Origin of the sequence: Micromonospora radicis (assembly GCF_003583405.1) — a bacterium.
Taxonomy (GTDB): Bacteria; Actinomycetota; Actinomycetes; order Mycobacteriales; family Micromonosporaceae; genus Micromonospora; species Micromonospora radicis.
In genome coordinates this window covers 1-56,230 of sequence record NZ_QXEC01000027.1, presented here as the reverse complement: position 1 = coordinate 56,230, position 56,230 = coordinate 1, and the positions used below count along the sequence as shown (strand labels likewise).

General features: G+C 71.3%; 52 protein-coding genes, 1 tRNA gene and 8 pseudogenes (1 of these 61 cut by a window edge). 30 read left to right on the top strand and 31 right to left on the bottom strand.

Annotated features, from left to right (window positions below):
* Positions 1-382, top strand: partial view of an aspartate kinase gene (locus D2L64_RS22635; RefSeq protein ID WP_119579219.1) — the 3' end only. 884 nt of this gene lie to the left of the window's left edge; 382 of the gene's 1,266 nt are visible here — the last part of the coding sequence; the start codon falls outside the window, past its left edge; it ends in the stop codon at positions 380-382.
* Positions 383-387: 5 nt separating this feature from the next.
* Complete coding sequence (locus D2L64_RS22630; protein WP_119579218.1) at positions 388-1,446, top strand: aspartate-semialdehyde dehydrogenase; 1,059 nt, start codon at positions 388-390, stop codon at positions 1,444-1,446.
* 191 nt (positions 1,447-1,637) lie between these two features.
* Here the strand turns inward: D2L64_RS22630 and D2L64_RS22625 are convergent, their stop codons facing one another.
* Complete coding sequence (locus tag D2L64_RS22625; RefSeq protein WP_119579217.1) at positions 1,638-3,056, bottom strand: sensor domain-containing diguanylate cyclase; 1,419 nt, start codon at positions 3,054-3,056, stop codon at positions 1,638-1,640.
* 186 nt (positions 3,057-3,242) lie between these two features.
* Here D2L64_RS22625 and D2L64_RS22620 point away from each other — a divergent pair, with 186 nt between their 5' ends.
* Positions 3,243-4,022: a phosphodiesterase gene (locus D2L64_RS22620; RefSeq protein ID WP_119579216.1), complete on the top strand. Its 780-nt coding sequence runs from the start codon at positions 3,243-3,245 to the stop codon at positions 4,020-4,022.
* Positions 4,023-4,151: 129 nt separating this feature from the next.
* Here the strand turns inward: D2L64_RS22620 and D2L64_RS22615 are convergent, their stop codons facing one another.
* From D2L64_RS22615 to D2L64_RS22585, 7 genes and pseudogenes are all read right to left on the bottom strand, one after another.
* Positions 4,152-4,484, bottom strand: coding sequence for a hypothetical protein (locus D2L64_RS22615; RefSeq protein ID WP_119579215.1), 333 nt, complete (start codon positions 4,482-4,484; stop codon positions 4,152-4,154).
* 148 nt (positions 4,485-4,632) lie between these two features.
* Positions 4,633-5,253, bottom strand: a complete 621-nt coding sequence (locus D2L64_RS22610) for a TetR/AcrR family transcriptional regulator (RefSeq protein ID WP_199714720.1) — start codon at positions 5,251-5,253, stop codon at positions 4,633-4,635.
* A gap of 53 nt (positions 5,254-5,306) precedes the next feature.
* Positions 5,307-5,639: a nuclear transport factor 2 family protein gene (locus D2L64_RS22605; protein ID WP_119579214.1), complete on the bottom strand. Its 333-nt coding sequence runs from the start codon at positions 5,637-5,639 to the stop codon at positions 5,307-5,309.
* Positions 5,640-5,710: 71 nt separating this feature from the next.
* Complete coding sequence (locus D2L64_RS22600; protein ID WP_119579213.1) at positions 5,711-6,610, bottom strand: SDR family oxidoreductase; 900 nt, start codon at positions 6,608-6,610, stop codon at positions 5,711-5,713.
* A gap of 56 nt (positions 6,611-6,666) precedes the next feature.
* On the bottom strand, positions 6,667-7,407 hold the full coding sequence (locus D2L64_RS22595) for an SDR family oxidoreductase (RefSeq protein WP_119579212.1): 741 nt from the start codon (positions 7,405-7,407) through the stop codon (positions 6,667-6,669).
* A gap of 285 nt (positions 7,408-7,692) precedes the next feature.
* Positions 7,693-7,881: pseudogene (locus tag D2L64_RS28615) on the bottom strand (transposase); the annotation flags it as partial.
* Positions 7,882-7,920: 39 nt separating this feature from the next.
* Complete coding sequence (locus tag D2L64_RS22585) at positions 7,921-8,505, bottom strand: TetR/AcrR family transcriptional regulator (protein ID WP_119579211.1); 585 nt, start codon at positions 8,503-8,505, stop codon at positions 7,921-7,923.
* A gap of 74 nt (positions 8,506-8,579) precedes the next feature.
* On the opposite strand from D2L64_RS22585, the gene D2L64_RS22580 reads away from it, so the two are divergent.
* Positions 8,580-9,380, top strand: coding sequence for an alpha/beta hydrolase family esterase (locus D2L64_RS22580; RefSeq protein ID WP_119579210.1), 801 nt, complete (start codon positions 8,580-8,582; stop codon positions 9,378-9,380).
* Between the two features lie 113 nt (positions 9,381-9,493).
* Here D2L64_RS22580 and D2L64_RS22575 read toward each other — a convergent pair whose 3' ends face one another.
* The 6 genes and pseudogenes from D2L64_RS22575 to D2L64_RS22545 form a co-directional block, all read right to left on the bottom strand.
* Positions 9,494-9,808, bottom strand: a complete 315-nt coding sequence (locus D2L64_RS22575) for a dihydrofolate reductase family protein (RefSeq protein ID WP_147376290.1) — start codon at positions 9,806-9,808, stop codon at positions 9,494-9,496.
* Between the two features lie 161 nt (positions 9,809-9,969).
* Positions 9,970-10,095: pseudogene (locus tag D2L64_RS27360) on the bottom strand (GTP 3',8-cyclase MoaA); the annotation flags it as partial.
* A 363-nt stretch (positions 10,096-10,458) separates the two neighbouring features.
* Positions 10,459-11,028 (bottom strand): annotated as a pseudogene (locus D2L64_RS28425) (GtrA family protein); the annotation flags it as partial.
* A 23-nt stretch (positions 11,029-11,051) separates the two neighbouring features.
* The gene (locus tag D2L64_RS22565; RefSeq protein WP_119579207.1) at positions 11,052-11,804 is read right to left on the bottom strand and encodes a glucose 1-dehydrogenase; all 753 of its coding nucleotides are present in this window, start codon (positions 11,802-11,804) and stop codon (positions 11,052-11,054) included.
* Positions 11,805-12,117: 313 nt separating this feature from the next.
* Positions 12,118-12,534: pseudogene (locus D2L64_RS28420) on the bottom strand (hypothetical protein).
* Between the two features lie 354 nt (positions 12,535-12,888).
* The gene (locus D2L64_RS22545; protein WP_199714718.1) at positions 12,889-14,088 is read right to left on the bottom strand and encodes a helix-turn-helix domain-containing protein; all 1,200 of its coding nucleotides are present in this window, start codon (positions 14,086-14,088) and stop codon (positions 12,889-12,891) included.
* A gap of 194 nt (positions 14,089-14,282) precedes the next feature.
* Here D2L64_RS22545 and D2L64_RS22540 point away from each other — a divergent pair.
* The 3 pseudogenes from D2L64_RS22540 to D2L64_RS22530 form a co-directional block, all read left to right on the top strand.
* Positions 14,283-14,663, top strand: a pseudogene (locus tag D2L64_RS22540) (replication initiator); the annotation flags it as partial.
* A pseudogene (locus D2L64_RS28045) lies at positions 14,660-14,785 on the top strand (excisionase family DNA-binding protein); the annotation flags it as partial. The pseudogenes D2L64_RS22540 and D2L64_RS28045, both read left to right, overlap by 4 nt.
* A pseudogene (locus tag D2L64_RS22530) lies at positions 14,740-15,580 on the top strand (tyrosine-type recombinase/integrase); the annotation flags it as partial. The pseudogenes D2L64_RS28045 and D2L64_RS22530, both read left to right, overlap by 46 nt.
* A gap of 245 nt (positions 15,581-15,825) precedes the next feature.
* Here the strand turns inward: D2L64_RS22530 and D2L64_RS22525 are convergent.
* Positions 15,826-16,062, bottom strand: a complete 237-nt coding sequence (locus tag D2L64_RS22525; RefSeq protein WP_119579203.1) for a hypothetical protein — start codon at positions 16,060-16,062, stop codon at positions 15,826-15,828.
* 527 nt (positions 16,063-16,589) lie between these two features.
* Between D2L64_RS22525 and D2L64_RS28555 the strand changes: the two genes are divergently transcribed.
* Positions 16,590-16,835 carry a helix-turn-helix domain-containing protein gene (locus D2L64_RS28555; protein WP_158603531.1) on the top strand — a complete coding sequence of 82 codons (246 nt, stop codon included), beginning with the start codon at positions 16,590-16,592 and terminating at the stop codon, positions 16,833-16,835.
* Here D2L64_RS28555 and D2L64_RS22515 read toward each other — a convergent pair.
* Positions 16,828-18,081, bottom strand: a complete 1,254-nt coding sequence (locus D2L64_RS22515; protein ID WP_233559094.1) for a tetratricopeptide repeat protein — start codon at positions 18,079-18,081, stop codon at positions 16,828-16,830. The genes D2L64_RS28555 and D2L64_RS22515 overlap by 8 nt on opposite strands.
* Positions 18,082-18,325: 244 nt before the next feature.
* On the opposite strand from D2L64_RS22515, the gene D2L64_RS27135 reads away from it, so the two are divergent.
* The 6 genes from D2L64_RS27135 to D2L64_RS22485 all read left to right on the top strand — a co-directional run bounded on the left by D2L64_RS27135 (position 18,326) and on the right by D2L64_RS22485 (position 22,485).
* Positions 18,326-18,862, top strand: a complete 537-nt coding sequence (locus tag D2L64_RS27135) for a hypothetical protein (protein WP_147376288.1) — start codon at positions 18,326-18,328, stop codon at positions 18,860-18,862.
* Positions 18,862-19,284 (top strand): hypothetical protein, encoded by a 423-nt coding sequence (locus tag D2L64_RS22505; RefSeq protein ID WP_119579200.1) that lies wholly within the window; start codon positions 18,862-18,864, stop codon positions 19,282-19,284. Before D2L64_RS27135 ends, D2L64_RS22505 begins: the two co-directional genes overlap by 1 nt.
* Positions 19,284-19,529, top strand: a complete 246-nt coding sequence (locus tag D2L64_RS22500) for a hypothetical protein (protein ID WP_119579199.1) — start codon at positions 19,284-19,286, stop codon at positions 19,527-19,529. The genes D2L64_RS22505 and D2L64_RS22500 overlap by 1 nt, the downstream gene beginning before the upstream one ends.
* Positions 19,526-21,025 (top strand): replication initiator, encoded by a 1,500-nt coding sequence (locus tag D2L64_RS22495; RefSeq protein ID WP_199714716.1) that lies wholly within the window; start codon positions 19,526-19,528, stop codon positions 21,023-21,025. The genes D2L64_RS22500 and D2L64_RS22495 overlap by 4 nt, the downstream gene beginning before the upstream one ends.
* A gap of 81 nt (positions 21,026-21,106) precedes the next feature.
* Positions 21,107-21,325 carry a helix-turn-helix domain-containing protein gene (locus D2L64_RS22490; protein ID WP_119579198.1) on the top strand — a complete coding sequence of 73 codons (219 nt, stop codon included), beginning with the start codon at positions 21,107-21,109 and terminating at the stop codon, positions 21,323-21,325.
* The gene (locus D2L64_RS22485) at positions 21,322-22,485 is read left to right on the top strand and encodes a site-specific integrase (protein WP_119579197.1); all 1,164 of its coding nucleotides are present in this window, start codon (positions 21,322-21,324) and stop codon (positions 22,483-22,485) included. The genes D2L64_RS22490 and D2L64_RS22485 overlap by 4 nt, the downstream gene beginning before the upstream one ends.
* Before the next feature lie 65 nt (positions 22,486-22,550).
* Here D2L64_RS22485 and D2L64_RS22480 read toward each other — a convergent pair.
* Positions 22,551-22,627: transfer RNA gene (locus D2L64_RS22480), tRNA-Pro, on the bottom strand.
* A gap of 95 nt (positions 22,628-22,722) precedes the next feature.
* Positions 22,723-23,616: a metallophosphoesterase gene (locus D2L64_RS22475; protein WP_119579196.1), complete on the bottom strand. Its 894-nt coding sequence runs from the start codon at positions 23,614-23,616 to the stop codon at positions 22,723-22,725.
* A 25-nt stretch (positions 23,617-23,641) separates the two neighbouring features.
* Here D2L64_RS22475 and D2L64_RS22470 point away from each other — a divergent pair, with 25 nt between their 5' ends.
* Entirely contained in the window at positions 23,642-24,097 is a 456-nt protein-coding gene (locus tag D2L64_RS22470; RefSeq protein WP_119579195.1) for a GatB/YqeY domain-containing protein, read from the top strand.
* 153 nt (positions 24,098-24,250) lie between these two features.
* Here D2L64_RS22470 and D2L64_RS22465 read toward each other — a convergent pair whose 3' ends face one another.
* On the bottom strand, positions 24,251-26,719 hold the full coding sequence (locus D2L64_RS22465) for a penicillin-binding protein (RefSeq protein WP_119579235.1): 2,469 nt from the start codon (positions 26,717-26,719) through the stop codon (positions 24,251-24,253).
* Between the two features lie 401 nt (positions 26,720-27,120).
* On the opposite strand from D2L64_RS22465, the gene D2L64_RS22460 reads away from it, so the two are divergent.
* The gene (locus tag D2L64_RS22460) at positions 27,121-27,441 is read left to right on the top strand and encodes a WhiB family transcriptional regulator (protein ID WP_119579194.1); all 321 of its coding nucleotides are present in this window, start codon (positions 27,121-27,123) and stop codon (positions 27,439-27,441) included.
* A gap of 7 nt (positions 27,442-27,448) precedes the next feature.
* Here D2L64_RS22460 and D2L64_RS22455 read toward each other — a convergent pair whose 3' ends face one another.
* The 3 genes from D2L64_RS22455 to D2L64_RS22445 are packed head-to-tail and all read right to left on the bottom strand — an operon-like array spanning position 27,449 to position 30,210.
* On the bottom strand, positions 27,449-28,600 hold the full coding sequence (locus D2L64_RS22455; RefSeq protein ID WP_199714714.1) for an ArsA family ATPase: 1,152 nt from the start codon (positions 28,598-28,600) through the stop codon (positions 27,449-27,451).
* Between the two features lie 54 nt (positions 28,601-28,654).
* Positions 28,655-29,632 carry an ArsA-related P-loop ATPase gene (locus D2L64_RS22450; protein ID WP_119579192.1) on the bottom strand — a complete coding sequence of 326 codons (978 nt, stop codon included), beginning with the start codon at positions 29,630-29,632 and terminating at the stop codon, positions 28,655-28,657.
* A gap of 26 nt (positions 29,633-29,658) precedes the next feature.
* A complete protein-coding gene (locus tag D2L64_RS22445; protein ID WP_119579191.1) occupies positions 29,659-30,210 on the bottom strand; it encodes an Rv0361 family membrane protein in 552 nt (183 codons plus the stop codon).
* Positions 30,211-30,536: 326 nt separating this feature from the next.
* Between D2L64_RS22445 and D2L64_RS22440 the strand changes: the two genes are divergently transcribed.
* The 7 genes from D2L64_RS22440 to D2L64_RS22410 all read left to right on the top strand — a co-directional run bounded on the left by D2L64_RS22440 (position 30,537) and on the right by D2L64_RS22410 (position 38,631).
* Entirely contained in the window at positions 30,537-30,995 is a 459-nt protein-coding gene (locus D2L64_RS22440; RefSeq protein WP_119579190.1) for a hypothetical protein, read from the top strand.
* A 44-nt stretch (positions 30,996-31,039) separates the two neighbouring features.
* Positions 31,040-31,195, top strand: coding sequence for a DUF4177 domain-containing protein (locus D2L64_RS22435; RefSeq protein WP_013736319.1), 156 nt, complete (start codon positions 31,040-31,042; stop codon positions 31,193-31,195).
* A gap of 150 nt (positions 31,196-31,345) precedes the next feature.
* Positions 31,346-31,807, top strand: a complete 462-nt coding sequence (locus D2L64_RS22430) for a RidA family protein (RefSeq protein ID WP_119579189.1) — start codon at positions 31,346-31,348, stop codon at positions 31,805-31,807.
* Positions 31,808-31,940: 133 nt separating this feature from the next.
* Positions 31,941-32,828: an MBL fold metallo-hydrolase gene (locus D2L64_RS22425; RefSeq protein ID WP_119579188.1), complete on the top strand. Its 888-nt coding sequence runs from the start codon at positions 31,941-31,943 to the stop codon at positions 32,826-32,828.
* Positions 32,825-36,454 (top strand): adenylate/guanylate cyclase domain-containing protein, encoded by a 3,630-nt coding sequence (locus D2L64_RS22420; RefSeq protein WP_119579187.1) that lies wholly within the window; start codon positions 32,825-32,827, stop codon positions 36,452-36,454. The genes D2L64_RS22425 and D2L64_RS22420 overlap by 4 nt, the downstream gene beginning before the upstream one ends.
* 223 nt (positions 36,455-36,677) lie before the next feature.
* Entirely contained in the window at positions 36,678-37,121 is a 444-nt protein-coding gene (locus D2L64_RS22415) for a hypothetical protein (RefSeq protein ID WP_119579186.1), read from the top strand.
* Positions 37,122-37,152: 31 nt separating this feature from the next.
* Positions 37,153-38,631 (top strand): serine/threonine-protein kinase, encoded by a 1,479-nt coding sequence (locus D2L64_RS22410; protein WP_119579185.1) that lies wholly within the window; start codon positions 37,153-37,155, stop codon positions 38,629-38,631.
* A 114-nt stretch (positions 38,632-38,745) separates the two neighbouring features.
* On the opposite strand, the gene D2L64_RS22405 is transcribed toward D2L64_RS22410, so the two are convergent.
* Complete coding sequence (locus D2L64_RS22405; protein ID WP_147376287.1) at positions 38,746-39,084, bottom strand: hypothetical protein; 339 nt, start codon at positions 39,082-39,084, stop codon at positions 38,746-38,748.
* A 233-nt stretch (positions 39,085-39,317) separates the two neighbouring features.
* Between D2L64_RS22405 and D2L64_RS22400 the strand changes: the two genes are divergently transcribed.
* Entirely contained in the window at positions 39,318-41,111 is a 1,794-nt protein-coding gene (locus tag D2L64_RS22400) for an alpha/beta hydrolase (protein WP_119579234.1), read from the top strand.
* Between the two features lie 63 nt (positions 41,112-41,174).
* On the opposite strand, the gene D2L64_RS22395 is transcribed toward D2L64_RS22400, so the two are convergent.
* The 7 genes and pseudogenes from D2L64_RS22395 to D2L64_RS22365 form a co-directional block, all read right to left on the bottom strand.
* Positions 41,175-42,365 carry an acyl-CoA dehydrogenase family protein gene (locus D2L64_RS22395; RefSeq protein ID WP_119579233.1) on the bottom strand — a complete coding sequence of 397 codons (1,191 nt, stop codon included), beginning with the start codon at positions 42,363-42,365 and terminating at the stop codon, positions 41,175-41,177.
* A complete protein-coding gene (locus D2L64_RS22390; protein WP_119579183.1) occupies positions 42,362-44,365 on the bottom strand; it encodes an ATP-binding protein in 2,004 nt (667 codons plus the stop codon). The genes D2L64_RS22395 and D2L64_RS22390 overlap by 4 nt, the downstream gene beginning before the upstream one ends.
* Positions 44,366-44,411: 46 nt before the next feature.
* Positions 44,412-46,013, bottom strand: a complete 1,602-nt coding sequence (locus D2L64_RS22385) for an acyl-CoA carboxylase subunit beta (RefSeq protein ID WP_119579182.1) — start codon at positions 46,011-46,013, stop codon at positions 44,412-44,414.
* Complete coding sequence (locus D2L64_RS22380) at positions 46,010-47,752, bottom strand: acyclic terpene utilization AtuA family protein (protein WP_119579181.1); 1,743 nt, start codon at positions 47,750-47,752, stop codon at positions 46,010-46,012. Before D2L64_RS22380 ends, D2L64_RS22385 begins: the two co-directional genes overlap by 4 nt.
* A 98-nt stretch (positions 47,753-47,850) precedes the next feature.
* Positions 47,851-48,636, bottom strand: a pseudogene (locus D2L64_RS22375) (TIGR03084 family metal-binding protein); the annotation flags it as partial.
* Between the two features lie 18 nt (positions 48,637-48,654).
* Positions 48,655-49,290, bottom strand: coding sequence for a TetR/AcrR family transcriptional regulator (locus D2L64_RS22370; protein WP_119579179.1), 636 nt, complete (start codon positions 49,288-49,290; stop codon positions 48,655-48,657).
* Between the two features lie 387 nt (positions 49,291-49,677).
* Positions 49,678-50,355, bottom strand: a complete 678-nt coding sequence (locus D2L64_RS22365) for a Crp/Fnr family transcriptional regulator (RefSeq protein WP_013736306.1) — start codon at positions 50,353-50,355, stop codon at positions 49,678-49,680.
* A 211-nt stretch (positions 50,356-50,566) separates the two neighbouring features.
* Between D2L64_RS22365 and D2L64_RS22360 the strand changes: the two genes are divergently transcribed.
* The 6 genes from D2L64_RS22360 to D2L64_RS22335 all read left to right on the top strand — a co-directional run bounded on the left by D2L64_RS22360 (position 50,567) and on the right by D2L64_RS22335 (position 55,867).
* The gene (locus tag D2L64_RS22360) at positions 50,567-51,229 is read left to right on the top strand and encodes an adenosylcobinamide amidohydrolase (RefSeq protein WP_119579178.1); all 663 of its coding nucleotides are present in this window, start codon (positions 50,567-50,569) and stop codon (positions 51,227-51,229) included.
* Positions 51,230-51,287: 58 nt separating this feature from the next.
* Positions 51,288-52,436 (top strand): CapA family protein, encoded by a 1,149-nt coding sequence (locus D2L64_RS22355; protein WP_119579177.1) that lies wholly within the window; start codon positions 51,288-51,290, stop codon positions 52,434-52,436.
* Positions 52,437-52,495: 59 nt separating this feature from the next.
* Complete coding sequence (gene nth / locus D2L64_RS22350; protein ID WP_119579176.1) at positions 52,496-53,275, top strand: endonuclease III; 780 nt, start codon at positions 52,496-52,498, stop codon at positions 53,273-53,275.
* Positions 53,272-53,895, top strand: coding sequence for a TlpA family protein disulfide reductase (locus D2L64_RS22345; protein WP_119579175.1), 624 nt, complete (start codon positions 53,272-53,274; stop codon positions 53,893-53,895). The genes nth and D2L64_RS22345 overlap by 4 nt, the downstream gene beginning before the upstream one ends.
* Before the next feature lie 13 nt (positions 53,896-53,908).
* Positions 53,909-54,625, top strand: a complete 717-nt coding sequence (locus tag D2L64_RS22340) for an NUDIX hydrolase (RefSeq protein ID WP_119579174.1) — start codon at positions 53,909-53,911, stop codon at positions 54,623-54,625.
* 63 nt (positions 54,626-54,688) lie between these two features.
* Positions 54,689-55,867 (top strand): MarP family serine protease, encoded by a 1,179-nt coding sequence (locus tag D2L64_RS22335; RefSeq protein ID WP_119579173.1) that lies wholly within the window; start codon positions 54,689-54,691, stop codon positions 55,865-55,867.
* Between the two features lie 3 nt (positions 55,868-55,870).
* Here D2L64_RS22335 and D2L64_RS22330 read toward each other — a convergent pair.
* On the bottom strand, positions 55,871-56,230 hold a 360-nt coding region (locus tag D2L64_RS22330; protein WP_119579172.1), incomplete at its 5' end, for a phosphatase PAP2 family protein.

Genomic DNA, 56,230 nt, shown 5'->3' with positions numbered 1-56,230 from the left:
GATCGTGCAGAACGTCTCCACCGAGGGCACCGGCCGCACGGACATCTCGTTCACCCTGCCGAAGGCCGACGGCCCCACCGCGATGGCCGCGCTCAGCAAGATCCAGGAGACGGTCAACTTCAAGGGCCTGCTCTACGACGACCACGTCGGCAAGGTGTCCCTGATCGGCGCCGGGATGCGCTCGCACCCCGGCGTGGCGGCCGGCTTCTTCGCCGCGCTGGGCCAGGCCGGCGTGAACATCGAGATGATCTCCACCTCGGAGATCCGGGTCTCCGTGGTCTGCCGGGACACCGACCTGGACGCCGCGGTCCGGGCCATCCACGAGGCGTTCGACCTCGGTGGCGACACCGAGGCTGTGGTGTACGCGGGGACGGGACGGTAGCGCGGGTGGCCCGGCTGCCCACCCTGGCCGTGGTCGGGGCGACGGGGGCCGTCGGTACGGTGATGTGTGAGCTGCTCACCGGGCGTCGGAACGTCTGGGGCGAGATCCGCCTGCTGGCCTCGGAACGGTCGGCCGGGCGCAAGGTGCGGTGCCGGGGCGAGGAGTTGACCGTCCAGGCACTCACCGAGGAGGCGCTCGAAGGCGTGGACGTCGCGATGTTCGACGTCCCGGACGAGGTCTCGGCGCACTGGGCGCCGGTCGCGGTACGGTGCGGCGCGGTAGTGGTGGACAACTCCGGCGCCTTCCGGATGGATCGGGACGTCCCGCTGGTGGTGCCGGAGATCAACGCCGCGCAGCTGAACAACCGCCCCCGGGGCATTGTCGCCAACGCGAACTGCACCACGCTGGCGATGATCGTGGCCGTCGCCCCGCTGCACCGCGAGTACGGGCTGCGCGAGCTGGTGCTCGCCTCGTACCAGGCGGTCAGCGGTGCCGGCCAAGCCGGCGCCGACGCCCTGCACGACCAGTTGGTCAAGGTGGCCGGCGACCAGATGCTCGGCTCGCGTACCGGCGACGTGCGGCAGGCGGTCGGTGACGATCTCGGCCCGTTCCCCGCCCCGATGGCGCTCAACGTGGTGCCGTGGGCCGGCTCGCTGGCCGACGAGGCATGGTCGTCCGAGGAGATGAAGCTGCGCAACGAGTCGCGCAAGATCCTCGGGATGCCCGACCTGAAGGTCTCCGCCACCTGCGTACGGGTGCCGGTGGTGACCGGTCACTCGGTCGCGGTGCACGCCGTCTTCGGCACCGAGATCGACGCCGACGGCGCCCGCGGCGTACTGCGCAACGCGCCCGGCGTGATCGTGGTCGACGACCCGGCTGCCGGTGAGTTCCCGATGCCGATCGACGCGGTCGGCACCGATCCCTCCTGGGTGGGCCGGATCCGCCGCGCGCTCGACGACCCCCGCGCGCTGGACTTCTTCGTCACCGGCGACAACCTGCGCAAGGGCGCCGCCCTCAACACCGCCCAGATAGCCGAACTCCTAGCCCACGACCTAACCCCCTGAACCCCCCTCCCCGCGCCCCGCCCTCCCTCTCGGCCGCGGCGTGGCCCGCCCCTCCCCGCGACTCACAGATCTTGCACTTTCGGTCGCCGCTTTGGGGGCTATCGCCCGGTATGCCGAGACCGAAAGTGCAAGATCGCGCGGATCAGGGGCAGGGACGGGGGCAGGGGCGGGGGCGGGGTGGGGAGAGGGGGTTAGGCGGCGGAGAGGTGGACGCCGTCGCGGCCCTGGCGTTTCACGGCGTAGAGGGCCTGGTCGGCGCGGCGCAGGGTCAGTTCGGGGGACTCGCCGGGGCGGGGGAGGGCGACGCCGACGCTGATCGTGCGGCCGATCCGGCGGGCGGCCTCGGTGAGCCGCTCGGCGACCCGGACGGCCTCCTCGGGACGGCTGACCTCGATCACCGCCACGAACTCGTCGCCGCCGATGCGGTACAGCTCGTCTCCCTGGCGCAGCGCGCCCTCCAGGGCCCGGGCCAGACCGACCAGCACCCGGTCGCCCGCCTGGTGGCCGTAGGTGTCGTTGACCGTCTTGAAGCCGTCCACGTCGATCGCCAAGAGGGCGGTACGCCCCGGGGTGGCGGTGGCGATCCGCTGACCGAACGGCCCGGTGTGCCGCAGCCCGGTGAGCGGGTCGGAACTGGCCTGCTCGCGGAGCCGCTCCAGGGTGCGCAGCCGATCCAGGCAGCTCCACGCCTGCCCGGCGAGCAGTTCCATCAGGTTGACCGTGCGCGGATCAGGGCGCAGTAGCCGTTCGTCGGCGACCAGCAGCACCCCGCCGCGACCGGGTGGCCCGACCGGCACCGCCACCAGCGTGCGTACCCCGGCCCGGACCAGTGGCACGTGGTCCTCGGTGGGCGGGTGACCGGCCTCGCCCAGGGTGTGACCGGTGCCGTACCGGTGTACCCGGTCGATGATGCGGCGCAGCGCCGACGGCCCCGCCTCGGTCAGTTCGGCGCGCATCCGGGCCTCCAGCTCGCCGGGGACCGTCGTGGGCTCCCCGAGCCGCGGGCCGCCACGCCCGGAGAGCACCAGTACGGCCGCGTGGAGGGCGGACACGTCCCGGGCGGCCCGCATCGCCACGGCCAGAAGATCCCACTCGGTGGTGGCGGCGGTCATCGCGTTCGCGTGCCGGAGCAGCTTCTCGCTGCGGCTCTCGGCCGGGCCGCCGAGCGCTACGATCCGGGCGCCGAGCCGGCCGGCGACCCGTTGGGCGGTGACCTGCCAGGCCGCCAGCTCCGCTGGACCGGTCCACTGCAGGTCGAGTACGCCGATCGGGCGGCCCGCCGGGTCGAGCACCGGTACGCACACCTCGGCGGTGACGTCGGGGCGTACCGGAATGTGGTCGGGGTCGACGGTGACGTCCGGGACGATCTCGGCCCCGCCGCCGGAGTAGACCCGGCCGACGACGCCGGCGTCCGGGGCCACGGTGGCGAAGACCTGCCAGGAGCCGGTGGCCGCGACGCAGCGGAGCCGCCCGTTGACGTGCAACAGCACGGCGATGGTCGCGGGGGTGTACCGGGCCAGGGCGTCGACGGTCGTCTGACAGACCTCGGCGACGGTCGACGCCATGGGCAGGCGGACCGTGACGTCACGGATGACTTGCTGGTGATCCACTCGCACGTCGTTCCAGGTCGGGTACGGTCCCGGCCGGTGCCGGGTCGCCGATCAAGCGTACTCATATCGGCAGTGAGCAGGCGTTCTTCGTACACATGTGCTATCCACAGGGTGTGGACACGGCCTGTGGGCAACGCGCGGGGCGCCACGACGATAGCGTGGGGTTTCCGGTCGAGTGGAGGTCCGATGCTCATCGCCCAGCTCAGCGATCCGCACCTGACCACCGGCGTGCTCGGCGCCGAGTCGGCGACCGGGCTGCACCGCGCGCTCGGCCGGGTGCTGGCGCTGAACCCCCGGCCCGACTGCGTCGTGATCACCGGAGACCTGGCCGACCACGGCCGACCCGACGAGTACGCCGTGCTGCGCGAGGTGGTGGGCCGGTTCCCGCTGCCGCTGCACCTGGCCACCGGCAACCACGACGACCGGGAGTCGTTGCTGGATCTCTTCGGCGGCACGCCCTGGCTGGGCGGCGGCTTCTCGGCGTACTACCAGGTCGACCATCCCGGGACGACCCTGGTGGTGCTGGACTCGCTCGTTCCCGGTTCGAGCGACGGACGGCTCGGTGCGGAGCAGCTCGGCTGGCTCGACGGCGTGCTCGCCGCCCGACCCGAGCTGCCGGCGGTCGTCTTCCTGCACCATCCGCCGGTCGAGGTCGGCATCCCGGCGGCCGACGAGGTCCGGCTCACCGACGGTGACGCGCTCGCCGAGGTGCTGCTGCGACACCCCCACGTGGTACGCGTCGGCGCAGGTCACCTGCACCGTCCGGTGACCACCGCCTTCGCCGGTACGGTGCTCACCGTCGCGCCGAGCACCTGGCGGCAGTCGACGTTGACCATGGACGGCGACGAGCAGATCGGCTGGGTCGCCGAGCCGACCGCGCTGCTGCTGCACCGGGTGAGTGCCACCGGCTGCGTCACGCACACCGTGCAGGTCAGCCACACCGCCGGCATGACCTGTGGCTACTGACCGGCCGAGGAGTCCGCATGACGAGAAGGCTCAAGAAGGGCAAGGGCTACACCAACTGCTGACCGTCGCCGGTGCCGGTCGCCCACCGCGGCCGGCACCGGGCCGACCGGTGTGGCTCGTCGGGTCGGCTCAGCCCTCGATCGGCGGGCGGTCGATGTTCAGGTGGAAGGCGCGTTCCTCGGCCTCCTGCCGAGCCGCGACGAAGTCACGCTGCCAGTCCTCGGCGTCGTCCGGGATGCGCGCGACCACGTGCTCACCGCGTATCCGGCCGTCCGCGTCGGTCAGCGCGACCCCGACGACGGTGTGCCCGCGCCCCGGGATGGCGTAGTGACGTACCGCCCAGCGGGCGGACATCTGCAGGGCATGGCGTCGGCGTCGCGCACCAGCCGTGACGACGATGGACACCAGTGCGACGGCGGTCAGCACGACGAGGAAGACGGCCAGAGGCGCGATGATCCGCACCCGGCCAAGGCTACCCCGCATCGCGTCCGTACGCCCGTCCAGCCCCTGATCACTGTGGCCCTGGTCGGGGTGGCCGGATTCGAACCGACGACCTCTTCTTACACGCGCGCGTCGCCTCCCGCGCGACCGGGCTGCCGTCATCACCGCACTACTTCGGGCGGACTCCGTCCAGCAGGTTGTTCACGAGCGCGACGATGAAGGCGTCGGTGACAGGTTCGTCGGGGATGAGTAGTCGGTGGTAGACGGCGCCCCAGAGCTGGTCAACGAGGACCTGCACGTCGATGTCGGTGCGGATCTGGCCGAGTTCCTGAGCCCGGTGGAGGCGTTCTGCCGCCAGCCGGCGCCGGTGCGATGAGTACAGCTTCCGATAGGCGGTGGCCAGGTCCTGGTCTGTCTGTGACTCGCCGATCAGCTCGGCCAGTACTCGCCCACCTGGGGTGTGGATCATGACGTGGGCGAAGGCGCGGAGCTGGGTGAGCAGGTCGGCGCGGACGTCTCCGGTGTCGGGGAAGTCGAGCGTTTCCCGGACGGCGTGGAAGTAGCCGTCGAGGGCGAGCGCTCCTTTGGAGGGCCACCATTTGTAGAGGGTGGTCTTGCTGACGCCCGACGCCTTGGCGACGCGTTCGAAGGTGAGGTCGGCGATGCCTTCGGTGAGCAGCAGGTCCCCGGCGGTGCGCAGGACGTCTGCTCGGACCTCGTCCGCGGGCCGCCGGCCCCGTCCTCGGCCGTTGCCTTCCTTGGCAGCGTGGCCGTTCACGTTGTTCGCCACGTGTAGCTCCTGCTCGGTTGCTGGGGTCGTGTCGGTGTGTCGTCGCGCCAGTGTCACGGTGTGATCCGAAGGCTCGCGATCAGCCCGTCGCGCAGGCGGAATGTCATGGGGCCTGTGCCGTTGTGGCCGTTGCCGGTCACCGTCAGGGTCGCTACATAGGTGTCGGGGGAAGGGCCGGGCTCGATCGCGTCTAGTTCGAAGTGTGCCTGGACGCCGATGTTGTCGGTGCGGTCCCAGGCGCGTACGTCATCGCGCCCGTGGTACTCGCGGCCCCAGTCGTTGAGGTCGGCGTCGTGGGTGAACGCGGCGGCGAATGCCTCGGCGTCTCCTTGGTTGGTTGCCTCGATGAACGTCTGGATGGCGGCCGGGGTTTCGATGGTGGTCATGGTGATCGCCTCGGTGGTGAGGGGAGCCGGGGCGGGAGGCTGCGTCCGTCTCCCGTCCCGGGCCCGGGGGTTCAGCGGTGGACGGTGAGCAGGTCGGCGAGGTCGATGCGGGTGAGGAATTCGCGGCGGATGCGGTCGGCGGTCTCGGAGACTTCCTCGGATCCGTCGTTGGCGGGGTCGATGTGAACGCGGTAGGGGCGTTCTCCGGTGGGCAGGGCGACGATGCGGGCGATCTCGTCGGAGACCAGCGACGCGGTCACGCCCTCGGGGGCGAGGGCGGCGAGCTTGGTCGCCACCTGGTCCATCAGGCCGGGGTACCTGGTCTGGTACGCGGCCTCGACGGTGGTGTCGTCGGGGCGGCCGGAGTGGGCGAAGTGGTTGGTGCCGCTGGTGAACGAGCCGGGAACGATGATCGAGGTCTCCACGCCCCAGCGGGCGAGTTCGCCGGCGTAGGACACCGCGAGGGAGTCCATGGCGGCCTTGGCGGCGAAGTAGGGGGCGAGGTAGGGCGGGGTGCCGCCTTTGACGCTGGTGCTGGACACCCAGAGCACCAGTCCTTGTCCGCGCCGGCGCATGCCCGGCAGCACGGCACGGTTGACGCGCTGGGTGGACAGCACGTTCACGTTGTACAGCTCGGCGAGCTGATCGGGGGTGAACGCCTCGGCCGGCCCGGTCACCATGTGTCCGGCGTTGTGGATCAGCACGTCGATGTGGCCGTGCTCGGCCTCGATCCGTGCGATGGCGGTGTCGACCGAGTCCTGGGAATTCACGTCTAGCTCGATGGAGCGCAGGTCGACGTGGTGCTCGTTGGCGTAGTCGGCGGCGGCCTGAACCTGGGCCGCGTTGCGGCCGGTGGTCTGGCGCATGCCGGCGTAGACGGTGTGGCCGGCGTCGGCCAGCGCGCGGGCGGTGAGCGCCCCGAAACCGCTGGAGGCGCCGGTGATGACGACGACGTTTCCGGTGGTGGACATGGACATGGTGTCCTTTCAACTGTGACGGCGGGGGGATTCTTGCGTGGGCGGCAGGGTCAGGCGAGGCCGCCGTTGGCGTAGATGACCTGTCCGTTGACCCAGCGCGCGGGGCCGGCGAGGAACGAGACGACCTCGGCGATGTCCTCGGGCCGGCCCAGCCGCTGCAGCGGGGTGGCCTGGGCGAACGTCGCGATGGTGGCGTCGTCCTTGCCGTTCAGGAACAGCGGTGTGGCGGTGGGGCCGGGCGCGACGGCGTTGACGGTGATGTCACGACCGCGCAGCTCACGGGCCAGGATGAGGGTCAGGCCCTCGACTGCGGCCTTGCTGGCGACGTAGGCGCCGTAGCCGGGAAGCTGGGCGCGGACCACAGAGGTGGAGAAGTTGACGATCGCGCCACCCGGGCGGACATTCCTCGCCGCCTGCTGGGAGACGACGAAGGTGCCGCGGATGTTCGTGCGGTGCATCCGGTCCAGATCGGCGAGGTCGAACGTCGCGATCGGCGCCAGGATCATGATGCCGGCGGTGTTCACGACCACGTCGACGCCGCCGAAGGCCGACTCGACCGCGTCGAACGCCGCGCTCATCGCGGTCTCGTCAGCCACATCGCTTGCCACTGCGACGGCCCGCCCGCCGGCCGCGGTGATCGCGGCCACGGTGTCCTCTGCCCTGGCCTGGTTTCCCGCGTACTGCACGGCGACCGCGAAACCGTCCTGGGCGAGCCGCTCGGCCACGACACGGCCGATGCCGCCCGAGCCTCCGGTGACCAGCGCGACGCGGTCTGTGGTGGGGGTGTTCATGGTGGTCTCCCTTCAACGACTTTATATGAACGCCACGTCCATATAAGCATGAAGTGAACGAGGCGTCCATATGTCGAGCAAGATTTTTCTGGTCACCGCGTACGCGCGGCGGCGCCGCTCGAACTCGCCCGCGCCACCTCCTGAGCGAGTGGGGTCATCCGCGCGGTTTCGATGGACACCGGTGGCCGTGCCGGGTCGCAGCCGTGCACTGGCTGACCAGCAGACGCGGGTTGGCCGAGGCGGGCCGGCGGCGAGATCCTCGGTAGCAGAATTCGGACCTCGTGCCCGGGCAGCCCGTGGACGACGACCAAGGCGCTGGCTGACTGGGTTGCTGAATCCGTAGGCGTCGCGGGCGATGGTCTTGATGACCCGGTTGGTTCCTTCGGAGCCGGCGTTGGTGATCCCTTTCCTGGACCAGGTCCTCGACGCGGTGCGGGTCGCCGAGTGCCAAGCGCCGTAGGTCGTCCGTTGACGGGTCGGCGAGGTCGGCCACCCGCTGCGCCTGGTGTTCGGTCATCCGCTGCAAGACCTGCTGCGATTCCCGTTACCGGCGTGCAGGCCGTCGAGCACCAGGTCGAGGTAGCGGCGGGTGAGTGTCGCTCTTTCGGCCGGCGTCGCGTGGACCGAGGCGGCGAAGACCACCCCGCACATCAGGCGTACCACGTCGGTGTGCTCGACGCCGGGACGGATCAGGCCCGCCGTGCGTACCCGGTCAAGCAGGTCGGCGGCCAAGGCTTCCAGGTGGCCTACGAGCTCGGCCGTCTTCGGCAACTCGTACCCGGCGGCGGCGAAGACCGGCTGCAGAGCGCCGTCGGTCAACTGCGCATTGATGCCAGCGGTCAGGAAACCGACGAACGCGAGCCACGCGTCGTCGTCACGCAGGGCCCTCTCGGCGTACGCGATCAGGTCCTCCAGGCTCGGGTGTGCCAGCGTCTCGAGCAGCGCCTCGGAAGTGGGGAAATGGCGGTAGACCGTGGCGACACCGACCGATGCCTCATGGGCGACATCGTTCAGCCGTAGCGGCCGCTGCTCGGACACGAAGGTGCGGCCGGTGTCGACGATGCGTTGCCAGTTGCGGGCGGCGTCCCTGCGAGTCATGGTGACCAGAGTAACTGGATAATCCATCCGCTTGCGGCTAGGCTGAAGTGAATACTTTATCCGAAAGGGTCGTCATGGACATCGAAGCCGCCGGCCGCGCCCGCACCTATACCCTTATCGAGCCGGCGGGCGGTCACGACCGCCTCCTGCTGGTCTTTCACGGCTCCAGGCAGAACGCAGCCCAGTTTCGCGCCTTCACCGGTCAGGCGTTCGACGCGATCCCCGGCACGGCCGTCGCCTACCTCGACGGCTACCGAGGCAACTGGAACGACGCCCGCACGGCCAGCCGCTTCCCGGCCCGCCGGGCCGACGTCGACGACGTGGCGTTCGCCGAGGCGGTGGTGAAGCAGCACGCGGGCGGGCGGAAGGTCTACGCGGCCGGCTACTCCAACGGTGGCGGCATGGTGATCCGGCTGCTGCACGAACACCCCGACCTCCTCGCCGGCGCGACGATCATCGCGGCCCAGCAACCGGCGCCCGCCAACTTCCTCGTGCCCGACCTGCCCGTCGTACCGAAGCCGGTTCTTCTGCTGCACGGCACAGCCGACCGGATCGTGCCGTACGCGGGCGGCGAGATGGCGGCCTGGGCCCGCTTCGCCTTCCGGGTCGGCGGAGAGACGCTGTCCACGCCGGATACCGCCGCCTACTTCGCGCAGCGTAACGGCATCACGGTGCCGCCCATGACCGAGGAACTCTCCGGCGGGATCAGCCGCACCGACCACCGCCAGGACGGGCATGCCCCCGTCCGGCTCTACACCGTGCGCGGCGACGGCCACACCATCCCGGGACCGCACCCGGCCCCCCGGCTGATCGGTCGCACCACCCACCACCTCCACACCACCGACGCGATGGCCGAGTTTTTCCGCTGGAACTGATTGCCTCGAAGCCCTCCTGCCCGAAGGAACGCGCCTGGTCATCGAGGTTCCGGTGAGTCAGCGCGCCGGGTAGCGCATGGCCACCGCGCCGTCGCGCAGTGGCTTTGCCGAGATCAGCCAAGCCGGCACCTGCCGCCGGGCAGCCTGTCCTGATACAGCGTCGGGCCGTGGCCGGCGATGCTCGGCTGGACGAACAGCCGGTACTCGTCGATCAGGTCCAGCCGGTCGAGCGGGGTCGCAAGCTTGCCGCTACCAAGGAGGACTCCGGCCGGGGTCGCGTCCTTGAGCTCTCGCACGCCCTCGTGCAGATCACCGGCGATGTGGTGGCTGTTGGCCCACGGAAGTCCGTGCGCGTCGACGACACCACGTACTTGGGTTTGGCCTTTCGCCTGACCGTCCAAGCACCGCATGACCAGCGGTGCTTGCACGTCACCGGAGGCGACGCTCGCGGGCGTCGCCCAGCTCGCCGCCCACGACCAGGGCGGGTCCTGTACTCACACCCCATGAAAGCCGCCGGAAGATGGCGGAACCCGGACTCCCGGCCAGTCGGGACCGCTTCTCACGCTCGGTCGGCCCGGGCGTCGACATGACCGGGTACGAGCCAGGTCTCGGCCGGCGCTGTTCCTCGCGCGACCGGGTCGGGCCGCAGGGAGGCCAGAATCTCGTCGGCGGTGACCATGGTGTGCCGGTCCCACCGGTGCTGGGCGTCCCGTGGCTGATCGGCATTGATGGGGAGTCGCACCTTCCCGCCCGCCGAACGGGACCGCTCTTCACGAAGCGGCACGATTCCCAGGTGGTGAAGGGGCTGATCGGACGTCACCGACTTCGCCGACCCGCTGAGCGGGTTCCGGCGGCGGCCGTTCGGCGCATGGCTCATGTCGCGGCCGACCAGGAAAAACTGTGGTGGTTGGATGGGTGAAGTTGAGACCAGGTGAGCGAGGCGAGGCACCGGGGCGGCGGGATCCTGTGCCTCGCGACGCACCGAGGCAGTGCGGGCCGGCGCCGTCGAGGTCGTCCGCGCCCGAGCCGGTTGCCCCGGACCGGGGCGGTGGGCGGATCCGGCCGGGAACACCCACGACCGCAGCAATCCGAAACGCATCACTCCGACCAACCCGTTGACCGCTGCGATCAGCAGTGCCCGCGCCCACCAGGCCTCGCTGACCACGCCGTCCAGCAACGCCAGTGCGGCGCTGGTGGCGGCCAGCGCCACGATCGACAGTCCACCGCCCTCCCACTGCGCGGTCGCCCAACTCACCCGGCCGCGAGCCTGGAAGGTCACCCGCCGGTGCATCTCGTTGGCCAGCATCGAGGAGAACACCACCCCGGCCAGGTTCGCGACCTGATCGCCCAGGCCGAAGAACATGAGGAAGACACCGAACTGTACGGCGGACGTGACGGCACCGGTGGCAACGAACCGCACGAACTGTGCGGTAACCGTTTGCTCCACGGACGTCAGTTTCTGACTGCCATGGCGGACGGATAGGTCGTCTCGGTGCGGTTCCTGGGAGGTCTGCCAGCTGCGACGGGCTTCTTCGGGGCGTGCAAGGGTGAATAGAGGAACGTGTCGTCGCGCGCCGGTGACGTACTCCTGTTTGATCTCCGCAACGGCAACCTCGCCCGTGCGGCGGTTGCGGACCGGCACGATCATCTCCACGCCGGTGGTGGAGGATGTCACTGAGGCGCTCCCCCAGCGACCACGAGCGTATGCCCGCTGACCCACGCGGCCAGGTTGCCGGCCAGGTACTCTGCGGCGTCGGCCACGTCGTCCGGCGTGCCAGGGCGTCCGCCCAGCGGCCGCTCGGCGTTCATCTGGTGAAACTGATCGCCGGGCGTCACTTCGCTGAACACGCCGGCGCCACCGATCGCACACGGCAGGATCGTGTTGACGGTGATGTCGCGGGAACCCAGTTCCAGCGCCAGGATGCCGGTCAACTGCTCGGCGGCGCTCTTGCTGGAGGCGTACAGGCCCATGCCCGGGTACGGGCTGACCGTGGTGGTGGACCCGATGTTGATCAGACGCCCGCCGTCGTGCAGCCGGGCCGCCGCCTTCTGCAACGTGAAGAAGGCGCCTTTGGCATTGATGGCGAACAGGCGGTCGAACTGCTCCTCGGTGACCTCGGAAATCGGCTGCAAAATGATCTCTACACCGGCGTTCGCGACGACGATGTCGAGCCGGCCGAACGTGTCGATGGCGGCCTGGAAGAGATTGTCGAGGTCCGGCAGCGACGACACGTCCGCGCGTACCGCGATCGCCCGGCCGCCGGCCTCCTCGATCTCCGTTACGGTCTGCGCGGCGTTCTGCCGGTCGGTGGCGTAGTTGACGACGACATTCGCGCCCAAGGCCGCATAACGCTGTGCGATGGCCTTGCCGATGCCCCGGGAAGAACCGGTGACGACAGCAACCTTTCCCGTCAAATCAGTCATTACGCTTTCCTTCCGGAAGTTCGTGTGAGATCAGGCTGCCGGAGGTTCGCGGGCGCTTCCAGGGCCTGCCGGTCCGAGGGTGGCCGGTCCCGGTCAGCCCATGGCCAACCCCACACGCTGACGCCCGTCGGCGTCACGGCTGGGCCGGGTCGGTGTGGAACATGGTGTTTCAGGGAGTCGCCGACGCTGCGCCGGCACACTTCCCCAGCCTGTCGCACACCGTCATCCCGACCACGCCGTTGGTCCGGGAGAAGCCGTTCCGCTACGTCGACGCAGCGGCGCCTACCGGTCTTTGTACCGGCGCTGTGACTGGTCACCGCACACCACTCAGAAACCGGGCCACGCTCGCGCGGGCCTGCCGACTGGTCGCCCACTCCACCTGCCAACACGGGTACGGCACCAGCAGCGCCCACCACACCCGGCAACCCGCACACATGCCGTGGAGCCCACGGACGTGCACCGCGAGGATGGTCCGTTCCGGCCCGCCGGTCACTGCTCACCCTCCTGCGGCCAGTGCCCGCGATTGATCGGAATCCGGTGCCGGGCACGGCAGGGCAGATCGGACCCACACCGACAGGTCCACCGCCACCGCCGCCAACACCACACCGGCCGATGCCGCCGCGCAAACGTCAACGCGGTAGCCGACAGGTACTCGTCGTAGGAGACGCGCCGGCCGCTCAGAGATGACCGCCCAGACGAGTTGGCCACGCGTCGGGTCACCGGAGGGCATCCGATCGGCGTGGGCTGAGCTGAGCTGCCGATTCGTGGTGGCCCTGGCACCGCCGCAGTTGCCTCGCGTGGTCGAGTAGCCGCTGTTGCGCCGCCGCCCGCTCAACGTCCTGGTACCGCTGCCCGGTCCCGGGCGGTGGCGGCGGTTGAGGCCGCCGAAACAGCCACCGCACCAACGCGCACAGCTCAGACCAGATCACCACACTCGCCCCCTCGATTGAGCAACAGGGGGCGGCGACGAGACTCCGTCCGGCTCTATCGGGTGTCACGCAGGCACAGGCTCGCCGCCGCCAGTGACAGGAACGCTACGAGTGGTCATCGGCTGTGGCAGGGAGAGTTTGTACCTGAGGGAGGGTTACCCGATCATGCCGATGGCGAGGGCCAACTCTCGGGCGTCCTCACCGACCGTGCCCGGCCGGTTCGACAGTTCCAGGGCGACAGTGCGGGCGTACGGGTTGTGTCGCACCGTGTCGACGCTCTCCCGCAGCGCCCGACCGAGCAGGTGCACCGCCGCGACCTCCCCACGGTCCAGCATGTGCGCCCGAGCGGCATCGATGAGCGCGGCAGCCCGCCGGGTCTGCGAGGGCAACGCCCGATAGTCGGTGGCGTCGGCCCGCCGCACCGCCTCACCCGTGCGGCACAGGTCCGTCTCGATAGTGACCGCATACGCCGTACACGCCGCCGATCCGAACATCAACCACGGATGGACGTACCCACCGCCGAGTCGGCTCGCGGCCGATTCGGCGGCATCCCACGCCCGCCACGCCCGACCGGCCCGGCCAGCCTTGCTGTGGCCCAGCGCGATACCGAGCTGCACCTGACCCCATCGCGCCAACTGCTCACCACCCGCCGCCGGGTCGACCAGATCCGCAGCCTCGGCCAGCACCTGCTCGGCGGCGTCGACCTGGTTCGCGCCCCGATAGACGTGCGCGTAGTACCAGGCAGCCACCGCCATCGCCGCCGGGTCGTCGGCGTCCCGGGCCGCCGACATCGCCCGGTCGGCGGCGAGCCAGACCAACTCCGGCAACGGCTGGTGTGCCAGGTACAACTGCACCAGGTGATACACCCGCGCCAACTCCGCCAACGCCAGCCGACGGTCCCCGCCATCGAGCATCCGAGCGCTCCGCTGCGCATACGTCAGCAACCCCGGAAGCACCGCTGCCACCGCCGTCCGCTCAGTCGTCGACCGATGCCACAACGCCCAGGCCTGATCCACCAGATCGCGCATCACGACAACCGGCGTAACTGCGCCCCCCGGCACCGACGCCCGCTGCATCACCGCCGCCACCCTGCCGACCTCGGAATGCCCCGCCCTGGTCACCGACGCCACCGGCAACGACTGATCGCCAGTCAGATCCGCAAGATCCGAGATGTCGAGTACCTCGGCCAGCCGCAGCAACATGGGCAGACGGGGCGGCAGTAGCCGGCCGTTCTCCAACGCCTTGACCCACTCCGCGCTACGCCCCACCAGCCCGCCGAGAACCGGTCGGGTCTTCCCCGCACGCTCGCGATACATCCGAAGGCGCGCACCGAAGGTCGCGGAATCGCTCATCATCATCTCCCAGGTAGCGGTCTGGGCAGCGGACCACCAGCCACTACCCGGCAGACCACCACAGTCGACGGTACTCCCGCCCATCGTCTCGACGCGGCCCACCACGACAGCTAATGCCGCAACCGCCAGGCGAGTGCTTCCGACCTTCGCCACAAACCGACCAAGGGCCCCCGAGACGGTCCGTGCACGTCTCTGACGTCACCCGGTCAGCCGGAAAGACAGAAGACCGTCAAGGCGACCTTGACACCACACCCAACGTTTACGCCGGGCTGCGCCGCTGGGCGCACATGCTCGGCTACGGCGGTCACTTCCTCACCAAGGCCCGCCGCTACTCGGTCACCTTCGGCCTGCTCCGCGACACCCGCGCCGCCTACCGCCGCACCGAGCACACCAGCACCAACGGCAGCCACGACACCGCCGGCCCGGTCACCGTCGGCACGCTGGCCTTCGTCGGCTCCGGCTGGCTGACCGACGGGGACGCCCTGCTCGCCAACACCGCCGCCACCAAACGCCGGGAACGCCAACGCGTCGGCCGGGAAGAACTCGCCCACGAGGCGTGGTCGGGGGTGGCGGCATGACCCGACCCCTCACCCCGCGCTGGTACTCGCCCGCCGAGGTCGCCGTGCTGCTCGGCTTCGGCCTGTCCAAGGTCAAGATGAAGATCGCCACCGGGAGTACGTCTACGGCCAGACCCGGGAGGCCGTCCACGACAAGTGGATCAAGCTGCACCAGCAGGCCAAGGCCGGATCGGTCGCCACTCGGGTCCCGACCCTCGGCGACTACCTGACCTACTGGCACCGGGAGGTCGTGCGCCCCAACCTCGCGCCGCTGACCTGCCGCCGCCCTGGTCAAGCTCCCACCGGTCCGCCGCCGTCGGGGCCGGGCGTGGCCCAGTGACGAGGCGCGTCGGTTCCTGGAGTCCGCGCGGGCCGACCGCGACCCGTTGTACGCCGCGTACGTGCTGATCCTGGTGCTCGGCCTGCGCAAGGGTGAGGTGCTCGGCCTCACCGGGGACGCCGTGGACCTGGCGGCGGGGGAGTTGTCGATCGGCTGGCAGTTGCAGCGGGTCGGCGGCCAACTGCTGCACCGGGAGACCAAGACGCAGACCTCGGACGCCACGCTCCCGCTGCCGGACATCTGCGCGGCGGCACTCGACCTCCGCCAGCAGGCGAGGAAGGCCGACCGCGATGAGGCGGGCATCGCCTGGCAGGGCTCGCCACTGCTGTTCACCACCCGCTACGGGGCCCCCATCGAGCCGCGCAACTTCAACCGGTCCTGGGACGCCCGCTGCGCCCGCGCCGGGGTCTGGAAGATCACCGTGCACGATGCCCGGCGTACCTGCGCGGCCCTGCTCGTCGACCTGGACGTGCACCCGCGCGTCATCATGCAGGTGCTCCGGCACGCCGAGGTGTCGGTGACGATGGAGATCTATTCGCAGGCGTCCTCGGACGCCACCCGCGACGCGCTCAAGCGCCTGGGCGAGCGTCTGCACTGACCGCTGCTGTACTCCACTGCTGTACGAAGCAGTAGAGGGCACACCCGTCGATAGGGTGTGCCCTCTTACCTGGTCGGGGTGGCCGGATTCGAACCGACGACCTCTTCGTCCCGAAGGAACCTTCGGTTCTCGGTAGCCTGCCTGGCCGTCCTCCGGTAGCTGCTGCAACAGTGCGCTCAAGTTCCTGGACGTGCGGGCTCGTACGTCCCCGTTGTCACCCAGTTGGTCACCACACTGTCGATGGGTCAGGAGCCCCCCGGACGAGACTGGGTGCGCTTCTCCAGCAGGTAGGCAACGTTGTCCGACTCGTCGGGCTGCACGCTGATGACGCGCCACCCGTCGGCGGCGGCCCTGTTGAGGTGGAGAGTGTCGTAGTTCTCGGCTTCCCACTCCTCCTGGCCACCATTGGGGTGGATGAAGGCTGCCGGTCGTCCGTCCCGGGAGTAAGTGAAGAGTTGCGCGTAGGCGAATCTGTCGTTCATCGCCCGATCCTATCTGGAGCGTGGGCCGTCAACCCCTGGGCTGACCTGCGGCTGCCGGCCTTCTAGCCATCCCGTCGGCCTTCGTCCGCATACCGTGGATCAGGTGGGGCCTGCCCGGGCAAGGTGGAGCACACCACCGTCTGAACGACCTTGACCGGGCAGGCCCCACCTGATCGGCTTCGCCCGGACGGAGGTTGTCGGGTGGCGTCACCATCCCGGAGTGCCCGAGGACCCCGCCGGAGGCACTGCACTTGTGACTTTCCGCCATGAAGCCCCGGATCTGCCATCGACCATGGCGGCCCGGGGCTTCTTCGTATGTCGCGCCGCCGACGGGCTGGCAACCGCGTGCCGGCGGCCGAAGGCCAGAGGCAACGCGGCGGGCCGGCAGGCCCGGCCCAGGTTCGGCGGCGCGCGCGGCCTGCGAAGCGGGCCGCCTTGAACCCGTATAGAAAGTTCTCACCAACTCTGGCGGCATCCGGCCCAACAGCCGACGCAGCAGATGCGCTAACCGGTTAGCGTGTGAAACTGTGACCGTGACGGTGAGGCCGGACCAAGAAGCGGAGTGGTGGACGACATCCGACGTGGCGGCGTACCTAGGTGTGAAGGTGTCGACGGTTTCAAACTATCGCAAGCGCGGGCAGATGCCAGAGCCGGATATGACCATAGGTCGCACACACATGTGGCGGCCGGATCGGGTCAGGGCATGGCACAAGTCGAGACCACGCCCAGGTGTAGGCGGTCGACCGTCCCCAGGGGGCCTGGAACCTAGCTGACGGAGCGTGCGAGCGCGCGAACCTCGTCCAGATAGGCCGAGACCTCTGGTTGCCGCTGGTGCTTCCGGGCAAGGAGTCCGGTCAACTCTTGCGAGCACATCAGCAAGGACGGTAGCGACTGGCGATCGCCTTCGAGAGCCCGCCGACCGTACGCAACTGCCGCTTCGACATCGCCGGAGCGAGCGGCCACGACTCCGAGCGTGATGCGGGCCTCGGCGTTGCGCATGGGCTTCCGCTCGATCCCGTTGGGCTCGGTCGAAGACTTGATGACCTCTCGCGCGTACATGCGGGCTAGGCGGTCCTCGCCTGCGATCCGGTAGCAGTCCATCGCGTAGAAGTCGAACTTGGCAGGGTCAACAACGAAGTGGTGATCGGTGTCTTCCGGGTACGGCAGGGCTTCCAGCATCCGCCGTCCTCGGTCAAGGGTCGCCTCTACCTGTCGTCGGTCCCCGAGTCGCGCCCAAGCCTTCGCTTGTTGGGCTGCGAGCTGGACCGCTGCGCTCTGGTTTACGGCTGCGGCTTCACCGGCTTCGGCAGCGGCGATGACTCCCCGATAGTCACCCTGGGTCAGGGCGTACCAGGCGCGCATTTCGTATGCCCAACCGACAACAGCCGCGTTGCCGCCTTCCTCCCCGAGCGACAGCGCCGCCCGGCGCGTTGCCTCTGCCGCCCGTCGGTTACCCATGTCGTACTCGACGCATCCGACAAGAAGCGCCACCCAACCAGCGAGAGTCAGAATTTCTCGATGCTGTGCAAGAGTGAGCCTTCTGTCCATGAGTGCGGTAATTCGGCGGAGCCACGCACGTCCCTCAGCATGAAGCTCCGCTGACGGCATGTAGGGATACTCGCAGCAGAGCCGGTCGGCTGTGATGCGCAGAGCCTCCAGCGTTGCTGGCGAGACATCCGACGCACGCACACGGGCAAGAATTTCGAGCGTCTCCATGCCGGTCCCGGCCAAGAGCAGCCGGTCATTCTCCGGGGCACTCTGCGGCGGAAAGAATGCGGCGGTAACAGTTCCGAACGTCTTGGCGATCAAGCTTTTGTAGAAGTTGTCAGGCTCGGAACTGCCCGACTCCCATCGCTTCCAGTTGCGCAGTAGCGTGCTGTCGGCGGGAAGGGGCTCGTTCGAATGTGCGCGCAATGCCCGGACAGCATCGCCCTGCGACCAGCTCCGCGCAGTCCGTTCCGCGCGTAGCCTCGTCGCCCAAACCGGCCGCTCGTCGTTGCCGTGTTCGTCTCCGCCCATGACGCCAGTATTGCCCTCTGGGCCAGTGACATGACAGGGGACTTTGACCTGTCCCCGTGGTGACACCTGCCGTTGGCCGGCAATCAAGGTCATCGTTGGATGCGGGCGACCCGTAAGCCCACCCGCTCAACCCACCTTGGCTGATACCAACTCAGTTGGTACTCTGCTTGAAGAGAAGGCCCCAGCGAGCTGCAACTCGCTGAGGCCAGGCGCATCGGTCCAACCTGTCGAAGGGATCAACACGATGCCTGTTCAGCGTACCCGCGTCCCTGTCACTGCTGCCTCTGGTCATCCCACCTCGGCGCGTGCGGTCGTCCTGCCCCTGTCGGGGCTTTCCGGCCGGCATGTCGCTTCGACCTCTGGTGAGGCTCCCGGACTGCGACCCATCACGACGACCACGACCACCGTTCCTGTCTCCGACCCTGTTTCCGCGCCTGCTATCAACCTGGACCGGCTTAAGGCTGGTGAACTGGCGGTGGCGATCTACGCCGCTGACATCCCGGTGTCCTGGAGGCGGCTGTCTCATGGGCAGATCTGCGCTTTGGCGCAGGCGGGGATCGCTCGTCTCGGCATGGCCGAGGTGTTCGACCGCGACGGCCGGACTCGGGCGTTGAATGCCCGGCTGGTGGACAAGTATGACCGGGGCCAGTCCACCTCGGTGGAGGACGAGGCGTTGCGGCGGCTGTGGCCGTCGAAGCGTCGTGCTGAGGCTGCTCGTGCCTTGGCGTTCCGGCTGGTGCTCGCCCGTGACCCGGGCGACACGGTTGCGGCGGTGGCCTGATGACGGTCACCCCGATCCGTACCGCACCGCGTCAGCCGTTGCCGGTTGATGTGGAGTCCCTGTCCCAGTACGAGCTGGAGGCGGCGTTTTACGTCGCGAACTACCGCAAGACCTGGGACGAAATCCGCGACGGCGGTGACGTGCTGCGGATGGTAGCGGCCGTCTCGGCTGTGGTGGCCGATCTCGGTATCGACCTGATCCGTGAGATCGGTGGCCTGTTCGAGCAGGCCAAGCTGCACCGCGACCCGGCGCTGCGGGAACGGCTGATGCCGGATCGCGCTCGCCTGTCGGCAGCGGAGATCAACGCCCACTGCCTGCGCAGGCTGCTGCTGCCGGTTGCCCCGGCGGTGGCGTCCGCTCGTGCGATCGAGCGGTGGCAGACGGCGCTCACCGGTGCCGGCGTGAAGGCGGTGGCGGCCTGATGTCCGTCTCCGTGATGCACCCGGCCCGGCAGCGTCGGCTGCTGCGCGGGTGGGAACCCGTCCAGCTCATCGGTCGCCTGCGTATCGAAGCGGCCAAGGACGGCGTGACCCTGCCCAAGACGTACCTGCTGGTGCGTCTGCTGTTCCTGTGGGAGAACCACCGCATCCCACTGCCCGGCTACTACGCCGGTCTGATCGCCCGCGTCCTGGGCGACGTGTCCACCGGCACGCGGAGCGCCGCGTGACCCTGACCGCAACACCTGTGCTCCCGGGCGGCATCCGTCGCCCGGGACCACACCCTCACGTCTTCACGGGCCGCCGTGCTGTCGATGCCGCAGAGTCCGGCTTCCAGCGCGCCGCGACCGGAACCTACTTCGAATGGCTGCACCACGTCCGCGCCGCCGCCGGCTGCTCCCGGCCGGTGCGGCTGACCGGCGAGTGCGCCACCATCAACCCCGCCACCGGGGAACTCCTGGCGTTGGCCTCGACGGCGGACATGCCCGACGGGCAGATCTACAAGCCGTGCGGCAACCGCCGCGCCGCCGTCTGCCCCTCCTGCGCCGAGACGTACCGCCGCGACGCCTTCCACCTCATCCGCGCCGGCCTCATCGGCGGAAAAGGCATCCCGACCGGCGTCGCCGCCCACCCGGCCGTGTTCGTGACCCTCACCGCGCCGTCGTTCGGGGCCGTGCACACCCGCCGCACCAGCAAGACCGGCCAGGCCATCCCGTGCCGACCCCGCCGCACGCAGACGCTGTGCCCGCACGGCGTGGACCTGCGCTGCGACCGAATCCACGCCGCCGATGAGAAGGCCCTCGGTACGCCGTTGTGCCTGGACTGCTACGACCACCACGCCCAGGTCGTGTTCAACCACCAGGCCGGCGAACTGTGGCGACGCACCACCATCGCCATCCGCCGGCACCTGACCAAGACCGCCCGCGCGTTCGGGCTCATCGCGGGCTCCTTCCGCCTCTCGTACGGCAAGGTCGCCGAGATGCAACGACGTGGCGTGGTGCACTACCACGTCATCATCCGCCTCGACGGCAACCACCCCGACTGCCCCGGCGCGATCGCCCCACCACCCGCCCCGCTCGGCCTGCTCGACCTGGTCGCCGCCGTCGAGCACGCCGCCGCCACAACCGGCTTCACCACCGACAGCCACCCACACCAACCCGCCGGCTGGCCCATCGCCTGGGGCGACGAAGGACGCGGCCGGTACGCCGACATCCGCCCGGTTCGACTCGCAGGCGACGGCCAGATCACCGACGCCATGGTCGCCGCCTACCTCGCCAAATACGCCACCAAGTCCACCGAAGCCACCGGCCACGCCTCCGGCCGACTCACCACCGACACCATCGACCTGTACGCCAACCCCGACGGCACCCACGCCGAACGACTCATCGACGCCGCCTGGACCCTCGGCGGCGCACACGGCTGGACCGGCCTACGACGGTGGGCACACATGCTCGGCTTCGGCGGCCACTTCCTCACCAAAAGCCGCCGCTACTCCGTCACCTTCCGCATCCTCCGCGACGCCCGCGTCATCTGGCGACGCACCATCGAGCACGACCAGGACCAGGAGCACGAGACCGAAACCACGATCGTCATCAACACCCTCGCCTACACCGGCTCCGGCTGGCTCACCACCGGAGACGCCCTACTCGCCAACACCGCAGCCGCCATGGCCCGCGAACGAACAGAAGCCGGCCGCGACGCCATCCGCGACCAGGCCCACGGCTGACACGTACGTGTCAACCAACCCACCCCGCTTGACACGTACGTGTCAACAAACCCGCAACCCCTAGCAGGAAGGACCACCCGTTTGACCGCACCCACCCTCGACGCGCCGACCCGGGCGCTCTACCGGATCACCGACGCGATGCGACTGCTCAGCCTGTCCCGGACCGTGATCTACGAACAGATCCGCGCCGGACGACTGCGCACCGTCCGGCAAGGACGAGCCCGCCTCGTCCCCGCCGCCGCCATCACCGCCTACGTCGACCTACTCGAACAGGAAGCCCAGGAAGGAGGAACCCGATGACCACACGCCGCGCCCGAGGAGAAGGCGGCCTGCACTGGGACGAGTCCCGGCAACGCTGGATCGCCACCGTCACCGTCGGCTACACCCCGGCCGGCAAACGCATCGTGCGCAAAGGCAGCGGCAAGACCAAGACCGAAGCCCGCACCAAACTGCGGGAAAAGATCCGCGACTACGAAGACGGGCTCGCCATCGCCGAGCACCACTACACCGTCACCGAAGCCGTCACCGACTGGCTCACCTACGGACTCAACGGCCGATCAGACCGCACCAAGACCAAGTGCGAGATCCTGTGCCGCACCCACATCATCCCGGCGTTAGGCGCTCGAAAGCTACGCGAGCTTCGCGCCCAGGACGTCGACCGCTGGCTAGCCGACAAAGCCACCACCCTCAGCACCCGCACCCTTCGCGACCTCTACGGGTGCCTCAACCGCTCGATCAACCGAGCCATGGCCCGAGACAAGGTCAAGCGCAACGTCGTCGCGCTCTGCACCGTCCCGCGCGGCCAAGCCGGCCGACCGTCGAAGTCCCTCACCCTGGACCAAGCAAAGGCCGTCCTCAACGCCTCCGAGGAAACCCGCCTGCACGCCTACGTCGTGCTCTCGCTCTTGACCGGTGCGCGTACCGAGGAACTACGCGCCCTGTGCTGGGATCATGTCGTCCTTGCCGGACGGCCCGACCTCGATCCGCCGCTACCGCCCGCCGTACACGTCTGGCGTTCCGACCGGGAAGGCGGCGACACCAAGACTCGCAAGTCACGACGCACCCTCGCACTACCTGCCCGGTGCGTCTCCGCGCTGACTCGTCACCGTCAGCGCCAGGACCAGGAGCGCAAGACTGCCGGCAAGGACTGGCACGCGCTCGACCTGGTCTTTGCCTCGACCATCGGTACTGCCCTCGACGCGGCCAACGTCCGCCGGGCCTTCCGCCGAGTCGTCACCCTCGCCGGGCTCGACCCGGCCGCCTGGACACCTCGCGAGCTGCGGCACAGCTTCGTGTCCTTGCTCTCCGACAGCGGGGTGAGCCTCGAAGACATCGCCGATCTGTGCGGGCACTCGGGAACGAGTGTGACGGAGTTGGTCTACCGCCACCAGCTCCGGCCGGTGCTGCTCCAGGGCGCGGCGGTCATGGATCGGATCTTCGCGCCGGTTGCGGAGGCGTAGTCACTCAGTTGGTCACCCAGGAAGCAGTAGAGGGCACACCCGTCGATAGGGTGTGCCCTCTTACCTGGTCGGGGTGGCCGGATTCGAACCGACGACCTCTTCGTCCCGAACGAAGCGCGCTACCAAGCTGCGCCACACCCCGAGGCGTGCCGACAAATAGTAGCCCACCCGCCCCGGTGGTCAAACTCGGTACCCCCAGGGAGCTGGTGGCCTCCGCTGGTCGCCCGGCGGAGGCGATCAGCGAGGGATCAGGGTGAGCAGGCTGGCTTCCGGCGGGCAGGCGAAGCGGACCGGGGCGGTCGGGTGGGTGCCGAGCCCGGCCGAGACGTGCAGCCAGGAGTCGGAGCCGGGCCAGCGGTGCAGGCCCTTCGCCATCGACCGGGGCAGTCCGCAGTTGGTCACCAACGCGCCCACTCCCGGTACGCAGACCTGCCCGCCGTGGGTGTGGCCGGCGAGCAGCAGCCCGAAGCCGTCGGCGGCCATCTCGTCGAGCAACGCCGGCTCGGGGGAGTGGGTCAACGCGATCGACAGGTCCGCCGTGCCGGAGACCGGGCCGGCCACGGCCGGGTAGTCGTCCCGTTCGATGTGCGGGTCGTCGACGCCGGCCATCTCGATCGCCCGGCCGCCGGCCTTCACGGTGGTCCGCCGGTTGTTCAGGTCCGTCCAGCCGGCGCCGACGAGGACGTCCCGCAGCTCGTCGTAGGGCAGCTCGACCCCTTCGGCGTACTCGCGGTCGGGCAGGAAGTAGCTGAACGGGTTCTTCAGGACCGGCCCGGTGTAGTCGTTCGAGCCGAACACGAAGGCACCCGGGTAGTCGAGCAGCGGTTGCAGCGCCCGCAGCACGCCCGGCACCGCCCCCGGGTGGGCCATGTTGTCCCCGGTCACCACGACCAGGTCGGGGTCGAGGGCGGCCAGCGAGGCGACCCAGTTCTGCTTGCGGATCTGGTTGGGGGTCATGTGCAGGTCCGACAGGTGCAGGACCCGCAGCGGCTCGGTGCCGGCCGGCAGCACCGGTACGTCGAAGCGTCGGAGGGAGAACATGTTGCGCTCGATCAGGGACGCGTACGCCAGGGCGGCGGCGCCCGTCGCGACGGTGGCGGTCGCGAGCCGGAATAGTGTGCGCTTTCGCATGCCGACCAGGGTAGTTTGGGCGTCCATGAGCACGCTGAAGGACCGCCTGACCGCCGACATGCGTACCGCCCTCAAGGCCCGCGACGAACTGACCACCTCCACCCTGCGGATGGCCCTGGCCGCCGTGGGCACGGCCGAGGTCGCCGGCAAGGCGAAGCGGGAACTCAGTGACGACGAGGTGCTGGCGGTGTTGACCAAGGAGGCGAAGAAGCGCCGCGAGGCGGCGACCGCCTTCGCCGACGCGGGCCGGGACGAGCAGGCCGCCAAGGAGACCGCCGAGGGCGAGGTGCTGGAGCGTTACCTGCCTCGGCAGCTCTCCGACGCCGAGCTGACCGAGCTGGTCGCGGGGGCGCTCGCCGCGGGCGGCTTCACCGGCAAGGCCCAGATGGGCCCGGCGATGAAGGCGGCCCAGGCGGCGGTGGCCGGCCAGGCCGAGGGCGGCCGGGTCGCCGCGGAGGTACGCCGCCAGCTCGGCCTCTGACCTGCGCCGGCCGTCGGCCGTCGGTCGCCGGTCGCCGGTCGCCGGTCGCCGGTCGCCGGTCGCCGGTCGCCGGTCGCCGGGGCGGATGGTACGTGAAACGGGCGGGCACTCTCGGAAGAGTGCCCGCCCGTTCCGGGTCGGTCGGTGCCGCGGTCAGCCGTTGGGCGGGCCGTCCGGCGGCCGACCCGTGTTGCTGGGCGGCCCGGACGGGTTAGTCGGCCGACCGTTGCCGTTGCCACTACCGCCGTCGTCGCTGTTCCCACCGCCACCGGCGCTGACCAAGATCGTCACGATGCCGCCCTTGATGGTGCGGCCGTCCGGGCTGGTGCCGTGGGCGGTGCCGGCCGGGCAGTCCGAGGTCACCCGGTTGCTGGAGACCACGGGCGTGAAACCTGCCCCGGAGATCCGGGACTTCGCCCGTTCGATGTCCAGGCACCGGACGCCGGGAATGCTGCGCTGGTCGCCCAGGGCGATCTTCTGACCCGGCGGGTCGAAGTTGATCGCTTTCTTGCCGTCCATCGCGGCCTTGAGCGTCTGGAACACCGGCGGGTTGATGCCGTCGGCAGTCTTGTGCTTCATCTTCACGTTGGTCTGCGGCCAGTCCGGGTCGGCCAGGATGCCGGCGACCGCGTACTGCTTGGTCATCGCGACCAGGGAGGCGGTCTTCTCCGCGTCGGTGGTGCCGGACTTGCCGGCGATCGGCTTGCCGACGATGCCGCGACCCTCCGCGGCCGTACGGCTGCCGCCGCACTTGCTGGTGGAGGAGTTGTCACCGACCGGGCAGCGGGCCGCGTCGACGGCCGCCCGGGCCACCTCCGTGCTGATCCGCTTCTCACAGCGCGGGTTGGCCACGTCCAGCTTGTTGCCGTCCAGGTCGCGGATCGACTGCACCGGGATCGGCTCGCAGTACTTGCCGTCGGCGGCCAGCGTGGCGTACGCGTTGGCCAGTTCCAGCGGCGTGGTGTCCGTGACGCCCAGGGTGAACGCGCCCCACTGGTTGGCGGCCTCCTTGTTGTTGGCCCAGGCGTTCTCCCTGCTGACCCGGAACTGGATGCCCAGCCGCTTGGCCGCGTCGACCACGTTCTCCGCGCCGACCTGCTGTTGCAGCGGCACGAAGTAGGTGTTGGTCGAGGCCGAGAAGGCGCTCCACATGTCCTTCACGCCGCCGGGCTGGAGGTTGGAGTTGGTCGGGCAGTAGAAGTGTGTCCCCGGACAGGTGGCAGGCGCACCTTGGCGGAGGATGTAGTCGGACTTGAACTGCTGCGGCGCGTTGATGGTGTAGCTGAGCGGGATGCCCTTCTCCAGCGCGGCCACGATGGTGAAGATCTTGAACACCGAGCCGGCCTGGTAGCCGGTGATGCCGTCACCGCCGGTGAGCAGCGGGTTCACCGTGTTCGGATAGTTGCCGAGCTTGCCGCGGTTGCGCTGGACCGGGTCGCTGTGCGGCCGGTTCTTCGGGTTCTTCGGGTTGTCGAGCTTGAAGTTCCGGTTCACCGACAGCGCGCGGACCCGACCGGTGCCGGGCTCGACCACGGCGACCATCACGGCCTCCTTGGCGGTCACCGGCTTGGCGGCGCGGACCGCCTTGTCGGCGCCGTCCTGGGCCTGCTTGTCCAGCGTGGTGACGATCGTGTAGCCGCCGCTCTTGAGCCGCCGCTCCCGGTCGTACGTGGTGGAACCGAACGTCTCCTGCGACATCCACCAGCGGTAGAAGTAGTCGCAGAAGAAGCCCCAGGCGTTCTTGTTGGTGGCGACGCAGCCGTTCGGTGCCCGCTTGCCCTTGACCACCAGCTTGACGGCCTTGGCCGCCTCGGCCTGCTCCTTGGTAATCGCGCCGGTGGTGACCATGTGGTCGATCACGTAGTCGCGCCGGGCGACCGCCTGCGGGTAACCGCTCTTGGTGGTCGGGTCGAACGAGGTCGGGGCCTTGACCAGGCCGGCCAGCATGGCCGCCTCTTCGATCTTGAGGTCCTTCGGGTGCTTGTTGAAGTAGACCTGGCTGGCGGCGAAGACGCCGTACGCGCCGTTGCCGAAGGCGGCGAGGTTGAGGTAACGCTCCAGGATCTCGTCCTTGGACATCTCCTTGTCCAGCTGGATGGCGTACCGCATCTCGCGCAGCTTGCGGGCGCTGGTGTCCTCGGTCGCGGCGAGCACGTCGGCCGGGTGCGTCGCGGAGTACGCGATGCCCATCCGGACGTACTGCATGGTCAGCGTCGAGGCGCCCTGCCGGTCGTTGGTGGCGGAGCTGTTGTTGACGAAGGCCCGGGCCACGCCGTTGAGGTCGACTCCGTTGTGCTTGTAGAAGTCGTGGTCCTCGGCCGCGACGATCGCCGCCGCCATGTGCGGCGAGATGTCGGCGAGCTTGACCTCCCGCCGGTTCTCGTCGTACATGGTCGCCAGCGGGGTCTTGCCGTCCGAGGCGAGCAGATAACTGATCTGGGGTGCGCGGGCCAGGGTCAGTTCCTTCGGCAGCGCGCCGAAGGTGTCCGCGCCGGCCTTGGCGGCCAGGCCCGACATCGCCACCGCGGGAAAGGCCGCGGCGGCGACCACCACGCCGGCCAACAGCCCACAGATGAGCAGCGATGCGGCGTTGGTCAGGACATTGTGGTCACGTTTCCGCATCCAGGTCACCTCGACAGGGTACGCGAACAGGTAACGAGGGGCGCTGGGGCGTTCTTTCCCCATTTCCTGCGCGCGCCGGCCTCGTTGTGCTAGACGCGTGGCACCGGGTGTCCGGTTGCGTGATTCCGTGCTGAGTTTCCTCCACCCGGAGGCGGCTCGCAGCGTTTTCGCGGACTCCGGTTGGGTAAGCGGCGATCCCGAGCCCGAGAAGCCGGGAGTGTCCGGAATGATGGATTTAGCCGACAACGTTGCGTAATCGGGCAACTACAGAGCATGATGGGGGCGGCGATAGCCACATGTGTCGTCCGTGTCGCCTTGGGGTAAGGCGCGCCGGACGATCGGGGGGAATGCCGGCTGGCCCGTGACGGCGTCGGTAGTACTGCAAGGGGGGACGTGTACAGATGGGCATGATCACTGACTGGCCGTCACAGGCGGCATGTCAGAACGGGGACCCGGACGCGTTGTTCGTACAGGGCGCCGAACAGAACGTGGCGAAGCGGATCTGCCGGAGCTGCCCAGTCCGGTACGAGTGCCTGGCCGACGCGCTGGACAACCGGATCGAGTTCGGTGTGTGGGGCGGCATGACCGAACGTGAACGTCGTGCCCTGCTGCGTCGTCACCCGCAGGTCACCAGCTGGCGCAAGATGTTCGAGGCGGCGATGAAGAAGAACGCCAAGGACAAGACCGGCAAGGACAAGATCCTGGTGACCACCAGCAACTGACGACGAGTCAGGGACGGCTGATCGCCGTACCGATCGTTCGTAGCCCGTCGACGTCATGTACGTCGGCGGGCTGCGCCGTGACCGACACCGTCGGCACCTGCGGGAACTGCTCGGTGAACCGCGCTGCCACCTGCTGCTCGCGGACCGCCTGCTCGGCCAGGGCGGCGTGGGCGCGCAGCACCTCGACGGTGCCCTCGTGCCCGCCGGCCGACGCCAGCCGGTCGGCGGCGGCCCGGCTCTCCGGGGCGCCCAGGCCGGACACCGTCGGGCGGTGCACCCGGTTGAGCACCAGCCCGGCCAGCGGCATCTTCTCCTCGCGCAGCCGGCCGGCGAAGTAGGCGGCCTCCCGGACCGCGTCCGGCTCCGGCGCCGCGACCAGCACGAACGCCGTTTCGTCCGCCTGCAGGATGCGGTACGTCTGCTCCGCGCGTTGCCGGAACCCGCCGAACATCGAGTCGAGCGCCGCCACGAATCCGGACAGGTCGGACAACAGTTGGGTGCCGATCACCTTCTGCACCACCCGGGAGAACATCCCGAAGGACGCGGTGACGAGGCTGAACATGCTGCGGCCACCGGTTCGCGCCGGGGCGAGCAGCAGCCTCAGCATCCGCCCGTCGAGGAAGCGTGACAGCCGGGCCGGCGCGTCGAGGAAGTCCAACGCCGATCGGGACGGTGGCGTGTCCACCACGATCAGATCCCACTCGCCCCGGGCGTGCAGCTGACCCAGCTTCTCCATGGCCATGTACTCCTGAGTGCCGGAGAAGGTGGAACTCATCGCCTGGTAGAAGGGGTTCGCGAAGATCTCCGCCGCCTTCGCCGGATCGGTGTGTGTGAGCACCACGTCGTCGAAGGTGCGCTTCATGTCCAGCATCATGGCGTGCAGTTCACCGCCGCTGGTCTCGACGTCGATCCCCTTGACCTGCCGGGGCGTGTTGTCCAGCTCGGTCAGGCCGAGTGACTGGGCCAGCCGCCGGGCCGGGTCGATGGTGAGTACCACCGTCCGGCGGCCGTGCTGCTCGGCCGCCCGCAGGGCCAGCGCGGCGGCGGTGGTCGTTTTGCCCACTCCGCCCGCCCCGCAGCACACCACGATCCGTACGCCCGGATCGGCCAGGATCCGGTCGACGTCCAGCGGCGGCGCGGCGTTGTCGGAGGGCACCAATCGAGCGTATCGGGCTCACCCGGCCTGCGCGTGGGGCCGAGGTGAAGGTGTGAGTCAATCGCCGGGTACGAGCGCGGCGGCGAGCCGGTCCAGGCCGGCGCGGTCCACCCCGTCGGGCAGCAGCGGGAGTTCCACCAGGGGCCGGCCGAGTTCCACCAGGTCGGCCCGCAGCGAGTCCTCCAACTCGCGGCGGATCGCCTGGTCACGTGCCTCCTCGTGCAGACCGGCGAGGGTACGACGGTCGGTCGGGAGCCCGGCGGCACGCAACCCGCGGGCCAGCTCCGCCTCGGTGACCGGCCGCCCCGCCGGCAGCGGCGGCCGGGCCGCGTTGATGATCACGCGTCCCACCCCGAAGCCCAGCGACGCCAGCTCGTCGATCGCGTCGATCGTCTCCTGCACCGGCATCTCTTCGAGCAGGCTCACCACGTGCACCGCGGTCATCGGTGAACGCAGCAGAGCGGCGACCCCCTCGCTCTGGGTCTTGATCGGGCCGACCTTGGCCAGCCGCGCGGTTTCGGCCGTCACGTTCAGGAAACGGCCGATCCGACCGGTGGGCGGCGCGTCCAACACCACCGCGTCGTACCGCCGCCGCTGGTCGACGGTGCGGGTGGTGGCCTCCTTGACCTTGCCGGTGAGCAGCACGTCCCGCAGCCCGGGTGCGATGGTGGTGGCGAAGTCGATCGCGCCGAGCTTGCGCAGCGCCCGGCCGGCCGCACCGAGCTTGTAGAACATGTCCAGGTACTCGAGCAGCGCCTCCTCGGCGTCCACCGCCAGCGCCCACACCTCGCCGTCGCCCGGCGCGTCGGTCAGCCGCAGCTCGGCGTACGGCAGCGGCTCGGTGCCGAACAGCTGCGCGATGCCCTGCCGGCCCTCGACCTCGACCAGCAGAGTGCGTCGGCCACCGGCGGCCAGGCCCAGCGCCAGGGCGGCGGCCACGCTGGTCTTGCCCGTGCCGCCCTTACCGGTCACCACGTGCAGGCGAGCGGGCCAGTCGGTGCCGGCCCGGTCGGTCGCGCGCTGCGTTGCTGCCACCCGTCGAGCCTATCCAGCCGAGGCGCTCAGGCCACCTCGCAGACCCACCAGCCGGTCTTGCGGATCACGGTGAACCGCAGGTCCTGGTCGGCGATCTTCTCGTCCGCGGTGGTCACCGTCACCGTGGTGGTGACCGTGGCACGGTCACCGGTCTCGTTGTCCACCTTCGGGGTGTCCCAGCGGAACCGGGGGCTCTCGTAGGTCGCCACGTACTCCTCGATCTCGGCGACCTTCGCCCGGATCTTGTTCTGGTCGCGGGCGGCGGTGCAGACCAGCCGGGCCGCCTTGGCCGCGTCCCGCTCCTCGTAGATCGCGGTGAGGAACTCGTCGACCGCCACCGACGGCTCCGTCGCGCCCGCACCGGACTCGGCGTCGCGCAGGGTCAGGAACGCGGCGACCCCGCCGCCGGCGCAGAGCAGCAACACCACGGCCAACGCGAGCGACGCCACCAGGGCGCCCCGCTTGCGCTGGGGCGGGCCGGCCGGCAACTCGTACGGCGGTGCACCGGGCGCCGGGCCGGGCTGGGCCGGCGGCTGGCTTGCCGGGCCGGTCGGGCCGCTGGTGGGTGGCTGGGTCATCGCGTCCCCCCGGTGTGGCGCATCGCCGCGTGATGGTGACGAGCGGTGGGATCGGGCGGCCGGGCAGGTGCCCGTCCAGACCGGAAGGGTAGCGGTCCGGGTGCCCGGTGCGGAGGCCGTGGTGTCTCTCGTGCGGTGCGGTGAGAACGGTTTCCCGCTGGCCGGGTGTCGCAAATGTGACCAAAGGGCATCGGGTGCGCGCGTCCTGTTGATGGGATCGGCGGGTCGTCCTACCGTCGCTCCGGCACGCCCGGGTCGGGGCCGAGCGCGGGGGCTCCGGACCGGCAGGCGGCGCCGTGACCAGGTACGACGCCCGGAGGAAGTGCATGCGCGAGACGGACAACACCCCCCGAGCCCAGTTCCCGACGGCGCCCAGAGGGGGTGGCCGGGCGGCCGGGATCGACTCCGCCGGCCGGTTGCCGGTCAACGAACGGTCGTACCGGCGTCCCGTCGACCCGGTCAGCACCCTCGAACCGGCCGGTGGCCGGGAGGAGGAGGGCCCCGGCTACGTGATCCACCTGCCCATCCGGGTGACCGACCTGGCCGCCGCGACCGCCCTGGCCGGGCGGGTGGCCACCTCGTTGGACTTCCTACCGGAGCTGGACGCCGGCGAGACCGAGGTGTCGACCGCCGACGACCAGAACAACCGGCACCGGGTCTTCTGCGACCTGCCGCTGCCGGACCGCACGCGTTGTCCCCAGCCGTACGCACACCGGGGCCCCTGCGGTGAGCTGCCGACCGCACCTGAGCAGCGTGCCGCTCCCGAGCCGGCCGGTGGACCGTAGGCTGTGCCCCGAAGTGTCCATGCCACCGAGGGAGCCCGGCACCGATGCAGAAGTGGGAATACGCCACCGTCCCGCTGCTGGTCCACGCGACCAAGCAGATCCTCGACAACTGGGGCGAGGACGGCTGGGAGCTCGTCTCCGTCGTCCCCGGACCGAACCCGGAGCAACTCGTCGCCTACCTGAAGCGACCGAAGGCATGAGCAAGCGGAGCACGGAGCGCCAGCGGAGTGTCGGCATGAGCGGGTGGAGCGCGGAGCGCCAGCGGAGTGTCGGCATGAGCGGGTGGAGCACGGAGCGCAGCGGAGTGCCGGCATGAGCGGGTGGAGCACGGAGCGCAGCGGAGCGCCGGCATGAGCAACGGGCCGCACGGCAAGCTGGCGGAACTCGGACTGGAGTTGCCGGAGGTGGTGCCGCCGGTGGCGAGCTACGTGCCGGCCGTGCAGTCCGGGCAGCACGTGTACGTCTCGGGGCAGCTGCCGATGGCCGACGGCAAGTTGCTGGCCACCGGCAAGGTCGGTGCCGGTGTCTCCGCCGAGCAGGCCAAGCAGCTCGCCCAGCGCTGCGCCCTGAACGCGCTCGCCGCGATCGACTCGCTGGTCGGCCTGGAGAACGTCGTCAAGATCGTGAAGCTGACCGGCTTCGTCGCGAGCGCGCCCGGCTTCACCGGGCAGCCCGCCGTCATCAACGGTGCCTCCGACCTCTTCGGTGCCGTCTTCGGCGAAGCCGGCCGGCATGCCCGATCCGCGGTCGGCGTCGCCGAACTCCCGCTGGACGCCCCGGTCGAGGTCGAGGTCATCGTCGAGGTCGCCTGACCACCCCGACGAGGTCGTCTGATCCGCGCGATCTTGCAGTTCCGGTCGGGACGAAGGGCCCCAACAAGGGCGAATCGGGGACCGGAACTGCAAGATCGCGGAGCCGTGCCCGTGGGGTCGTACGATCGCAGCCATGGGAGGGCATGTGACGGGGGCGGTGACCGCCCTCGCTGGTGAGCTGCCGGAGTGGGTGACGTTGCTGCGGGCACCCAACCCGGGACCGATGACGTTGGACGGCACCAACACGTGGCTGTTGCGGGCGCCCGGCGCGGCGTACGCGGTCCTGGTCGACCCGGGACCGGCCGACGAGACACATCTCGCGGCGATCCGCGCCGCCGGCCCGATCGGCCTGGTGCTGATCACCCATGGGCATCCCGACCACACCGAGGCGGCGCCGCGGCTGCACGAGCTGCTCGGCGGAGTGCCGGTGCGCGCCGCCGATCCCGCCCACTGCATCGGCGCCCCGCCGCTGACCGGCGCCCCGCCAGGCGGCGACGGGCTGGCTGGCGACGGGCCGGGTGCCGACCGGCGGGCCGGCGATGGGCTGGGCGGCGATGGGTACGGGCTGTCGATCCGGCTGGTGCCGACCCCCGGGCACACCGCCGACTCGATCTGCCTCCTGGTCGAGCACGACGGCCGGCAGGTGGTGTTGACCGGCGACACCATCCTGGGCCGGGGCACGACCGTGGTCGCCCACCCCGACGGCCACCTCGGTGACTACCTGGCCAGCCTGGAGCTGCTCTCCGGGTACCGGGGGATGCCGGCGCTGCCCGGCCACGGCCCGGCGCTGGCGGACTGCGGCGCCGCCGCCGACTTCTACCTCGCGCACCGGCGGGCCCGGCTCGACCAGGTCCGGGCGGCGCTCGACGAGGGCGCGGAGACCGCGGCGGAGGTGGTCGCGAAGGTCTACGCCGACGTCGACCGGTCGCTGTGGTGGGCGGCCGAGTGGTCGGTCCGCGCCCAACTGGAATACCTGGGCCGGGAATCCGACGGCGACGCCGTGGGGTTGGACACACCGTGACCTGCCCGGTGTGTGGAACCGTCGCCGTACCCGGCGCGCGGTTCTGTCACAACTGCGGTGCCGCGTTGCCGGCCGCCGCGACCCTGCCGGCCGCCGAACGCCGGGTGGTGACCGTGCTCTTCGGCGACCTGTCCGACTTCACCTCGTGGTCGGAGGATCTCGACCCGGAACGGGTCGGCGCGGTCACCGACCGGGTACTCGCCGCCCTGGCCGGCGCGGTGAAGACCTTCGGCGGGCACGTCGACAAGCTCACCGGGGACGGCATCATGGCCGTCTTCGGTGCCCCGGTCGCGCACGAGGACGACGCCGAACGCGCGGTACGCGCCGCGCTGTCCATGCAACGGGCGGTCCGGCGGGTGCTGGACGACGAGCGGGGCGGTGGTGCGCCACTGGGCCTGCGGGTCGGGTTGAACACCGGCGACGTGATCGCCGGCATCCAGGCCGCCATCGAGTACACCGTCATCGGCGACACCGTGAACACCGCCGCTCGGCTGGCCGACGCCGCCGCCGTCGGTGCGGTGTACGCCGGGGCGCGGACCGCGGCGGCCACCCGGCACGTCGCCAGTTGGCGGGCGCTGCGACCGTTGCGGCTCAAGGGCAAGCGCGAGCCGGTCGAGGCGTACGAGCTGCTCGGTCTGCTGGACGCCCCCGGCACCCGGTCCGGACTGGGCGACGAGGCGCCGTTCGTCGGCCGGGAGACCGAGATCGGTCGGGTCGCCGGTCGGCTGGCCGAGGTGATCGACCGGGGCGAGCCGCGGGTGCTGCTGATGACCGCCGAGGCGGGCATCGGCAAGTCCCGGTTCGCCGCCGAGGTGGAACGCCTGGCCGCCGGCTACGACGTGGGTGCCGGCCGGTACGCCGCGCACACCGGCGCCCGGGTGCTCTCGGTGCGCTGCGCCGCGTTCGGCGAACGCCGTCGGCTGGCCCCCCTCGCCGACCTGGTACGCGCCGCGACCGGCCTGCCCAGCGACGCGGCCACCGCGGTCACCCGCCCGGCCGTCGAGGAGCGGCTGCGCCGGCTCGGGCAGCGACTCAGCCGGTCCCGCACCGAGGCGGCCCCGGTCGCCGTCGACCAACTGCTGGCCCTGCTCGGGTACGCGGAACTACCCACCGGCAGCGACCAGGTGGACTGGAGCAACGCGCCGGCGACGGCCGACGTCGACACGGTGCCCAACGCGGTGGCCGACCTGCTCAGCGCGCTCGCCGCCGAGGCACCGCTGATGGTGGTGGTGGACGACCTGCACGACGCCACCGCCGAGACCATCCGGGCGCTGGAGGTCACCCTGTCCCGACTCAGCGGGTCGGTGCTGGTGCTGCTGCTCGGCCGACCCGAGTTGGTGCGTACCGTCGGGACGCTGACCCGGGTCGCGGACGCCGAGGTGCACGCGCTGCCCCCGCTGCGCGGTGCCGACGCGGCCCGGCTGCTCACCAGCTATCTGGGCGGCGGGCGGCTGCCGCAGGCGGACACCGACCGCCTGCTCGCCACCGCCCAGGGCAACCCCTTCTATCTGGCCGAACTGATCACCCTGCTGATGGAGCGCGGTGCGCTCACCGCCGGGTCGGGCAACGGTTGGCGGCTGGCACCGGGCTCGCTCGGCAGCCGGCTGCTCTCCCGGGACCTCGCGGCGGTGCTCGCCGCCCGGATCGACGCCCTGCCGGCGGAGGCCCGCGCGGTGCTGCGGGACGCGGCGGTGGTCGGCGACACGGTGCCCGACGGTGCGTTGGAAGCGCTGCGGGAACAGCGTGTGGGCCGGGCCGGTCGACCGGCCGCGGTGGCCGCGGTCGAGCTGGAACGGGCGGTGGAGGAGCTGCTGCAACGGCGCATGCTGCACCGCACCCGGGCCGGATACGCCTTCGCCACGCCGCTGATGCGGGAGGCGGCGTACTCCGGGATCAGTAAGGCGGAGCTGGCGGAACGACACGCCGCGCTGGCCCGGTGGGCGGCACCACAGGGCGCCCCCGGCGGCTTCACCGGCGGCCCGGGTGGGTTCGCCGTCGCCGCCCCCGGCGGTTTCGCCGATGTCGGCGGTGGGCCGGGCGGCTTCGCCGACGCCGCCCGCGACGACTTCGTGGCCGGCCACGTCGAACGGGCCACCGCGTTGGCCGACGCGGTCACGCTGCGTCCCGACGCACCGGCCCGGGCGGTCGCGCCGCTGGGCGTCGCGGCGCTCGGCCGCGCCGCGCGCCGGTCACTGCACGAGGGCGAGCCGGCACTGGCCGTCGAGTACGCCGAACGTGCCGCGGAACTGGCCCGGGGCCAGGTACCGGCGGCCGACCGGGTGGTGCACGCCCGCGCGCTGCTACAGGTCGGCCGGGCCGCCGACGCGCTCGCCTACGCGGAGAAGATCGCGGCGAACGCCGGTGACCAGGCGGCCACCCGGACCAGCGCGCTGCTGCTGGCCGGGCAGGCCCAGCAGGTGATGGGTGATCTGCGGCGGGCCGAGACGTACTGGCGGGAGGCGTTGCAGGTGGCCACCGAGGCCGACCTGCCCGCGCTGCGCGCGTCGGCGATGCGCCGGCTGGGCATGGCGGACTTCCTGGCCGGGCGGTTGGGCCAGGCGAGTAGCCGGCTCGCCGCGTCGTACCAGGTCAGCCTGGCCGTGCAGGACCGTCGAGGGCAGGCGTGGTCGTTGCAGAACCTGGCCTGGGTGACCACCACCCGGGGCGACTTCGCCGGCACGGACGCTGTCCTTGGCCGGGCCGCTCGGCTCTTCGCGGAACTGAAGGATCCGTACGGTCGGGCCTGGCTGCGCGGCACCACCGCGTTCGCCCGGCTGCTCGCTGGCCGGCTGCGGGAGGCCCGCCGGTTGGCGCGGATCTTCCTGCCGTTCGGCGAGCGGGTCGGTGAGGCATGGGCGGTGGGCACCCTGCGGGCGGTCGACGCGTACGCCAACGCCGAACTCGGCGACCTGGCCGACGCCGATCGGGAGGCGCGCCGGGCGTACCGGGAGTTCGCCGCCGCCTCGGACGACTGGGGGCAGGGCTTCGCCCTGGTCGTACGCGGTGCGGTCGCCCGCGGACTGGGCGAGCCGGAACACGCCGCCGACCTGCTCACCGACGCGATGGCGTACGCCCACCGCACCGGTCATCCGCTGCTCACCGGGATGGCGGGCACGTTGCGGGGATTCGTGGCGTTGGACATGGGTGACGGCGCCGCCGCCGAAGCGTACGCCCGGGCGGTGCTGACCAGCGTGGAGCAGCACAATCCACAGGCGCCGGCCCAGGTGGCGCCCCGGGTGCTGCTGGCCACGGCCCGGCTTGCGGCCGGTGACTCCGGCACCGCGGTCGGCCTGCTCGCCCCGGTGGCCACCGCCGCCGCGGCCACGCCGTCGCTGCTCTTCTCCCGGCAGCAGTCGATGGCCCGGTACGCCTCGGCCCTGCTCGCCCACGGACAGCGCGAGCAGGCCCTGGACTGGGCCCGCCGGGCGGCGAGCGCGCCGGCCGAGGACGTCCGCAGCCGGGTGATCGCCGCGAGCGTGCTCGCCGAGGCGCTGGCCGCGTCCGGCAGCGCGGCGGAGGCGAAGGCGACCGCCGAGGACGCCGTCCGGCTGGCGTACGCCACCGAGCAGCGCAGCGAGCGGCTCGCCGCCGAGGCGCTGCTGACCCGCCTTCGTGCCACCGACTGACCTCGCCGGGGCACCCGTGGAAGTTCGCCGGCACGCTCGATCCGGCATCAGGTGCTCTCGTTGACGCTGGGTAGTCGTCCGGATCCGCAACGCGGGTGAGTTGGTGGCGCCGACGGGAGGTCTGTCGGTTTCGGTGATGTGGCTCGTCGGGGGTGGCCGTTAGCGTGAACGGCGCAAGCGGCGGCCGGCATCGGCCGTTGCGCCGTCAAGGGGGAGGGCTCAGATGAGGCTGCCGCGCTCGGTCGCCGGCTGGACGATCGCGGTGTTCGGTGTGTTGGCGCTGATAATGGGCGCGGTCGGGCTGCTCTGGCCGGAGGCGCTGCTCGGGATGCTCGGCTTCGAGACACCGGAGACCCGGGCGCCCGGCGACTACACCGGCGTCTTCGTGACCGCCTCGTCGATGGCCTCGTTCAACATGGGCGTCTACTACCTGCTCGCCACCGCGACCGAGTGGCGCGCGTTCTACCGCTTCACCGTGGTCTTCCGCCTGGTCACGTTCACGGTGTTCACGCTCGCGGTGTTGGGCGACGTGGCGCCCGGCCGGTTCTTCGGGGTGGCCGCGTGGGAGGGCCTGGGTGCGTTGGCGACCGCCGCCGGTCTCTGGTGGGACGCCCGGCGGACCGCCGAGACGTCGGACGTGGAGCCCGTCGCCGATGCGGTTCACTGAGCCGCCGGCGCGGTTGGGTATTTTCGATGGCGTGACCGACACTCCGCCCGGCGCCCTGCCGACGCCCATTGTGCCTGGTCTGACTGATTTGCAGGTCTTTGCCCGAGGTGGTTACGCGACGGTCTTCTCGGCCACGCAGATCTCCGTCGGTCGAGAGGTCGCGGTCAAGGTGGAGAATCGCACCCTGGTCAGCGAACGGGACCAGGCGCGTTTTCTGCGCGAGGCGCGCGCCGCTGGCCGGATGTCCTCGCATCCACACGTGGTCGACCTCTTCGACGTCGGCGTCACCATCGACCAGCACCCCTACCTGATCATGGAGCTGTGTGACGGATCGTACGCCGAGCGGATGCGTAACTCGCCGCTGGACGCCGTCGAGGCCCGCGACCTCGGCGTCAAGATCGCCGATGCCGTCGCCCACTCGCACGGTGCGGGTGTGCTGCACCGCGACGTGAAGCCGGCCAACATCCTCTACTCGCACTTCAACTCGGCGGTCCTGGCCGACTTCGGGTTGGCGGTGGTCGCCGAGATGCGTGACGCCTCGGTCGCCCTGGAGGTGCTCACCCCGGCGTACGCGCCGCCGGAGATGTTCAACCACAGCCCGCCCTCGCCGGCCGTGGACGTCTACGCGCTCTGCGCCACCCTCTACGCGGTGATGCACGGCCGCCCGCCCCGCTGGCAGGCCGAACGCAATCCCAGTCTGGTCACCGTCCTGGAGATGTTCCACCAGCCGATACCCAGCCTGCCCGGGGTGCCGGAGGCGCTGGTCGACGTGCTGCGCGCGGGGATGGCGAACGACCCGGGCGAGCGGCCGTCCGCCGCCGAGCTGCGGGATCTGCTGGCCGCCCTGCCGATCGAGGTGCCCGGAGCGGGCGCCCGGCCCGGCACGTACGGCAGCGCCGGTGGCTGGTACGACGCCGGCCACCCGGCGACTGGCACCCGGCCGACGGCCGAGGCCGAATCCGGCGCCGCGCCGCAGCGACGTCGCCGCCGACGCTGGTTCCTCGGCGCCGCGGGAGTGGTCGCGCTGGCCGCCTCGGCGGGGGTCGGTGCCTGGGCTGCCGGAGGGTTCTCCGCGGGGCAGCCCACCCTTCCGGTCCGTCCGTCGGCCGCCGGTGCGCTCCGCCCCGGCTGCGCGACCGTGCCCGAGGCGTTGCCGAGCGGTGCCGGATGTTCGGCGGAACTCGAGTGCTTCGGGCCGGTGCAGGTGCGTGGCCAGCGCGCCGAGGCGAGCCGGGTGCCGTGCGACACCCGGCACACCTGGGAGAGCTATGCCGAGGGCGAGCTGCCGGCTGCCCTGGTCGCCGCCGACCAGGACGAGGTCGCGGCCCACCCGGCCGTTCGGCGGGTCTGCAACGAGGAGACCTTCAAGCTGGTCAGCGGGATCCACCAGACGACCGGGTGGAACCTGGAGGTGCTGCCGCCGGCCGACGCGGAGGTCGACCGCACGTACCGCTGCCTGGCCGGGCGCGGGCTGGACGGGCTCGCCCTGCCCACGCTGACCGGCAACTGACCGCCGTCGAGCTGTACCGGCGGTCGAGCCTGGCCTCGGGGATGCCGGTTGGCTCGCCCTGCTGGCGGTCGAGCCCGGCGAGCGGCCGGAGCCTGCGGCGTTGACCGGCCGGCCTCACCGGCGGTCGCCGTCGCGGGGGTAGCGGGCCCGCATCGCCCGAACCGCCTCGCGGTCGCCCAGGCTCTCCAGGGTGTCCGCGTCCAGGCCGATCGCCGGATCGCCGGGGACCGGCTCGGGCGGCTGGGCGGGATGGGCCGGGCCTTCGGCGTCGCGTTGGCGGGCCGCGGCCACCGCCACTCCGGCGACGGTGGCCAGCAGGACGCAGAGTAGAGCCATCGCGACGCCGAGCAGGTCCTGCCGGCGACCGGCGATCAGCGACGCCAGCAGCCAGCAGGCCGCGACCGCGGCAAGCACCGCGACGGTACGGGCATCGGGTCCGGGAAGCCGTCTCACTGGTCCAGAATGTCGGGGATCGTCGATCTGTCAACTACGGCCGCATCGCCAGTGATGTAACAGCTGGTAACAGTGGCTGACATCAGCGTACAGATTGAACAGCTCGTTACATCACGGGGCATATTGTCGGCATTGACCCTTCTATCAGCTCGTATACATTGCCCTGTATCTCTAGTGTGGCCATCGGTCGGGTCTGCACCCGACCGGTCCTGTACCCCACGGAAGGCATCGACATGCCACGACCAATCCGGACACTGGCCGCAGCAGGGCTTGCCGGCGTACTGCTGGGCCCGATGGCGGCCGTACCCGCCACCGCCGCCCCCACCACGATCGGCGGCGCGACCGTCACGCACCGCACCAGTCTCCAGGAGAGACTGCGAGTCGACCGGGTGCCGACGCCCAAACTGGACTGGTACAAGTGTTACGACTACGCCGAGTGCGCCACCGTCGACCTGCCGCTGGACTACGACAAGCCGAAGGGCGCGACCACCGAGGTCGCGGTCCTGCGGGTCAAGGCGCGGGACCAGAAGCGCAAGATCGGCAGCCTCTTCCTCAACCCCGGCGGTCCCGGCGGCTCGGGCACCAGTATCGCGCTCGCCGCACCGTTCTTCCTCGGTGACGACGTGCTCGACCGGTTCGACGTCGTCGGCGTCGACCCGCGCGGGGTGGGCGCCAGTGACCAGCTCAGGTGCTTCAAGTCGGTGAAGGACCAGACCCGGGCGTACGAGGGGTTGAACGTCGCCTTCCCGTACACGAAGGACGAGGAGAAGGCGTACGTCGCCGCGTCGGTCGCGGTGGCCAAGGCCTGCTCCACCACGGGTAAGCCGCTCAGTGGCGCGATGTCGACCGCCGAGGTGGCCCGCGACATGGACGTGCTGCGTCGGGCGGTGGGCGACAAGAAGCTGAACTACCTGGGCTTCAGCTACGGCAGCATCCTCGGGCAGTACTACGCGAACATGTTCCCCGACCGGGTCCGCGCCCTGGTGATCGACGGCGTGCTGGACCCCACCGCGTGGTTCGGCGCCGGAAAGTCCGGCGACCTCCTCCAGGAGGACCGGATGCGTAGCGGGCAGGGCGCCACCAAGGCGCTGCGCGAGATCCTGAAGCGGTGCAAGCCCGCGGGTGTCGACGCCTGCCCGCTGGCCTCCGGTGACCCGGTCGCCCTGTTCGACCTGGTGGCGAAGCGCCTGCGGGCCAACCCGCTGGTGTTCGACGACCCGGACTTCGGGCAGTTCACCTTCACCTACGCCGACTTCATCGGTTTCGCCCTCGGTAGCCTGTACGGACCGTACGGCTACTACGACGTGGCGTTCCTGACCGCCGAGCTGCTGCTGGCCACCGACCCGTCGGCGACCGTGAAGGCCCGCCAGCAGGCCCGGGGCAAGGTGGCCCGGGTCGCCGTGGAGACGCGGCAGCAGACCCGCCGCTACGACTTCCCGTACGAGAACGGGCTGGAGACCTTCCTCGGGGTGGACTGCACCGACGCCAACCACCCCAAGGACGCCGGTTCCTGGCCGGCCCGCGCGGCCGCGGCTGACAAGCGCGACCCGTACTTCGGCCGGGTCTGGGCCTGGGCCACCTCCCCGTGTGCCCGGGACAGCTGGACGGTGCGCGACGAGGACCGGTTCACCGGCCCGTTCAACCGGCGGACCGCCAACCCGGTGCTGGTGGTCGGCAACTACTGGGATCCGGCGACCAACTACAACGGCGCGGTCGCCTCGGCCAAGCTGCTGCCGAACAGCCGGCTGCTGAGCAGCGACAGCTGGGGGCACACCGCGTACGGGACGTCGGACTGCGTGACCGGTGCCGTCGACGCGTACCTGCTGCGGCTGACGCTGCCGAAGAAGGGCAAGGTCTGCGTCGGTGACATCCAGCCGTTCGAGGACGAGCCGGACTGGGCGGCGGCCGCGCGGGCCGACACCGCCAAGAGCGACCTGGCCGCTGCGGGCACCCCGCGTCGGGGCGCGCCCAAGCAACTACCGCCGGTGGTAGCCCCGCTGCACGTCGGGACGTCGGCCGGGCGCTGAGTTAGGTTCGAGTACACCGGGGTACGGCAGGCGTTCGGGTCGCCCGCCGTACCCCGGCCCCGCTCAGTACGACTTGTCCTGGCCGAGGACGTGTTGGGCGACGAAGTTGAGGATCATCTCCCGGCTGACCGGGGCGATCCGGCCGGCGCGTACCGCACCGAGCAGGGTGGCCACGCCGTACTCGGTGGTCATGCCGGCGCCGCCGAGGGCCTGGACGGCGGTGTCCACCGCGAGTGCGGCAGCCTCGCCGGCCGCGTACTTGGCCATGTTGGCGCAGACGCCGGCCTCCAGGTCGCGGCCGGCGTCGTACCGCGCCGCCGCCTGCTGGATCATCAGCCGGGCCAGCTCCACCTGCACTGCCGCGTGGGCGAGGGGGTGCGCGACTCCCTGATGGGAGCCGATGGTGCGGCCGCCCCACACCGCTCTGGTCGCGGTGTACGCACCGGCGCGCTCGATGGCGTACCGGCCGGTGCCGGCGCCCATCGCGGCGACGGTGATCCGCTCCGGGTTGAGTCCGGAGAAGAGCGCCGGCAGGCCGGCGTCGAGGGACTCGCCGACCAGCGCGTCGGCGGGCAGGCGTACGTCGTCGAGGTAGAGCAGGAACTGGTTCTCCGGGGAGACGATCTCCATGTCCAGCTTGGACCAGGTCAGCCCGGGCGCGTCGGTCGGCACGATGAACAGCGCCGGCTTGAGCTTGCGCCCGGACGCGTCCGCGGAGCCGGCACCGCCGTCCTCGACGGCGACGCGGGCCACCACCAGGACGTGCCCGGCCTCGTCGACCCCGGAGATGTAGCACTTGCGGCCGGACAACACCCAGTCGTCGCCGTCGCGGCGGGCCACGGTGGCGAGACGGTGGAAGTTGGAACCCGCGTCGGGTTCGGTGATCGCGAAGACGATCTTCTGGGTGCCGTCGGCCAGGCCGGGCAGGTGGCGTTCGCGCTGCTCCTCGGTGCCGTGCCGGTTGATCACGGTGGCGGCGATCGCGGGGGAGACGACGAGCAGCAGCAGTGGGCAGCCGGCGGCGGCCAGTTCCTCGCAGACGATGGCCAGTTCGGTGATGCCGCCGCCACCACCGCCGTACTCGGTGGGGATGTTGACCCCGAGGTAGCCGAGCCCGCCCGCCTCCTGCCACAGCTCGGTGGTGTGTTCGCCGGCCTTGGCCTTCTCGACGAAGTAGCGGTGACCGTACCGTCGGCCCAGCGCCCGCACCGCGTCACGGAGCTGCTCCTGTTCCGGCGTGAGGTCGAAGTTCAGCACGATGCCTCCTCGATGGGATTGACCACGGCCAGCACGGCGCCCGCGTCGACCTGTCCGCCGACGACCACCGGCAGTTCGGTGACCACGCCGTCGGTCGGCGCGTACACCGGGTGTTCCAGCTTCATCGCTTCCAGGGTCAGCAGCGGGTCACCGGCGGCGACCCGTTGGCCGACCTCGACCTGCACCCGGGTCACCGCGCCGGGCAGCGGGGCGAGCAGCGACCCGGCGGCCAGGGCCGCGGTGGGCGGCGGGAAACGCGGCACTTCGGCCAGCCGGAGGGCCCCGGCCGGGCCGTCCACGAAGACCTCCGAGCCGACCAGGTGTACGCCGTACGCCCGCCGCACCCCGTCGACGTCGAGCACGACCCGATCCGGGTGCGCCGCGACGAGCGCGACGGTCGGCGCCCGCGCCGGGACGGACCGCGCGGTGCGCGCCGGCGAGCTGGACCACTCGGCGAGGCGGCCCGCACGGTCCAGCCGGTAACGAACCTCGATCTCGTCGCCGCCCGCCTCGGTGAAGCGGGTGACCTGCGGAACGGCGGGCACGTTGCGCCAGCCCGAGGGCAGCCCCGCCAGCACCGGCGCGCAGGCGCGGCGGGTAGCCGCCGAGGCCAGCGCGGCGGCCAGCGCGACCAGCGGGACCTCCTCGGTCGGCAGCAGCGGGACGAAGACCTCGGGATGACGATCCAGGAAGCCGGTGTCGACCCGAGCGGCACCGAACTCCGGGCTGCGCAGCACCCGGACCAGCAGGTCCCGGTTGGTGGTCACGCCGTGCAACTCGGCCCGGCCGAGCGCGGCGGCCAGGGCGCGGGCCGCCTCCGCGCGGGTCGGCGCCCAGGCGACCACCTTGGCGAGCATCGAGTCGTAGTGCACGCCCACCGTCGAGCCGCGGACCACCCCGGAGTCCAGCCGTACGCCGGGTGCGGCCAGCGGCCCGAACTCGCCGGCCACCCCGGGCACGGCGAACCGGTGCAGGACACCGGTCGCCGGCCGGTACCCGTGCGCGGGATCCTCGGCGCAGAGGCGTACCTCGATCGCGTGGCCCTCGACCGCGTCGGGTAGCGGCGGCAGCGGCGCACCCTCGGCGATCAGCAGTTGCAGCCGGACCAGGTCCAGCCCGGTGACCGCCTCGGTGACCGGGTGTTCCACCTGGAGCCGGGTGTTCATCTCCAGGAAGTGGAACGCCCCGTCGGGCGCGAGCAGGAACTCCACGGTGCCCGCGCCGAGGTACTCGACCGCCCGGCCGGCGGCCACCGCCGCCCGGTGCAGCCGCTCCCGCAGCCCGTCGGGGAGGACCGCGGGCGCCTCCTCGACGATCTTCTGGTGCCGGCGCTGGATCGAGCACTCCCGGACGCCGAAGGCTGCCACCGTACCGTGGCTGTCGCCGAAGATCTGCACCTCGACGTGCCGGCCGCGTTCGACGTACCGCTCGACGAAGACCGTGCCGTCGCCGAACGCCGCAGCCGCCTCCCGGCGCGCGGCGGCGACCGCCTCGCCGAGGTCGGCGCGGTCCCGGACCACCCGCATGCCCCGCCCACCGCCCCCGGCGGACGCCTTCACCAGCACCGGAAAGTCGGTGATCTGCTCCGGCTCGGTCCAGGTGGGCAGCATCGGCACCCCGGCGTCGGCCAGCAGCGCCTTCGCCGCGATCTTGTCGCCCATCGTGGCGATCACCTTGGCCGGCGGCCCGACCCAGACCAGGCCGGCGTCGGTCACCGCCGCGGCGAAGTCGGCGTTCTCGGCGAGGAAGCCGTAACCCGGATGGACGGCGTCCGCGCCCGACCGGCGGGCCGCGTCGAGGACGAGGTCGATCCGCAGGTACGTCTCGGTGGGTGTGTTGCCGGGCAGGCGTACGGCGTGGTCGGCCTCGGCGACGAACGGCGCGTCGGCGTCCGCGTCCGAGTGCACGGCGACCGTCTCGACGCCGAGCGCGCGGCAGGTGGCGAAGACCCGGCGGGCGATCTCCCCCCGGTTGGCGACGAGCAGTCGAGTGATCATCCGCTGGCTCCGCCTCTCGTTGACTGCGTTCTCTGCGGCCACCGGGTCACATCCGGAAGACGCCGAAGCCGGCGGCGCCCCGCACCGGCCCGCTGTGGATCGCCGACAGGCAGAGCCCGAGGACGGTACGGGTGTCCCGGGGGTCGATCACCCCGTCGTCGTAGAGCCGGCCGGAGAGGAACAGCGCCCCGGACTGCGATTCGATCTGCTGCTCGACCATCGCCCGCATCGCCGCGTCGGAGTCCGAGTCGAAGTCCCGCCCCCGCGCGGCGGCGGCCTGCCGGGCCACGATGGACAGCACCCCGGCCAACTGCGCCGGGCCCATCACCGCCGACTTGGCGTTCGGCCAGGTGAACAGGAACCTGGGCTCGTACGCCCGGCCGCACATGCCGTAGTTGCCGGCACCGTAGGAGGCGCCCAGGTTGACCGTCAGGTGCGGCACCTGCGAGTTCGACACCGCGTTGATCATCAACGCGCCGTGTTTGACGATGCCGCGCTGCTCGTACTCGGTGCCGACCATGTAACCGGTGGTGTTCTGCAGGAAGACCAGCGGCGTGTCGGCGGCGTTGGCGAGCTGGATGAACTGGGTGGCCTTCTGCGCCTCCTCGCTGAACAGCACACCCCGGGCGTTGGCGAGCACCCCGACCGGGTAACCGTGCAGCTCACCCCAGCCGGTGACCAACGCGCTGCCGTACGCCGGCTTGAACTCGTCGAACTCGCTGCCGTCGAGGATCCGGGCGAGCACCTCGCGCGGGTCGAACGGCACCTTGAGGTCGGCGCTGACGATGCCGAGCAACTCCTCCGGGTCGTACCTGGGCGGCTGCGGGTGGGGGTTGCGCGGGGCCGGGCCGAGCTTGCGCCAGTTCGACCGGCGTACGCACTGCCGGGCCAGCCGGATCGCGTCGGTCTCGTCGGCGGCGAGGAAGTCGGCCAGGCCGCTGCGGGTGGCGTGCATGGCCGCACCGCCGAGGGATTCGTCGTCGGCGTCCTCACCGGTGGCCATCTTCACCAGCGGTGGTCCGGCCAGGTACACCTGCGAGCGTTCCCGGATCATGATCGTGTAGTCCGACATTCCGGGCACGTACGCGCCACCGGCGGTGGCGTTGCCGAAGACCACGCTGACCGTGGGGATCCGCTCGGCCGAGAGCCGGGTCAGGTCACGGAACACCCGGCCGCCCGGAACGAAGATCTCCGCCTGGGTGGGCAGGTCGGCGCCGGCCGACTCGACCAGGTTCACCATCGGCAGCCGGTTGGCCAGGGCGATCTCGCCGGCCCGGCGGGTCTTGGCCAGCGACCACGGGTTCACCGCGCCGCCGCGTACCGTCGGATCGTTCGCCACGACCAGACACTCGACGCCCTCGACCACGCCGATCCCGGTCACCACGCTGGCCCCGACCGGGAAGTCCGTGCCGTACGCGGCGACCGGCGACAGTTCGAGGAACGGGCTGTCCCGGTCCAGCAGCAGCTCGATCCGTTCCCGGGGCAGCAGCTTGCCGCGTCGACGGTGTCGGGTCACGTACTTCTCGCCGCCACCGGCCCGCGCCGCGTCCAACGTGGCGTCCAGCCCGGCCAGGCGTTCCAGCAGCGCCTCCCGGTTGGCGCGGAACGCCGGTGCGGTGGGATCGACCCTGCTGTCCAGGATGCTCACGGTGCTCCCTCCGTTGCCGCCGCGGCGGCCATCGTGGCCGCCGGTCGGTCGAACAGGTCCGCCGGCAGGTCGACCAACCGGGACCGAAGCAGCTCGCCGAGCGCCTTGGCCTGCGGGTCGAACCGGGTGGAGGCGGCGACGCCCGCCCCGAGCAGCCCCACGACGACGAAGTTGACCGCCCGCAGGTTGGGCAGCTCGTAGCGCTGCACCGGCAGCGCGGCGGTCTCCGGCAGCAACTCGGCCAGCCGCTCGACGGTGAGCCAGCCGCGCAGCCAGTCCCAGGTCGCGTCGGTACGCGCCCAGACGCCGAGGTTCGCGTCGCCGCCCTTGTCGCCCGAGCGCGCCCCCACCAGCTCTCCCAGCGGAGCCCGCCGGGTCGAGTGGAAGGACGGGCCGCCTGGTGATGCCTCGGGTTGGGGGTGGCGCCCTTCCGAACTCGTCACCGGAGGTGGCGGGATCGGCACGCGGGTGCCGTCGGGCAGCACGGCGACGTGCGCGACCCCGTCCTGCGGCACCGTCTCGGCCGTGAAGACGCCGTACGGGGTGGCGTCGCCGGGCAGCGTGGTCAGCGTGCAGCCCGGATAGGAGGCCAGGGCCAGTTCCACCGCCGCCGCCGAGAACGCCCGCCCGGCCCGTGCCCGGTCACCGTCGCGCAGGTGTACGTGCAGCAGCGCGCTGGCCGTCTCCGTGTCGGCCGCGTCCGGGTGGTCGGTGCGGGCCAGGGTGAACTCCAGCCCCGCCGGGCCGACCGCCTCGGTCAGCTGGGCCCGGACCAGGGCTGCCTTGGCCGGGATGTCCAGCCCGCAGAGCACGAACGTCATCGAGTTGCGGAAACCGCCGAGGTTGTTGACGCCCACCTTGAGGGTGTCGGGCGGGGCCTCGCCCCGGACGCCGGACACGCGTACCCGATCCGGCCCGTCCTGGTGCAGCCGCACGGTGTCCAGCCGGGTCAGCACGTCCGGCCCCAGGTACGCCGGTCCGGCCACCTCGTACAGCAGTTGGGCGGTGACCGTCTCGACGGTGACCGCGCCGCCGGTGCCGCCGTGCTTGGTGATCACCGACGAGCCGTCCGGATGCAGTTCGGCGATCGGGAAGCCGGGGCGGCGGCCCCCGTCGGGCAGCTCGGTGAAGAAGCTGAAGTTGCCACCGGTCACCTGTGCCCCGCACTCGATCAGGTGCCCGGCGACGGTCGCACCGGCCAGCGCGTCCAGGTCGTCGCGGCCCCACCCGAAGCGGGCGATGGCCGGGCCGACGACCAGGGACGCGTCGGTGACCCGGCCGGTCACCACGACGTCTGCCCCGGCGTCCAGGCAGGCGGCGATCCCGAACGCGCCGAGGTACGCGTTCGCGGTCAGCGCATCGGGCCGGGCGAGGGCGTCCCCCTCGACGTACCCGACGGCGACTTCGAGCCCGAGCCGGGCGGCGAGTGCGCGGATCGCGGTGGCCAACCCCGCCGGGTTGAGCCCGCCGGCGTTCGTGACCAGCGTGACGCGGCGGTCGAGCGCGGTGCCGAGGGAGCCCTCCAACTGCCGCAGGAACGTCTTCGCGTACCCGAGGTCGGGGTGGCGCAGCCGGTCCCGGCCGAGGATGAGCATGGTCAGCTCGGCCAGGTAGTCGCCGGTCAGGACGTCCAGTTCTCCACCGTCGAGCATCTCCTGCCAGGCGGAGAAGCGGTCACCGTAGAAGCCGGAGGCGTTGCCGACCCGCAGCACCCCGCTGGTACCGGAGCCCTGGCTCATGCCGATCCCCCGCTGGTGCCGGACCGGGTCGTGGTGGTGCCGGACCGGGTCGTGGTGGTGCCGGACCGGGTCGTGGCGGTGCCGGACCGGGTCGTGGTGGTGGCGTCCGTGCGGGGCAGGCGGCCGGCACCGGGTGGTCCGGCGAACGCCTGCGCCACGTCCAGCCACTCGTCGGCCACCGGCCCGTCGGCCGTCAGGGCCAGGTCGCCGCGGTGCCGGCGTTGGGTCACCAGCAGGCAGAAGTCGAGCGCCGGCCCGGTCACCCGGTCGGCCGCGTCCGGCGGGCCGAAGGCCCAGGTCGCCCCGGAAGGCGCCCGCAACTCGACCCGGACCGGCGCCGTCGGCGCCGGTCGGCCGTGCGCGGTGAAGCTGTGCCCGAGGGTACGGAAGCCGAGGTACGCGACATGCCGCAGGCGGTCGGTGGCGGGCCGGGTGACGCCGAGCGCCTCGGCCACGTCCTCGCCGTGCGCCCAGGTCTCCATGATCCGGGCGGTGGCCATCGACGCCGACGACATCCGGGTGCCGTACCAGGGCAGCCTCTCGCCGGCCGGGGTGGCGGCCAGGGCCGCCGCGAGCGCGGCGCGGCCGGCGCGCCAGTCGTCCAGCAGTGCGTCCGGCGGGGCGAGGAAGGATGTCGCGCCGTCGTCGACCAGCCGGGCCGGATCCGGCGCGGAGGTGATGGTGGCGTAGAACGCGTCCGAATCGGTCGCGGCCAGCCGTGCCACGTGGTCGGTCCAGGCCAGGTGGGCTATCTGGTGGGCGATGGTCCAGCCCGGTGCCGGTGTCGGGCGGTCCCATTCCGGTGGGGGAAGCTCCGCCACGAGCGCGTCCAGCCGCGCGGACTCGGCAGCCAGATCGGTGAGCAACGCGGGCAGGTCGACCATGGTGCCTCCGGTGGTACGTCAGTGCCGATCGCTCCCGGGCGGGCCGGCTACCGGGGTGAGCAGGGTGGCGAGCTGGTGCTTCCAGGCGTGCAGCAGGGCGGTCCGGCGGGCCGAGTCGTCGCTGAGCAGGTTGGCCACGCCGAGGCCACGCAGCAGGTCGAGGGTGGCCTGGACCGCCTCGCGTACGCCGGGCCGGCGCTCGTCGACCCCGAGCAGGTCGATGGTCAGCCGGTACATCTCGCGGCCGACCCGGGCCTCCAGCGGCAGCAGCGCGGCGCGCAGCTCGGCGTCGGTGCGGGCGGCCACCCAGAGTTCGAGGGCCGCTACGAACAGGGGGCCGGTGAAGGCCGCGGCGAGCAGGTCGACCACCCCGTCCAGCCGGCTCGGGCCTTCCGGCAGGGCCTCGGCCTCGACGCGCAACTCCGCCGCCCGCCGCTCGGTGAGGTGCCCGACGGCAGCGGTGACCAGCGCCGCCTTGGTGGGGTAGTGGTGCAGCTGGGCGCCCCGGGAGACACCGGCCCGCTGGGCCACGACGGTGGTGGTGGTGCCGGACCAGCCGCGCTCCACCAGGCACTCGACGGTCGCCTCCAGCAGCCGGGCCTGGGTGGCGCGGCTGCGCTCCTGTTGCGGGACGCGGGTCGATGCGGCGGGCACGCGCACAGCCTGCCGCGCCAGAAACAAACAGTCAAGACTGACTTTTTATGCGTCCTGGTGCGGGTCGCGTCCGCGTATCCCTGTCTGCCCTGCGGGCCTTGCTTCAACCGACGCAATGTTTCTCGGGGACGAACCGTTGCGTCCGTTGTGGGCGAGCAGGTCCTGGCGGGCGTCCGTTGGAGCAGAGCAGAGGAGGGCTTGTGGCCCTCATGGCCGGGGCCCGCACTGGCCGGGCCGCGCCCGGCGGGGGAGGGGGCCGGGCGGGCCGGGCCCGCGAACGACGGGTGCCGGGTCCGCGGAGCTGGGGCTGAAGCGGGATCTGGTCGCTGACGCGGCACCGCCCGGTCCGCTGACGGCGGCCGGGCGGTGGGGTACGAGCGGAGGAGGTCAGACCCGCGCGCGGCGGGCCAGGCGCTCCGGGTCGAGGATGATGATGCTCTTGCCGTCCAGCCGCAGCCAGCCGCGCGAGGCGAAGTCCGCGAGGGCCTTGTTGACCGTCTCCCGGGAGGCGCCGACGAGCTGGGCGATCTCTTCCTGGGTGAGGTCGTGCGTCACCCGCAGCACGCCGCCGTCCCGGGTGCCGAAGCGGCCCGCCATCTGGAGCAGGTTCTTCGCGACCCGGCCGGGCACGTCGGTGAAGATCAGGTCGGCGAGGGCATCGTTGGTCCGGCGCAGCCGGCGGGCGAGCACCCGCAGCAGCTGCTCGGCGATCTCCGGCCGGTTGTTCAGCCACGGCCGCAGCGCCTGCTTGCGCAGCCGGGCCAGGCGGCTGTCGGTGACCGCGGTGGCGGTCGCCGTACGCGGGCCGGGGTCGAACAGCGACAGCTCGCCGACCATGTCGGACGGGCCCATCACCGCGATCAGGTTCTGCCGGCCGTCCGCCGCCCGGCGCCCCACCTTGATCTTGCCGGACAGCAGGATGTAGAGACTGTCACCGGGCTCGCCCTCGTTGAAGACGACCTCGCCCTTGCGGACCTCGATCGTTTCCATCTCCTTGGCGAGCGCCTCGGCAGCCTCCGGGTCTACTCCCTGGAAGATCCCGCTGCGGGCCAGTACCTCGTCCATCGCGCACCTCCGGTTGCGCGTGCCGTCTGCTCGGCCGGGTCTGCCGTCCGCTGATCCCCTCGCGCGCCGACCAGTCTAGGCGCACGTGAGCGGTAATCAGAGGTCCACCCCTGGAATCTTGATCGTTCGGCGTAACCTGCCCGTCGTCCACGCCCAGTACGATCGCCGGCCCGTTCGGGGCCGGCAGGATCGCTGGTCGTAGGGTCACGGCGTGCTGAGTGACCCCCTGCTGACCACCCGACGTGAGGACGGGCGGGATGTCCCGCTACTGGTGTGGCGGATGGGGCGACCACTGCGAGCCGTCAGCAGTGCCCCGCTGGGCGGTGGGATCGGCGTCCGGCGGTGGGTGCTGAACGCGACCGTGCCGATGTCGTACGACCGGGACGACCCCGCCGACCACCTGACCGAGCTGGCCGGACTGCTCGGCCTCGACGGACCCGGGGTGGGCCTGTTGACCGGAGTCGACGTCGGCGAGGTGGTGACCCGCACCGACACCGGGGTGCGGGTGTGGGCCACCGTCGGCCTGGGCACCCCGATCCCGGCGGCGGCCCCCGTCGTCCCGGCCGCGTCGCAGCGGGTCGGCACGGTGAACATCGTGGCGTACGTGCCGGCCCGGCTCGGCGACGCCGCGTTGGTCAACGCGGTGGCCACGGCGACCGAGGCGAAGGCGCAGGCGATCGCGGAGCTGGGCCTGCCCGGGACCGGCACCCCGACCGACGCGGTCACCGTCCTCTGCCCGCCGGACGGGCCGGCCGGTGCCTACGGCGGTCCCCGGTCGCAGTGGGGCGCGCCGCTGGCCCGGGCGGTCCATGCCGCCTTGCTGGCGGTCGGGACCGACACCGTCGTGCCATGGTCGGATCGGCTCCAGGTCTGATACTCCCCGACCGATCGGCCGTCGTGGTGGGCATTCCCAAGCGGTAGGGTCGCCCCCGATGTATGCTCCCGCCCCCCTCGCGTCCCGAGCACACCGACCCGTCGTCGCCGTGTTCGGCGTGCTGCTCACCGCCCTCCTGCTCGCCGGCTGCGCCCAGCCTGTCGAAGGGCCGCTCTGGCAGCCGGGTGCCGGTGGCGGCGGTACCGGCGCGCCGGTCGAGTCGAAGGCCCCCAAGGTCAAGAAGGTCTCCCTCTCGGCGACCGGCGACATCGTCATGGCGATGGCGCCCAACCGGATGCCACCAAACGACGGCAAGGGCTTCTTCGACTCGGTGCAGAAGGCGCTCGCCGCCGACGTGGTGATGGGCAACCTGGAAGAGCCGCTGACCGTGGACACCGGCACCGGCAAGTGCGGGGCGAACTCGACCCGCTGCTTCCAGTTCCGGGCCCCGCCGGAGTACGCCGCGCACCTCGCGGACGCCGGGTTCGACCTGCTCAACCAGGCCAACAACCACGGCTTCGACTTCGGTGAGAAGGGGTACGAGAACACCCAGCAGGCGCTGGAGGAGCACGGTCTCGCGCACACCGGCGCGCCGGACCAGATCACCGTCCTGGAGGCCAAGGGCATCAAGGTGGCGGTCGCCGGATTCTCGTCGTACCGCTGGTCGAACAGCCTGGTGGACATCCCGGCCGCGAAGAAGGTGATCGAGAAGGCCGCCACCATGGCCGACATCGTCGTGGTGCAGGTGCACATGGGCGCCGAGGGCGCGGAGATGACCCGGGTGCGGCCGGGCACCGAGATGTTCCTCGGCGAGAACCGGGGCGACCCGATCAAGTTCTCCCGCGCGATGATCGACTCCGGTGCCGACCTGGTCGTCGGCCACGGACCGCACGTGCTGCGCGGCATGGAGTTCTACCAGGGCCGACTGATCGCGTACAGCCTCGGCAACTTCGCCGGCGGCGGCAACTCGCTGAGCAACACCGGGCGCCTCGGCTGGGGCGGAGTGCTGAAGGTGTCGCTCGAAGCGGACGGCAGCTGGGCCGGTGGCTCCTTCGCCTCCACCTACATGGACGGGGTCCGCAAACCGGTGATGGACCCCGACGACCGGGGTCTCGGTCTGCTCAAGGAGCTCACCAAGCTCGACTTCCCGGAGACCGGCGCCAGGTTCACCGACTCCGGCAAGATCAGCCCGCCCGACCGGGACTGACCCCCGCCGTCGACGTGTGCCGGGCGGCGCTCGCGGCGCGGCGACGTAGGCTGGCCGTCGTGACCAGAAGTGCCACCGAGACCGACCTCGGGCGTACCCGGCGGGCGCGGCGGATCGGCCGCGTGCTGACCGAGACCCACCCCGACGCGCATTGTGAACTCGACCACACCAGCCCGTTGGAACTGGCCGTCGCCACCATCCTCTCGGCCCAGTGCACGGACAAGAAGGTCAACGAGGTCACCCCGAAGCTCTTCGCGCGGTACCCGACGGCCGCCGACTACGCCGCGGCGAACCGGGCCGAGCTGGAGGAGCTGATCCGGCCCACCGGCTTCTACCGCAACAAGACCAGCTCACTGATCCAACTCGGCCAGGCGCTCGTGGACCGGTACGACGGACGCGTACCGGGTCGGCTCGTCGACCTGGTGACCCTGCCCGGGATCGGCCGCAAGACCGCCAACGTCATCCTCGGTAACGCCTTCGACGTGCCCGGCATCACCGTCGACACCCACTTCCAGCGGCTGGTGCACCGCTGGCAGCTGACCACGGAGACCGACCCGGTCAAGATCGAGCACGCGATCGGTGCGATGTTCCCGAAGCGCGACTGGACCATGCTGTCGCACCGGATCATCTTCCACGGTCGACGGGTCTGCCATGCCCGCAAGCCCGCCTGCGGGGCCTGCACCCTGACGAAGCTCTGCCCGTCCTACGGCACCGGGCCGACCGAGCCGGCCGCCGCGGCGAAGCTGCTCAAGGGCCCCCGGGCCCGCGACCTGGCGGCCGCCGCCGGAGTCGACCCGGAGCTGGTGCCGGTGCAGGCGGTCCGGGCGGAGGCACCGTGATCCGCCGCCTCGCCCTGCTCTCCGTACCGCTGCTGCTGCTGGTCAGCGGCTGCACCGCCGGCACCGGCCAGCCGGCGTCGCCGAGCCGGCCGGAGGCGGCCACCGGCCGGCCGTCGCCGTTCGCGGACTGTGCCGCCCTGACCACCGCCCCGGACGGCTCGGCCGCCGCTGGCCCGTCGGCCGGTGCCGGCGGCGACACCCTGCTGCCCGAGCTGTCCCTCACCTGCTTCACCGGCGGCGCTCCGGTCGCGCTGCGGGAGGTACGCGGCCCGGCCGTGATCAACGTATGGGCCTCCTGGTGCCCGCCCTGCCGCAAGGAGCTGCCCGCGTTCCAGCGCCTGCACCAACGCGCCGACGGGCAGCTGCGGGTGTTCGGGGTGAACGCCCAGGACAGCCGTGCCGCCGCCCAGGCCATCGGCGAGGACTTCGGCATCCGGTTCCCGGTCCTGGTCGACCAGGGCCAGGCGGTGCAGCGGGCGCTGCGCCGCAACGCCATCCCGCTGACCGTGTTCCTGGACGGCGACGGCCGGATCCGGCACGTCGACACCTCGGGCGCGCTCGACGACGCCCGCCTCGCCGAACTCGTCGAGCAGCATCTCGGCATCGCGGTACCGGCGTGAGCGAGGTGCCAGGGTGAGCCACGATCCGCAACCCGCCGCCGGGCGGGCGGTACCGACCTGGTTGGATCCGCTGCTGGTCCGGCTCGGCACCGCGCGGCTCGAGGACTTCACCCAGGTACCCACGCCGGCGACCGGCGGCCGGGAGAGCGCCGTACTGGTGCTGCTCGGCGAGGATGCCGACACCGGCCCGGACGTGCTGGTCCTCCAACGGGCCGCCACCCTGCGCAACCATGCCGGTCAACCGGCGTTCCCCGGCGGCGCCGCCGACCCGGAGGATGCCGACGCCGCCGCGACCGCGTTGCGCGAGGCCAACGAGGAGGTCGGCCTCGACGCCGCGAGCGTGACCCTGCTGACCGAGCTGCCGAAGCTCTGGATCCCGGTCAGCGACTTCGTGGTGACCCCGGTGCTCGGCTGGTGGCACGCGCCGCACCCGGTGCATCCGCGGGAGCCGGCCGAGGTGGCGCACGTCGCGCGGCTACCCGTCGCCGAGCTGGTCGACCCGGACAACCGGCTGCGGGTACGCCACCCGAGCGGCTGGGTCGGGCCGGCGTTCTCCGTACGCGGGATGCTGGTCTGGGGCTTCACCGCCGGCGTACTCTCGGCGCTGCTGGACATGGGTGGATGGAGCCGGCCGTGGCCGCGCAGCCGGGTGATCGAGCTGCCGCCGATCGGGGCGACCCCCGCCCCCTCGGCGGGCACGGACGCGGCCGACGAGAGCGCGATGCGCTGATCCGACGGTCACCTTCCGCTAGCGATCGTCATCCCGCGAGCCCTCGGCCCGTACGCTTGGGCCGTGTCGGTCGTGGATCTCGTACTGCTGTTGCTCATGCTCGTGTTCGCGATCAGCGGATACCGACAGGGGTTCGTCATCGGAGTGCTGTCGTTCTCCGGCTTCTTCCTGGGCGCCCTGATCGGCCTCCAGGTCGGGCCGTTGTTCGCCCAGCAGTTCGTCGACAGCGGCACTCGCGTTCTGGTCTCACTGGTCGCCATCTTCGGGCTGGCCGTGGTCGGCCAGGCGCTCGCCGGTTGGCTCGGATCCCACCTGCGCCGCACCATCAACAATGACGTGGGCCGGCGGGTCGACGACGTCGGCGGCGCCTTCGTCTCGCTCTTCGCGGTGCTGCTGGTCGCCTGGCTGGTCGCGGTGCCGCTCGGCTCCTCCTCACTGCCCTGGCTGGCCGCCTCGGTACGCAGCAGCGCGCTGCTCAACGTGGTCGACCGGGTCCTGCCCGACCAGGCCCAACAGCTCTCCACCGCGCTACGGGACACCGTCGACACCAACGGCTTCCCGGACGTCTTCGACGGGCTGCGGCGCACCCAGGCCCGGCAGGTCGAGCCGCCGGACCCGGCGCTCGTCGGGTCGGAGGTGGTGGCCAACGGTCAGAGTTCGGTGGTCAAGGTGCTCGGCTCCGCCCCGAGCTGCTCGCGTCGCATCGAGGGCTCCGGTTTCGTGTACGCCGACGACCGGGTGATGACCAACGCGCACGTGGTCGCCGGCACCCGGTCGGTCGCGGTGGAGTTACGCGGCGACCGGTACGACGGTGAGGTGGTCGTCTACGATCCGGACCGCGACCTGGCCGTGCTGTACGTGCCCGGGCTGCCCGGTCCATCCATGCGGTTCGCCGCCGGCAACACGTCCATCGGCGCGGACGCCATCGTGCTCGGTTTCCCGCTGGACGGGCCGTACAACGCCCAGTCGGCGCGGATCCGTGATGTCGGTCGGATCCCCGGGCCGAACATCTACTCGTCGGGAAGCGTGAACCGGGAGATCTACACGATCCGGGCGTTGGTCCGCAGCGGCAACTCGGGTGGCCCGCTGGTCTCGTCGAACGGTCTGGTGCTCGGGGTGATCTTCGCGGCGGCGGCCGACGACCCGAACACCGGCTTCGCGGTGACCGCCGCCGAGGCGCGGCCGGTGGCGCTGGAAGGCGCCCAACGCACCCGGGGCGTCGACACCGGCGACTGCACCTGACGATCATCGGTCCGGTACCGGCCTTGAGCCCGCCGGTGCCGACCTTGAACCCGCCGGCACCGGCTCCGGGTCTGCCGGTCCGGGCCAGCGCCCGAAGGCGGCCGTGGTGGCGGCGACCACCGCCGCGCCGAGCAGCCAGCCGGCCAGCACGTCACTGGTCCAGTGGACCCCGAGCGCGATTCGGCTGAACCCGGTGACCAGGGCGACCAGCAACGCGCCGAGCCAGACCGCCATCCCGGCCGGTGACCGGCGCCGCCCGCCCCCGGCCTCGCCCCCGGCTGCGGCCTCGCTCCCGCCCCCGGCCTCGCTCCCGCCCTCGGCCTCGCTCCCGCCCTCGGCCTCGCTCCCGCCCTCGGCCTCGCT

Excerpts from the sequence above, each read along its gene's own strand:
- D2L64_RS22440 (WP_119579190.1), top strand. The coding sequence starts at position 30,537 with ATGCGCGAGACGGACAACACCCCCCGAGCCCAGTTCCCGACGGCGCCC.
- D2L64_RS22365 (WP_013736306.1), bottom strand. The coding sequence starts at position 50,355 with ATGGACGAGGTACTGGCCCGCAGCGGGATCTTCCAGGGAGTAGACCCG.
- D2L64_RS22585 (WP_119579211.1), bottom strand. The coding sequence starts at position 8,505 with ATGACTCGCAGGGACGCCGCCCGCAACTGGCAACGCATCGTCGACACC.
- D2L64_RS22465 (WP_119579235.1), bottom strand. The coding sequence starts at position 26,719 with ATGCGGAAACGTGACCACAATGTCCTGACCAACGCCGCATCGCTGCTC.
- D2L64_RS22435 (WP_013736319.1), top strand. The coding sequence starts at position 31,040 with ATGCAGAAGTGGGAATACGCCACCGTCCCGCTGCTGGTCCACGCGACC.
- D2L64_RS22425 (WP_119579188.1), top strand. The coding sequence starts at position 31,941 with ATGGGAGGGCATGTGACGGGGGCGGTGACCGCCCTCGCTGGTGAGCTG.
- D2L64_RS22355 (WP_119579177.1), top strand. The coding sequence starts at position 51,288 with ATGTATGCTCCCGCCCCCCTCGCGTCCCGAGCACACCGACCCGTCGTC.
- D2L64_RS22460 (WP_119579194.1), top strand. The coding sequence starts at position 27,121 with ATGGGCATGATCACTGACTGGCCGTCACAGGCGGCATGTCAGAACGGG.
- D2L64_RS22515 (WP_233559094.1), bottom strand. The coding sequence starts at position 18,081 with ATGGGCGGAGACGAACACGGCAACGACGAGCGGCCGGTTTGGGCGACG.
- D2L64_RS22415 (WP_119579186.1), top strand. The coding sequence starts at position 36,678 with ATGAGGCTGCCGCGCTCGGTCGCCGGCTGGACGATCGCGGTGTTCGGT.
- D2L64_RS22620 (WP_119579216.1), top strand. The coding sequence starts at position 3,243 with ATGCTCATCGCCCAGCTCAGCGATCCGCACCTGACCACCGGCGTGCTC.
- D2L64_RS22445 (WP_119579191.1), bottom strand. The coding sequence starts at position 30,210 with ATGACCCAGCCACCCACCAGCGGCCCGACCGGCCCGGCAAGCCAGCCG.
- D2L64_RS22430 (WP_119579189.1), top strand. The coding sequence starts at position 31,346 with ATGAGCAACGGGCCGCACGGCAAGCTGGCGGAACTCGGACTGGAGTTG.
- D2L64_RS27135 (WP_147376288.1), top strand. The coding sequence starts at position 18,326 with ATGCCTGTTCAGCGTACCCGCGTCCCTGTCACTGCTGCCTCTGGTCAT.
- D2L64_RS22470 (WP_119579195.1), top strand. The coding sequence starts at position 23,642 with ATGAGCACGCTGAAGGACCGCCTGACCGCCGACATGCGTACCGCCCTC.
- D2L64_RS22605 (WP_119579214.1), bottom strand. The coding sequence starts at position 5,639 with ATGACCACCATCGAAACCCCGGCCGCCATCCAGACGTTCATCGAGGCA.
- D2L64_RS22380 (WP_119579181.1), bottom strand. The coding sequence starts at position 47,752 with ATGAGCCAGGGCTCCGGTACCAGCGGGGTGCTGCGGGTCGGCAACGCC.
- D2L64_RS22500 (WP_119579199.1), top strand. The coding sequence starts at position 19,284 with ATGTCCGTCTCCGTGATGCACCCGGCCCGGCAGCGTCGGCTGCTGCGC.
- D2L64_RS22475 (WP_119579196.1), bottom strand. The coding sequence starts at position 23,616 with ATGCGAAAGCGCACACTATTCCGGCTCGCGACCGCCACCGTCGCGACG.
- D2L64_RS22390 (WP_119579183.1), bottom strand. The coding sequence starts at position 44,365 with ATGATCACTCGACTGCTCGTCGCCAACCGGGGGGAGATCGCCCGCCGG.
- D2L64_RS22580 (WP_119579210.1), top strand. The coding sequence starts at position 8,580 with ATGGACATCGAAGCCGCCGGCCGCGCCCGCACCTATACCCTTATCGAG.
- D2L64_RS22400 (WP_119579234.1), top strand. The coding sequence starts at position 39,318 with ATGCCACGACCAATCCGGACACTGGCCGCAGCAGGGCTTGCCGGCGTA.
- D2L64_RS22525 (WP_119579203.1), bottom strand. The coding sequence starts at position 16,062 with ATGAACGACAGATTCGCCTACGCGCAACTCTTCACTTACTCCCGGGAC.
- D2L64_RS22565 (WP_119579207.1), bottom strand. The coding sequence starts at position 11,804 with ATGACTGATTTGACGGGAAAGGTTGCTGTCGTCACCGGTTCTTCCCGG.
- D2L64_RS22545 (WP_199714718.1), bottom strand. The coding sequence starts at position 14,088 with ATGATGAGCGATTCCGCGACCTTCGGTGCGCGCCTTCGGATGTATCGC.
- D2L64_RS22600 (WP_119579213.1), bottom strand. The coding sequence starts at position 6,610 with ATGTCCACCACCGGAAACGTCGTCGTCATCACCGGCGCCTCCAGCGGT.
- D2L64_RS22485 (WP_119579197.1), top strand. The coding sequence starts at position 21,322 with ATGACCACACGCCGCGCCCGAGGAGAAGGCGGCCTGCACTGGGACGAG.
- D2L64_RS22505 (WP_119579200.1), top strand. The coding sequence starts at position 18,862 with ATGACGGTCACCCCGATCCGTACCGCACCGCGTCAGCCGTTGCCGGTT.
- D2L64_RS22595 (WP_119579212.1), bottom strand. The coding sequence starts at position 7,407 with ATGAACACCCCCACCACAGACCGCGTCGCGCTGGTCACCGGAGGCTCG.